Source organism: Denitratisoma sp. DHT3 (assembly GCF_007833355.1).
In the GTDB taxonomy this organism is placed as follows: Bacteria; Pseudomonadota; Gammaproteobacteria; order Burkholderiales; family Rhodocyclaceae; genus Denitratisoma.
In genome coordinates this window covers 627,819-684,236 of record NZ_CP020914.1, presented here as the reverse complement: position 1 = coordinate 684,236, position 56,418 = coordinate 627,819, and the positions used below count along the sequence as shown (strand labels likewise).

Below are 56,418 nucleotides of genomic sequence, written 5' to 3'. Positions count from 1 at the left end.
GTAGGGAGCGGCGGCGCGAACCTGCGGATGACGCACCACCTCCTGGTAAACCCGCTCCCAGTCCGCCAGTTCGTCGCCCGCCCCGGACACCTGGATGTGGGCGGCCACGCCCAGGATGCGGGTGCGCAACTCCTTCTGGAAGCCGTTCATCACCGACAGCACCACGATCAGCGCCGCCACGCCCAGCGCGATGCCGGCCATGGAGAGGACGGAAATGAAGGAAATGAATCGATTGCGGCCGGCGCCCCGTTTCTTGGCTCGGGTATAGCGCAGGCCGATCAGCAGTTCGTAGCTCATGCGGTCGGAAACGAAGGCGGCACCCGCCGCCGGACAGACGCCATGATACGCGGACGGAAGGCCGTCAGCCCCTGGCGCCGGAGATCCACTGCCACAGCCAGCCGCCGCCGGCCTCGCGGCCGCTCAGCACGTATTCCATCGCATTGTTGTTCTGCAGCGTCAATTCGAAGCGCCGGCGAGCGCCATGGGGGCCGGCGAGCAGCAGATGATCGCCGGCCGCGAGCGGGAAGTCCGCCGCCGGCAGCAACTGCGACCGGCCATCCCGCTCCAGCAGCAACGGCACCATGGGCATGGCCTCGCTCCGGTCCACATTGTCCACCATCAGCTCACCCAGACGGATCGCGCGGCCCAGGGTCAGGCAATGGTGTACCGCGGCCGCATCCCGGGCATCCAGGCACACGCTCCAGACCTCCGGCACGCGATCGGCGCAGGCCGCCTGCAGCCGCGCCACGAGACGGGCGCTCCAGGATTCGTCGCACTCCCGCAACCGCTGGAGAAAACGTGCCAGCATCGGCGTGGTCAGGATGGCCAGACACTCCTGGGCGACGATGCGGCTGGGCACCATGCAGAAATCGCCGATGAAGGCATCGAACAGGGCGCCGTTGGCGGCCAGATTCTGGCGCGTGACCACGAACAGGTCGGGATTGAGTTCCCGCGCGGTGACCGCGATCGCGAGATTGCTCACGTCATCGTCGCTGCCGGCCACGATCCCCTCGGCATCCCGAATGCCGGCGGCCTCCAGGGTTGCCGCATCGGCGCCCCTGCCACGGATGGCGCTCACGCCATTGCCCGGCTCGGCGCGCGGGTCCACGATGGTGACGGTGATCCCGGTGGCTTCCAGGTTGCTCACCACGGCCTGACCGAAAATACCATAGCCGCAGACGATCCAGCGCCCCCTGGGCGGCCGATGGGAGTCCGGCAACGCGGCGCCCGGCAGGCCGGTGAGCAGTTCGACCAGCCGGAAGCGCTCGGGCGCCGCCGCCGCCAGGGACAGGTATTCGGCGAAACGTTCGAACGGGTTGATGACGTGATCGGTCCTGAAGGATGCCATGTTGGCGGCGATCGAGCCGCTGCGGGCCCGCGCCAGAATCGGAATGGCCGGATTGAGCAGGCGCACCGCCATGGCCACCGCGAGATTGGTGGACTCGTCATTGGTCAGCGCCAGCACTCCCCGGCATCTGCGATGACGCAGGCCCGCCTGCAACAGATTGTCCGGCTGCCGGGCATCGGCGGCCAGGGCGATGATGTCGGCCTTGTAGTCCTCCAGTTCCAGTTCCTGCACCCGCAGCTCGTCCTTTTCCAGGATCACGAAACGCTGATCCAGGTGATCGAGCGCGCGGCAGACCAGGCTGCCGGTTTCGCCGTAGCCGCAGATCAGATAGAAGGGTTCGTTGAGCCGCCGCAGGCGCCGGATGAAGCGACCGGACACCAGCGCGTTCTGCAGCCCCTTGTCCTGGAGACAGGCCAGCAGCGTGACGATGACGAAAGACCAGCTGACCACCAGCAGATAGATGCAGGCGGTGATCCATAGCCGCTGCGCATCGGAAAACCCGCTGACGGGCTCCGTGTAGCCGATGGTGGTGGCGGTGTAGGTGATGAAGTAGAAGGCATGGAAGAAATCCAGCGGCGGCGCCGGCTGGCCGTTGGTGTCGGCGCCGGGAATCAGCGTCAGCCCCAGCACGGCGACCGCGTGGCTGAGGATGACGAAAATCAGCGGCGCCCGCATGCGCCGCAGCAACAGGAAAAAGACGCTGTTCATACGGCCTCCGTCGATCCTAGCGGCGGAGCATGACGGTTTCGGCGATCAGGATGACAACGGAAACGATGTTGGCGAAAAGCGCGCCGCCGGAGAGGGAAACGACACTGGCGGTGACGTGGGGCGTCATGCCGACATCCATGCCATGGACGGCGATGGCCCAGGTCACGGCGGCGGCGATCAATTGCAGGTCCGCCACCAGGCTGGTCGACAGATGCACGGCGCCGATCTGGGTGCGGTCTCCGAATTTGAGCGCGGTGGCGATGAAATTCACCACGATGGCGGCGAAGAGTTCATAGACGCTATGCAATTCGGGGTGATCGATGTCGCCGACGAAAAAACCGAAATTGAGCGTGGCGGACAGAACGATGAAAAAACCAAAAACCACTTTTTCGAAATTCATGCTTTCCCCTCGCACCTGAAAAATGACCGTGCCACGGCGGTCCCAGGCACCATGTTAACATCGCCGTCCATGCGCATCACCTTTGTCATTCCCGACCTGCTCTGGCCCCGACAGGCCGTCGCTGACACCCTCGGCAACCAGCCCCTGCCCGCGTTGGAGTCGCTCCTGGGGCTGTCGCGGCGCAGCGCCGCCCTTCCCTCGCCGATCCACCACTGGCAAGCCGCCTTCGCCCTCGACCTGGCGAACCCGGCGAACCCATGGGCCGCCGCGCCCTTGCGCCGCCTCGGCCTGGGCCACGCCGACGACGGCCGGACCTGGCTGTGCGCCGACCCGGTACATCTGCAACTGAGCCAGCAGCACGCCGCCGTCGCCGACCCGGTCGAGCTGCACCTGGACGCGGAAGAGGCCCGACAATTGCACGCCGCCCTGGCGCCCGTGCTGGCCGAGCTGGGAGACCTGTCGCTGGACGGGCCGCACACCTGGCACCTGGCCCCGCATGTCCCGCCGCCCGCCTTCCCGGAGAGCCTGCCGCTGGGCGAGTCGGCCGTGGCGCTGCTGCCCGCGGGGGAAGCCGCCCGCCCCTGGCGCCGTCGGCTCAACGAAGCGCAGATGATCCTGCACGACCACCCCGTCAATCAGGCCCGCGCCGCCGCGGGCAAGCCCGTCATCAACAGTCTGGCGCTGTGGGGCGCCGGCGTCGCCCCCAAGGCCGGACGCCGTCCCTGGACCGCGCTGTGGAGCGACGATCCGATGCTCTGGGGGCTGAGCCGCCGGGCCAACATCGCCACTCGCAACCTGCCCGCGCGTTTCGAAACGGCACGCGGCGCGATCTGCATCCACTATGACGGCCTGGTCGTCCCGACCCGGCTCCACGATGCGATCGCCTGGCGCGAAGCCCTGCTGCGCCTGGAAAGCCAGTGGCTGGCGCCGGCCCTGGCGCACAAGGCCGTCGACAGCATCGAACTCCTGGCCTGGGGCGAGGACGGCGGCGTGCGGCTGATGCTGGACGCCTGGCAGCGCCGCAAATTCTGGCGCCGCCCCATGTCATTACCTCAATTCATAACGCCGTGACCCGTATCGTTCATCCCATAAACACCGAGCCCCAAGTCCCTCCTTCACAAGCATGGGAATCCCGGCCACAGAAGGAGGCTCCGCCGCCGGGCCGCCCCAAGGCGGAGCCAGCGTTCAGCCCGGAGGCCGCACCAGCGGCCGAACCCAAGTCACCCCCTTCCTCGGGAAGGGGGCTGGGGGGTAGGTAGGTATATATGACAGTCATAGTTACCCGCAACACCTATCCGCGTCACAGCTGGGCGCTCGAACAGGCCGGCATTCCGCCGCTGCTGGCGCGGCTCTACGCGGCGCGGGGGATCCGTTCGCGCGAGGAAGTCGACACCCAGTTCGAAGGTCTGCTGGCGCCCGACCTGCTCAAGGGCGCGGCCGAGGCCGCCGTCCTGCTGGCCGACGCCATCGCCGCCGGCCAGCGCCTCCTGATCGTCGCCGACTACGACTGCGACGGCGCCACCGCCTGCGCCGTGGGTCTGCGCGCGCTGCGCGGGTTCGGCGCGCGGGTGGACTACCTGGTGCCGAACCGCTTCGAGACCGGCTACGGCCTCTCGCCGGAAGTGGTGCGGCTGGCGGCGGCCCACGCCGGCGGCAAGCCCGATCTGATCATCACCGTGGACAACGGCATCGCCAGCCTCGAAGGCGTGATGGAGGCCAGCCGCCTGGGCATCGCCACCCTGATCACCGACCACCACCTGCCCGGCGAGTCGCTGCCGGCGGCGGCGGCCATCGTCAATCCCAACCAGCACGGCTGCGCCTTTCCCAGCAAGTCCATCGCCGGCGTCGGCGTGATGTTCTACGTGATGCTGGCCCTGCGCGCCGAACTGCGCCGCCGCGACTGGTTCTCCGCGCCGCGGCCGGAGCCGCGCCTGGCCGACCTGCTGGACCTGGTGGCCCTGGGCACCGTGGCCGACGTGGTGGCGCTGGACCGCAACAACCGCATCCTGGTGGCGCAGGGCCTGGCGCGCATACGCGCCGGCCGCATGCAGCCGGGCCTGGCGGCGCTGTTCCGCGTCGCCGGCCGCGACCCGGCGCGGGCCGGCACTTTCGACCTCGGCTTCGCCCTCGGCCCCCGCCTCAACGCCGCCGGCCGCCTGGCCGACATGTCGCTGGGCATCGAGTGCCTGAGCACCGACGATCCGGCCCGGGCGTTGAACATCGTCCAGCAGCTGGACGCCTTCAACCGCGAACGGCGCGAGATCGAGACCGCCATGCGCGAGGACGCCGAACTGCTGCTGGAGGGCCTGGCCGCCGACGACCGGGCCAGCCTCACGCTCTTCGATCCGACCTGGCACCAGGGCGTGATCGGCATCCTGGCCGGCCGGGTGAAGGAAAAATTCCACCGCCCCACCTTCGCCTTCGCCCGCGGCCAGGAAGGAGAACTGAAGGGTTCGGGCCGCTCGATCCCCGGCCTGCATCTGCGCGATGCCCTGGATCACGTGTCCAAGCGCCATCCCGATCTGCTGCTGCGCTTCGGCGGCCACGCGGCGGCGGCCGGCCTGACCCTGCGCGAAGCCGACCTGCCGCGTTTCGAGACGGCGTTCGAGGAGACCGCGCAAAGCCTGCTTGCGCCGGTCGACCGGCAACGGACCCTGGAAACCGACGGGCCGCTGGAGTCCGGCTATTTCTCGCTCGAATCGGCGCGCCTGATCCAGCAGGCGGTCTGGGGCCAGGGCTTTCCGCAGCCGCTGTTCTCCGACCGTTTCGAAGTGGAGTCGCAGCGCCTGCTGAAGGAGCGCCACCTCAAGCTGACCCTGCGCAAGGGCGCCAGCCGCCTCGACGCGATCTGGTTCAACGCCTGCGCCACCACGGCGTCCCAGATCGAAGCCGCGTTCCGCCTGGACATCAACGAGTTCGGCGGCCGCCAGAGCGTGCAGCTGATCGTCGAGCACTGCACCCCCCTCCCGGTTTGAACTCTTTCCAAAGGAAAATCCGATGGCCTACGATCCGCAAAACGTCTTCGCCAAGATCCTGCGCGACGAAATGCCCTGCATCCCGGTCTACGAGGATGCGCAGACCCTGGCCTTCATGGACATCATGCCCCAGACCGACGGCCACACCCTGGTGATTCCGAAGGCGCCGGCCGAAACGATCTTCGAGCTCGCGCCGGAAGACGCCCGGGCCCTGATCTCCAGCACGCAGAAAGTGGCACGGGCGGTGAAGGCGGCGCTGGACGCGCCGGGCGTCATACTGGCCCAGATCAATGGTGCCGCGGCCGGGCAGACGGTACCGCACGTGCATTTCCACATCATTCCCCGCCACGAGGGCGAGCCGCTGGGCCTCCATGCCAGCCAGTTGGCCGACCCGGAAAAACTGAAGGGCTTCGCCGCCCGCATCGTCGCCTGCCTCGGAGCGGACTGACGGCAGCGGACAGCTCCGGACCGCGGCGCGGACGCAGCCGCTATACTTGCGCCCGTTTTTCCCTGAAGACTGCCATGGACTCCACCGCGCCGATCGTCGCCGAATTCCGCGACGTCCATTTCGCCTACAACACCCGCCAGATCCTGAAGGGCATCAACCTCAAGGTGCCCAGGGGCAAGATCGTCGCCATCCTCGGCGCCTCGGGCTGCGGCAAGACCACCCTGCTGAAGATTCTCGGCGGCCAGATGGCGCCCGCCCGCGGCAGCGCCCACGTGGCCGGCCAGACGGTGCATGAACTGGACACCGACCAGCTCTATGCCCTGCGCAAAAAGATCGGGATGATGCAACAGCAGGGCGGACTCTTCAGCGACCTCTCGGTCTTCGACAACATCGCCTTCCCGATGCGCGAGCACACCGACCTGCCCGAGGACCTGATCCACGATCTGGTGCTGATGAAGCTCCACTCGGTGGGCCTGCGCGGCGCCGACCGCCTGATGCCCGCCGAGCTTTCCGGCGGCATGGCCCGGCGCGTGGCCCTGGCGCGGGCCATCGCCCTGGACCCGACGCTGCTGATGTACGACGAGCCGTTCGCCGGCCTCGACCCGATTTCCCTCAACGTCATCGCCAACCTGATCCGCCAGCTCAACGACGCCCTGGGCGTTTCCTCCATCGTCGTCACCTACGACGTCTCGGAGTCCCTCAAAGTGGTGGATTACGTGTATTTCATCGCCGACGGCGTGGTGGTCGCGGAAGGCCCCACCGAGGAGATCATCCACTCCAGCGATCCCTTCGTGCGCCAGTTCGTGGACGGCCGCCCCGACGGTCCGCTGGCCTTCCACTATCCGGCCCGGCCCATCGCCGAGGAACTGGCAATCTAATTTTCATGATGCTGTAAACAACACCTCGCATCATGAAAAGGCTCGCCCCCCTCCGGGGGGTTCGATGCGGTTCGCTGCGCTCGAAGTTACGGGGAACGCTGTGGCGGCACCGATAGGTTGCGGCTTCGCCGCGTGCCGCTTTCCCTTGGGGCGGCCCGGCGGGAAAGCTCGTTTCTCGCGTTAGTTAAGAAGGCAGATCCAGGAATGCCGCCGCTGCGGCCGGATCCGCCGGCGTCAGGTGGGGCAGCACACCCAGCAGCGGCGCGGCGATCAGTTCCCTGAGCGTCGCCACGTTCTCCTCGCGCCGGGCCATGTCGGCGGTCGCGCAGTTGCCGATCCAGCCGGCCAGTCGCAGCCCCCGGGCCCGCACCGCCTCCACCGTCAGCAGCGCATGGTTGATGCAACCCAGGCGCAGACCGACCACCAGGATCACGGGCAGTCCCAGCGCCACCGCCAGATCGGCCGCGTCCCCGTCGGACCCGAGCGGCACCCGGAAACCGCCCACGCCTTCCACCAGCACGCCGTCGGCCTCTCCGGCGAGCGCCGCGAAGGCCCGCAGGATCGGCGCGAAGCGGATCTCCCGCCCTTCCTCTCGCGCCGCCAGATGCGGCGCAATGGGACTGGCGAAGGCGTAGGGATTGACCCGCTCCCGCGCGCAGCGGACGTTGGCGGCGGCCAACAGGGCTTCCACATCCTCGTTGCGGCCGTGCTCGTCCAGGCCCGCCGCCACCGGCTTCATCGCCGCCACGCGGCGGCCGGCCACGGCCAGGCGCCGCAGCAGGGCGCAGGTCGCGAACGTCTTGCCGACCTCGGTGTCGGTGCCGGTGATGAAATAGCCCGGACTCAAGTCTGCGGCCAGCACGGTCATCGGGGCATCCTTTCCGCGATGCGCAGGGCATGGAGGCATACCGTGTCGTAACTCAGCGGCAGGCCCTCGGCCGTGCGCAAGGACTCATAGCGTTCGACGAAGCTTTTCCAGGCCGTCCTGCCCATCAGGCCGGGGCGCCGGTCCGCGCCGGTCACCCGGCTGGCGCCCAGTTCCCGCACGGCGGCCAGCAGACTCCCCAGATCGGCATAGTGGAGCACGCGCGTCCGGCGCTGGAGCGTGACGACGGAAAACCCGGCGCGCCGGCAAATGTCGCCAAGCGCATCCGGCTCCAGGAACGGGATGGTGTGACGATAGCGATCCACCGTCGCGAAGGACTGGCGCAGTTCCACGAACGTGCCCGGCCCCAGGGTGCCGACCGCCAGCCAGCCGCCCGGCCGCAGCACCCGCGCCGCCTCCGCGGTGAACCGCGCCGGGTCGCACCATTGCAGCGCCAGGTTGGACCACAGGCCGTCCAGACAACCATCCGCCAGCGGCAACGCCTGCAGGTCCGCGCACAGCCCGGCCGCCGCGCCACGCCGACTTCCTTGCTCCCCCCTCCGCCGCGCCCGGGCGACCATCGGGTAGGCGAAATCCAGCGCCACCAGATCGATCCCCGGCCAGCGCCGGCTCAACAGTTCGAGGCCGTGGCCGGTGCCGCAGCCGCCATCCAGCACCCGGCCGCGCACCGCCGTGGCCGGCAGACCCGCCAGCAGGGCCGCGCCCACTTGGCGCTGGACGTCGGCCAGCGCGTCGTAGCGGTCGACCGCCCGGGCGAAGCGGGCGCGCACGTGTGGGAAATCGCTCATCGCGCATCCGCCGCGAACACGCCGACTCGCCGCGCGAAGCGCAGCGGGTCCGAGGCGAACGGCGCGTGGGCGCTGCCCTCGAACACCTCCAGCGCCGCACGCGGCAGCCGCGCCTGCAGGGCTTGAACCGCCGCCAGCGGCATCAGCGGGTCCTCGCTGCCATGGATCAGCAGCACCGGCTGCTCCACCAGCGGCAAGTGCAAGCGCAGGTCGGCCGCCCCCAGGGTTTGCAGCCCGGCCCGGAGGCTGTCCGGATCGGCCGGCAGCCCCGCCGCCAGACAGCGGCGCAACGCGCGCATGGCCTCCTTGCCGCGGATGTCGCCATGGTGGATCAAGCCGGAAAACTGTTTCAGCAGGCCCGCCGCGTCGGCCTCCAGCGCGGCGCTGAATTCTTCCAGCCGTGCCGGCGGCAAGGCGCTCGGCCAACCTTCCCGCTGCACGAAGGAGGCCGTGGCGCCCACCAGCACCAGCCGGCCGATCCGGCGCGGATGGCGGATCGCACAGACCAGCGCCACCAGGGCGCCCAACGACCAGCCGCAGACCATGGCCCGTGGCGGCAGCGAAGCCGCCAGGGCATCGGCCAGGGCCTCGATGCCGTAGTCGGCCGGGGCCGCCGGCGGCGGACTGGCGCCGTAGCCCGGCAGATCCACCAGATGAACGGTGAATTCCTCCGCCAGCAGCTGCGCCACCGGGTCCCAGGCGCCACTGCCCAGGCCCCAGCCATGGACCAGCGTCAGGTTGGGCCCCCGCCCCAGGCTGCGTTCGGCCAGCATCAATGTGCCGTCTCCGGCTGCGTTGGTGGCATGGTCCGGAGCGCCGCCAGGAGCGCATCCACGTCGGCCGCGCCATGCGCCGCCGAGAGCGAGATCCGCAGCCGCGAGGAGCCTTCCGGCACCGTGGGCGGGCGGATCGCCGGCACCCAGATGCCCTGCCGTTCGAGATGGGCCGAGAGTTCCAGCGCGCTGCGATTGTCGCCGACGATCACCGGCTGGATGGCGGTGGCCGAATCGGCCAGGCGCCAGCCGCGTTGCGCCGCCAGGGGCGCGAGTCCCTCGCGCAGACGGGTGATCAGGTCTTGCAGTTGCCGGCGCCGGTCATCGCCGGCCTCGATCAGATCCACGCTTTTTTGCAGCGCCGCCGCCAGGGCCGGCGGCGCTGCGGTGGAGAAGATGTAACTGCGTGCCCGGCTGATCAGCCATTCGATCACCCGCTCGTCGCCGGCGACGAAGGCCCCGCCGACGCCGGCCGCCTTGCCCAGGGTGCCCATCAGCACCAGGCGCGGCGACGCCGGCAGGCCGAAATGCGAGAGCACGCCGCGCCCCTGCGCCCCCAGCACGCCGAAGCCGTGGGCGTCATCCACCACCAGCCAGGCGTCGAACCGTTCGGCCAGGGCGAAAAGGCGGTCCAGGGGCGCCACGTCCCCGTCCATGCTGAACACGCCGTCGGTCAGGATCAGCTTGCGCCGGGCCGTGGAGGCGGCGAGCAGCCGCTCCAGCGCCGCCCAGTCGTTATGGGGATAGCGCCGGTGCCCGGCCCGGGACAGCAGCGCCGCATCGATCAGGGAGGCGTGGTTGAGCCGGTCGGCGAAGATCTCGTCGCCCCGCCCCACCAAGGCCGGCGCCACCGCCAGGTTGGCCATGTAGCCGGTGGCGAAGGTCAGGGCCCGCGGCATGCCGAGAAACGCCGCCAGGCGCTGCTCCAGCGCCTCGTGGGGGCGCAGGTGGCCGCCCAGCAGATGGGAGGCGGCGCTGCCGGCCCCCCACTGCCTGGCGCCTTCCGCCAGGGCCAGTACCAGATCGGAATCGGCCGCGAGGCCCAGATAGTCGTTGCCGCAGAAGGACAGCAGTTGCCGCCCATCCACCGTCACGCGGGGGCCGGCGGGGCTGTCCAGCACCCGGCGGCGGCGGCGCAGCCGGGTGCGATCCAGTTCGGCGAGGGCATGTTCCAGGTCATCGAAGAGCATGCCGGATTATAAGGCTCGCCCCCCTTCGCCCCCTCCGGGGGGGGCGATATGGCTCGCTGCGCTCGGGTGTTTGGGGGAACTTCGTGGCGGCACCGATAGGTTGCGGCTGGCGCCGCATGCCGCTTTTCCTTGGGACGGCCCGGCGGAAAAGCTTTTTCGGCATTCCATCCCTTCGCCATCCTCCGGGGCGGCGTGGCGGGAAAGCCCGTTTTTCACGCTGAACCCATCGGGCGTCAGCGGATGAATCGGAAATAACCGATCAAATCGTGCAGCTGCTCGGCGGTGTCCTTGATTTCCCCCGCGGCGCGGCAGGCGACATCCAGGCTGACGCGGGTCTGTTCGACGCTGGCGGCGATGGTTTCCGCCTGCTGGATGATGCCGTCGCTGGCGTCGGATTGCTCCTGCGTCGCCTTGGCGATGTCGCGCGACATCGCGGTGGTCTTTTCGCCAAAGCGGCTGACCTCGCCCAGTTCCTGCTCCGCCACGGCGATGGCCTGCTCGGCGGCGGCCACGAAGCCGCCGGCGGATTCCATGCCGCTGACCGCGCTCTGGGTCACGCGCTGGATGTCCGACACCGTCCGGGAAATTTCCTGGGTCTGGGAACCGGCCCGTTCCGCCAGTTTGCGCACCTCGTCGGCCACCACCGCGAACCCCCGTCCCGACTCGCCGGCGCGTGCCGCCTCGATCGCCGCGTTCAGCGCCAGCAGATTGGTCTGGTCGGAAATATCCTGGATGGTGGTGGTGACCTGGCCGATCGCGTAAGTGGCCTGATACAGTTCCTGCATCGTCGACTCGGCCTGCGCCACCGTGGCCACCACGTTGCGCGAGGCCTCGCGGCTCTGTTCCATCTGGCGAATCGCGTCGCTCAACACCTCCATCGAGCGCGCCATCGAGCCGGCGGTCTCGTCGGCGTGGCCCGCCACCTCGCGAATCGAGCTGTTCATTTCCTCGATGGCGGCCGCCACATGGGAGACGGCATTCGACTTGCTGGCGCCTGCCCGCTGCGACTCATCCATCTGCAGGCTCAATTGATTCACATTGACCACCACCGAGTTGGCGGCCTCCGCGATCTCCGCCATCATCGACTTGAGGTGGGTCTGCATGGTGAGCAGATCGTTGTGCAGCCGACCCAGCTCATCCGGCCCGCCCAGGGGCATGTCGTCGGTCAGGTCGCCCTGGGCGATGTTGTCCAGCCGCCGGGTCATCTGCTGGATCGTTTCCATGATCTGGTTCTGCTGCCACAGCAGGTAGCCGCCGATCCCCAGCGCCAGGCCGCCGAGCAGCAGTTCCAGCGAACGCGTCACGCCGTCCGGCAGGCCCAGGCCGCCCCCCATGCTCAACAACAGCAGGTTCAACAGCATCGCCGCCACGATGGTGCCCGCCGCTCCCACCAGCTTGGCGCGCAGGGGAATGCGGCTCAGCCGACCGGGACGGGGCAGCGCCTGGTCGCTGGCCATCAACTGCCGGTAGAGCGGTTCCACCGCGGCGATCTCCTCCCGGGTCGGCGTGGTGCGCACCGACATGTAGCCCACGGTCTGGGAGTTCTTCCGCACCGGCACCACCAGGGCCTTGACCCAATAGAAGTCGCCGCTCTTGGTTCGGTTCTTGACGATGCCGCGCCAGGGACTGCCTCCCTGGATCGTCCTCCACAGATCGGCGAAAGCCTGCGGGGGCATGTCCGGGTGCCGCACCACGTTGTGGTTCTTGCCGATCAGTTCCTCGCGGGAAAAACCGCTGAGTTCGACGAAGGCGTCGTTGGCGTAGGTGGTGATGCCTTTCAGGTTCGTACGCGAAACAATGTACTTCCCCTTGGGGAGAAATCTTTCGATTTGTGTGACCGGCAGATTCTTTTTCATCGTCGAAACCGTAAAGGACAAGGAACTAATTCACGCTCCATGGCGGGTTTGCGATCTTATTACGTACGCCCCGCCTCCTATGACGCTCCATGGGTTTTTTTATTTTTTTTCTTGATGCAAATCAAACAATATTTTCCAACGTATGGAACACCCTTTCCGCAAGAAAACGGCATAAGGGCTCGTCCAGGACGTAAGGCGGCATCAGGTACACGGTATTGCCGATCGGGCGCAGCAGCAGTTCCCGCTCCAGCGCCTGGACGAAAAAGCGCCGGGCGAAGTCCGGCGCGGCGTCCGCCACGTCGAAGGCCCAGATCATGCCGCGGTGGCGGAAATGGCGAATCCGGGGATGCGTGGCGACGGGCGCCAGGCAGCGGGTCAGCAGGTCCGCCCGCGCCCGGTTGGCGGCCAGCACGTCGTCCGCCTCGAAGATGTCCAGGGTCGCCAGGGCCGCCCGGCAGGCCAGGGGATTGCCGGTATAGGAATGGGAATGGAGGAAGGCCCGGCTGCCGGCGTCATCGTAGAAGGCGTCATAGACCCGGTCCGTGGTCAGCACCGCCGACAGCGGCAGATAGCCGCCGGAGATGCCCTTGGACAGGCAGAGGAAGTCCGGGCGGGTACCCGCCTGCTCGTGGGCGAAGAAACTGCCGGTGCGGCCGAAGCCGACGGCGATCTCGTCGCAGATCAGATGCACGCCATGGCGGTCGCAGAGTTGGCGCGCCAGGCGCAGGTACTCCGGGTCGTGCATCGCGAAGCCGGTGGCGCATTGCACCAGGGGCTCGACGATCAAGGCGGCGACCCGGCCCTGCTCCGCCTCGAGCACGGCGGCGAGGCCCTGCGCGGCGCGGCGGGCGACGTCGGCCGCGCTTTCCCCGGCCGCGGCGCGGCGGGCGTCCGGCGTCGGCACCGTGCGTACGTTTCGGGTCAGGGGCGCATAGGCGTCGCGGAAGATCGCCACGTCGGTGACCGACAGCGCACCCAGGGTCTCGCCGTGATAGCCGCCTTCCAGGCAGAGGAAGACGGTCTTTTCCGGCTGGCCGAGATTGCGCCAGTAATGGTGGCTCATCTTGAGGGCGATCTCGGTGGCGCTGGCGCCGTCGGAGGCATAGAAGCAATGCCCCAGGGCGCCGCCGGTCAGGGCCGACAGGCGCTCGGCGAGCCGCACCGCCGGCTCGTGGGTGAAGCCGGCGAGCATCACGTGCTCCAGGCTCTCCAGCTGGTCGCGCAACGCGGCGTTGATGCGCGGATTGCAGTGGCCGAACAGATTCACCCACCAGGAACTGATCGCGTCGAGATAACGCCGCCCCTGCGGATCGTAGAGCCAGGGCCCCTCGCCCCGCGCCACCGGCACCAGGGGCAGGGTCTCGTGATGCTTCATCTGGGTGCAGGGATGCCAGACCGCAGCCAGGCTGCGATCGAGCAGATCGGCGGAAGACGGGGCGTTCGACATGGGGCGGAAAATTCGGGAAAGCGGCGCGGCGATGGGCCTGGTGCCGGAGCCCCGCGATTCTACACAGCCCCTTTCATGGGGGCTGCGCAGTCTGGTGGTGGGACAAAGATCAATCCACAGCAGCCGGTGCCCTCTGTGCCGCCAAAACCCAACCGCCCAGGAAACTCGCGGCCACCGTCGCCACCACGATGGCGCCGAAAGCCAGTTCCCGGCCCTCGCTCCACGCCGCCACCGCCGGCAGCGACCAGCGGGCCAGTGCCAGCGCGGCGATCAACAGGCTCAGCAGGCCCACCGTCCCGGCCAGCATCCGTGAGGCGATGCGCGCCAGGCCGTCGGCGCGGCGGATCAGATGGGCGATCCACAGACCGTTGATCCCATCGACGGTCAACATGCCCAGGGTAAACAGCAAGCCGAGAACCAGCGCGTGATCCCAGCCGCCGTAGCGGACGCCGACCAGGGCGAACAGGCTGGCCTGGCTCATGGTATCGAAGGACAGCGCGAACAGCGCGCCGACCAGGACCACCAGTTCCGGCCGCCCGGCGCGGCCGAGCCGCCCCAGCCAGCGTCCCCCCAGCCAGCGCCCCTTAAGTCCGATCGGTCCGATCGGCCCGGCCGCCCCACCCTCCGCTGGCGATGCCGCCAGCGCCAGGCGCAGATTGGCGACGCCCAGTGCGACCAGGAAAAAGATCGACACGCCGCTGCCGAAGCCGTCCAGCCAGTCCGGTACCGGCGTGGGAACGGCGCTGACGGCGAGCGCGATGGACATCACCACGATGCCGTGCCCGAGCGAGAACAGCGCCCCGCACCAGCGCGCCAGCCGCGGCCGGCGCCCGGCGTTGTAGCGGGTCAGGCCGTCGATCGTGGCGAGATGGTCGGCATCGAAGCCGTGGCGCAGGCCCAGTGCGAACACCAGCAGGCACAGCGCCGGCCAGGTCTGGGGGGCGGAAAGGTCGGAGGTGAAATCCATGGCGGCGATACCTCAGCAAATGCGGGGTAGTTGCTCCCCGGCCAGCCAATCGACGTTGCGCAGGCCGCCGAAGCGAGTGCGCATCTGCACGAAGCAACGCTCGTCGGCCTGGATCCGCCCCACCAGCGCGGCCTCGCGCCCCAGGGGGTGGCCGCGCAGCGCGGCCAGGGCCGCGGCCTCGTGCCGTGCAGGGCAGACGGCCACCAGGCGGCCCTCGCACGCCACGTTCAGCGGGTCCAGTCCCAGCAGCTCGCAGGCGGCGGCGACGGCCGGCCGCACGGGAATCGCCGCCTCCTCGATCAGCACGCCGACGCCGGACTGGCGGGCGATCTCGTTCAGGGTCGCGGCCAGCCCGCCCCGGGTCGGATCGCGCAGGGCGCGGATGCCGGGCGCGGCGTCGAGCAGCGTGGCCACCAGACCGTGCAGGGCCGCCGTGTCGGAGACGATGGGCGCCTCGAACGACAGCCCCTCCCGCACCGACATGATCGCCATGCCGTGGTCGCCGATCGGCCCCGAGACCAGCACCGCGTCGCCGGGGCGGGCATGGGCGCCGGAGAGATCCGCATCGTCGCGCAGCCTGCCGACGCCGGTGGTGGTGATGAACACTCCGTCGGCCTTGCCCGCCTCCACCACCTTGGTATCGCCGGTGACCACCGGCACGCCGGCGGCCCGCGCCGCCGCGGCCATGGATTCGACGATGCGGATCAAATCCGCCAGCGGGAAGCCCTCCTCGAGGATGAAGCCGGCGGACAGGTAGAGCGGTTCCGCCCCCATCATCGCCACGTCGTTCAGCGTGCCATGCACCGAAAGGCAGCCGATGTCGCCGCCGGGAAAGAACAGCGGCGACACCACGTGGGCGTCGGTGGCCATCACCAGCCGGCCGCCGGGCGCCGGCAGGCGGGCGCCATCGTCGCCCTGGCGCAGGAATTCGTTGTCCAGGCAACGGGCGAAGACTTCCTCGATCAATTGCATCATCGCCCGTCCCCCGGCGCCATGGGCAAGGTCCACCCGGCCCTGGCGGCGGTCCAGCGGTCTCATGTAAGCGGGTTTCACGGTACGGCTCCGGAGCCGCCAGCAGGCGACAAAATGAACATGGCGTGGCGTTCGGGCATGCAAAGAAAGGTGGCAATGTTATCCCAGGCGCGTGCGCCGGGATGCTTCACAACGCTACAGGAAATGCGTGGCCCTGCCCGTCAGAAGCCGCTCACCGTGCGATTCAGACTGCCCGCCATTTCGTCCAGACGATTGATCTGGTCGCTGATCGTTCCGGACGAGGTGGCGACCATTTCGACCTGCTGCGCGATTTCATGCCCTGCGGCGCTTTGCTCCCGCGCGGCGTTGGCGATATCCGACATCGCATTGGCCACCATGGCGGCACGCTGGTCGATTCTCGTCAAGGCGCTTCCGACCTCGCGCGAATGCGCGGCGCTTTCCCTGGCCTTGTCCGATGCGCTGGTGACCTCGGCGGTCACCTCCTCCATCTGCCGCTGGATTTCCGCCAGGATGAGGCCGATGTCCAGCGCCGAGGCATTGGTCTTCTCGGCCAGGCTGCGCACCTCGTCGGCCACGACCGAGAATCCGCGCCCCGCCTCGCCGGCGCGCGCCGACTCGATGGATGCGTTGAGCGCCAGCAGATCGGTCTGTTTGGCGATGCCCTGGATGGTGGTGACGATCTCCTGGATGCGCTCGCTCTGCCGGCCGAGCTCATCGACCTTGTCGGCGGCATGGACGACGAGCCGCGCGGTGTCCTCCATCACGACGATGGTCTCGCGTACCGCCTGCTCACCCGCTTTCACCGCCGTCACCGTATCGCGCGTCGCGGTCAGCGCCTGCTGGGCGTTCTCGGCCACTTGGTCGATGCTGACGCTGAGCTGCTCGGTGGAGGCCGACATGCTTGAGGTCGCGGAAGCCTGCTCGCCGGTGGCGGCCCGCGCGACCATGGTCAGCCGCGCCAATTCCTCGGCGGTTTCCTGGACGCTCTGCGCGACCTCCTGCCTTTGCACCTCCATGCGCCGCTTGACGACCGCGTTGTCCTTGAACACCTTCACCGCCCGCGCCATTTCGCCGACCTCGTCGCTCTTGCCGGTAAATGGCACATCGACGCGCGTGTCGCCGCCGGACAGTCCGGTCATCGTGGTGTTGATCGCCGCCAGCGGCAAGGCGACGCGGAAGCGGATGAACCAGAAGGAGAACAAACCGAAGACCGCCAGGATCAGGCCGGCGGCGAACATGATGCCGCCCACCCTGAGCGACAGCGACCAGATGGCGTCCTCGACGCTGTCAGCCCCCGCCTTGCGCCGTTCCGCCAGTGTGGATCTGATGCCGTCGAGCGCGGCGGAAGCCGCGTTTTCCTCATCGGTGGAAATCGTTCCGCCGCCGAGCGCGCGCTCGTAGGCGGCAACGGCCTGCTCCAGCATGGCCAAGTGCGCTTTTTCCGCATCCGACGGGTTGGCATTGAGGAAGGCGGGGAATCCTTCGCGCACCTTCAGCAAGGCGGTGGCGACGGCCTGGCGCGCGGCGGCGTCGCCCTGCCGGGCGGCGCTCCAGTGGCGCGCCACTCCGCCGTGGCCGAGATGGTGCTGAAAATGGCCGAGCAGATCGATGCGCCGCGCCAGTCCGGAATCGAAATCGCGCCAGACGCCGGCGATCTCGGCCACGGACTTGAAGGTCAGGCTGGTGCCGGCGATACCGGCGACCAGCAGCACCATGGTGAAGAGAGTGATGAAATTACCGACCCGGAACATGCGCACGTTGTCGACAAAGCTGAACAAGGCGACGCTGACCCGGCCGAGCAGGTTCAGGGTACGGTCGTAGGTACCGGTGTAGTGCTCAGACATGGGACGACTCCCTCCACAATTGCAATTCGCGCCGGCTGGTCGCGATGGCCGGGTCGATGGCGGCCGCGACGGCCGGGGACAGGCCACCGCCCCAGGTGTCGATATCGACGTATTGCACCCCGATCAGCGTAACGGCCCGCGGTTGGCGGCCGGTCAGTTCGGCCGCGGCAAGCACGTCGGTGAATCCCGTCTGGTGCAGACTGAGCGGCCGGGTGCCGAAGAAGGCCGGAATCTCGGCATCGCGCAGCACCACCATTTCACCCGGCGCGCGGCCGAAATCCACGGCATCGAAGACGATCAGGCGGGCGGCGTCCTGCACCAGCGGCAACAGGTACAGGCCCTGGGTGCCGCCGTCGACGAGACGGACGTCCGGCGGGGCCGCGTTGCGTTCCCGCATGCGCTCGACGACACGCGGGCCGAAGCCCTCATCGCCCCAGAGCACGTTGCCGATGCCCAGCAGCACGGTATCCTCGGCGGCGGCCGTCATCGCCGGAATTGCCGCTCGCCGGACAGCATCGAGCTGATCATGGTCTGGCGCGACAGCACGTCCTCGCGCACCGCGATATAGACATGAACGCAGACGAAACCGGCCATGCACCACATCGCCAGCCGGTGGATGACGTGCAGGTCCATGGTGTTGCCGAAGATCGCGGTGACCCAGCCGAACAGCAGGTATTGCCAGCTGTCGTGCCCGGTGACCTCGGCATACATCGCAAAGCCGGTGACGATGATCAGCGCCCCCGGCAGCACATAGAGGAACAGCATCGCGATGCTGCCCAGCGGATTGAGTCCGACATAGCGGACCGGCGTCACGTCCATCAGCAGGTTCCATTTGACCTGTCGCATGAAGCCGTCGAACCACTCGGCGCGCCAGACGGCGGGCAGATACAGATGATGGGAGATGCCCTTCTCGACGAAGGTGAGCCACAGGCGCGCCAGCGCGAGCAGCGTGAACAGATAGCCCGAGGCCAGGTGCAGGAAGCGTATCCATCCCATGAGGTAGAGCGTCGAGGTATCGCCCAATGCGGAAGGCGGCGGCACGCCGATGAAATAACCGGTGAGGAACAGCACCAGCACGAGAAGGCCGCTGCACCAGTGCCACAGCCGCACGCCGGGACCGTAGATGGTGACCGGGGGCGGAATGCCCTCATCGGGCAACTGGTGATAGGGAATGTAATGCTTCATCCCGGCGCCCCGTTCATAGCACCTGGGCCACCGTCAGCTCGCCGCCATCGGGGCCGATGACGTGCGTGGCGCAGGCCAGGCACGGGTCGAAGCTGTGTATCACGCGCAGGATCTCCAGCGGCTTCTTCGGATCCGCCAGCGGCACGCCCAGCAGCGCCGCCTCGTAGGCGCCGATGTTGCCCTGGGCGTCGCGCGGACTGGCGTTCCAGGTGGTCGGCACCACGCATTGATAGTTCTCGATCTTCTGGTCCTTGATGCGTATCCAGTGCCCCAGCGCGCCGCGCGGCGCCTCGCTGAAGCCGACGCCACGCGCCGTCGCCGGCCAGGTCTGCGGCGACCACTTTTCGGTGTTGGCGGTGGCCTCGTTGCCGCTCTTGATCGTCGCCTGCAAATAGAGAATCTGCTCCTTGAGCTGCTCGGCGGCCCAGAGCGCCTCCAGGCCCCGCGCCGCGGTGCGGCCCAGGGTGGAGAACAGCGCGGTCAACGGCAGGCCGAGTTTCCTCAACGCGCCGTCGACAAGCTCCTTGACCCGCGCATTGCCGCCGGCGTAGGCGATGACCATGCGGGCCAGCGGCCCGGTTTCCATCGCATGGCCTTTCCAGCGCGGCGCCTTGATGTAGCTGTATTTCGCGCTTTCGTCGAAGGACTCGATCCGGTCGTCGCTCTTGCGCGTCTTCGCCCCAAGGCGGAAGTCCAGTTCGGTGAGGCCGTCCCAGGGATGCAGGCCGGCGTTGTCGTCCGGATAGCGATACCAGGAATGCGGCACGAACTCCTGCACCTGAGCCGGGTCCTTGAGATCGACCTCATGCAGCCGCGACAGGTCGCCGTCGATGATGGCGCCGCGCGGCAGCATCAGGCTGGCATTGGATTCGTCGTTGGCGCGCGCCGGGAACTCGCCGTAGGAAAGCAGGTTCCGGCTCGACAAGCCGCCGCCATGCCGGAACCACTCCGGATAGAACGAGGCGATGGCCAGCAGATCGGGCACATAGACCTGTTCGATGAAGGCGTGCGCCTGATCGGCGACCGCCGCGACCAGGTTCATGCGCTCGACATTGACGGACGCGCCCGAAGCGCCGGAGGCATGCATGTTGATGGCGGACGGCACGCCGCCCACCAGCCACATCGGATGCGGGTTCTTGCCGCCGAACACGGCCTGGATCTTGACGATCTCGCGCTGGAAGTTGAGCGCCTCGATGTAATGCGCCACCGCCATCAGATTCGCCTCCGGCGGCAGCCGGTAGGCGGAATGGCCCCAATAGCCGTTGCGGAAGGGGCCGAGCTGGCCCGAGCCGACCAGCTTTCGCACCCGCTCCTGCATGTCCTTGAAATAACCCGGCGATGAATTCGGCCACGGCGAGACCGACTGTTGCAGCTCGGAGGTGGCCTTCGGCGATGCCGACAGGGCCGAGACGATATCGACCCAGTCGAGCGCGTGCAGATGATAGAAATGCACCAGGTGATCATGCACGAACAGCGCCAGGTGCATGATGTTGCGGATGGTGTTGGCGTTGGTCGGAATCTGGATCGCCAGCGCATCCTCCACCGCCCGGATCGAGGCCAGCGCATGGACGCCGGTGCACACGCCGCAGATGCGCTGCACGAAGGCCCAGGCGTCGCGCGGATCGCGCCCCTTGAGGATGGGCTCCAGACCGCGCCACATCGTGCCGACCGATACCGCGTTGCGGATGACGTTGCCGCCATCGATATTCACCTCGACGCGCATGTGGCCCTCGATGCGGGTGACCGGATCGAGGGTGACGCGTCGACCGCCGTCGTCGAGGTTGAAGCCGTTCGGGGTGGTGATCTGCGTCATGCCTGCGGCTCCCCCGATCCGGAACTTTCCGTGGCGCCGGCCTCGCCGCCGGCTCGCGGCTTGATCATCCGTTTGAGCGCGGTGGCGCCCAGTTGCACGGCCACGGCGGAGCCCAGCACCGTTGCGCCGACCGCCGCGACCTTGTCGGCATTCGACTCGATACCCCATTGCTGCATGTCGGGCAGGCGCTCATAGAAGGGACCGCGATCCCAGAATCCCTCCTCCGAGCAGCCGATGCAGCCGTGTCCGGAGCGGATCGGGGAGCTGGTGTTCTCGTTCCAGCCGATCGTCGCGCAAGCATTGTAGGTGGTGGGGCCGCGGCAACCCATCTTGTAAAGGCACCAGCCCTGGCGCGCGCCCTCATCGTCCCAGCTCTCGACGAACTGGCCGGCGTCGAAATGCGCCCGCCGGGAGCATTTGTCGTGCACGCGCTGGGAATAGAACAGCTTCGGCCGCAACTGACGGTCCAATTCGGGCAAACGGTCATAGGTGAGGATGTAGCTGATGACGCCCGTCATCACCTCGGCGATGGGGGGGCAGCCGGGAACGTTGATCACCGGCACGCGATCCACCAGCTTGTGGATCGGCGTGGCGCCGGTCGGATTGGGCTTGGCCGTCTGCACGCAGCCGGAACTCGCGCAGGTGCCCCAGGAGATGATCGCCTTGGCGTGGCGCGCCATTTCCTCGAACTTCTTCTTGAACGGCCGGCCGCCGACGATGCACGCCATGCCGTCGTTGGCCAGGGGCACGTTGCCCTCGACGGCGAGAAGATAGGCGCCGCGATAGTCGCGAACGATGTCGTGGAGTATTTCTTCCGCCTGATCGCCCGCCGCGGCCATGATGGTGTCGTCGTAGTCGAGGGAGATCATGCTCAGCACGATCTCGGACGCCAGCGGATGGCCCGAACGCAGGAAGCTCTCGGAACAGCAGGTGCATTCCAGCCCGTGCAGCCAGAGCACGGGAATGCGCGGCTTGGTCTGCATGGCGTTGGCAATGATGCCGGGGCCATCCGGCCCCAGACCCAGATAGGTTGCCGTCATTGCGCAGAAACCGAGGAAGTCGCGCCGAGAAACGCCGCGCTGCATGAATACATCGTGGAATGTGGGCTTTTCGGCCATTCCCCTGCTCCCTGATCGTTTTATTTACATCGAATTATTCGGTACGGGAGGCTAACTGAAAACCGGTGAGGGGGAACCAAACCGGATCATGCAAATGCACCCTGCTTGATCCGCATCAAGCTTGATGCACCGCACGATACCTTGCCGAAAGCCGGCCGACAGGATGCCTGATCGCATGCGCAGGATTTGCTAGACTGCGGCCCCTCATGAGTACCTCATTACGCTCCCCCTCTTCCGCCGGCGAAACCGAGAGCCGCCTGCTTCAGGCCGCCCGCCGACTGGCTACCGACGGCGGTTACGAGGCCGTCACCATCCAGGCCGTGGCCGATTTGACCGGCGTGTCGCGCGTCACCGCCTACAAGTATTTCCGCAACAAGGACCACCTGCTCTCCGACCTGGTCATTTTCTGGAGCGCGGAAGCCATCGCCGCCCTGGAACGGGAAGCCATCGGCGCCACGGACAGCGGCGATCCGGCGCTGCGGGTGGCGCGGCGGCTGTGCTTCGTGATCGGGTTCCTGCGCCGCACGCCGCGTCTGCTCTCGGCCGTGCTCAGCGCCTCCGCCGCGCCCGGCGGCCGCGGCAGCGAACCCTCGTCGATGGTGATCCAGCGCTACATGGGCATCGATTTCGGCGGCTATTCGATCGAGGAGACGACGGCCCTGACCCGCATCTTCGGCTACCAGCTGCAAGCGATGCTGCTGGCTCTCTCCGCCGAACGGGTCACGATGGCCGAGGTGGAGCACGACCTCCACTACCTGACGAAAAAGCTGATCGGATAGATCAGGCGCCGGACGCCAAGCGTCAGGGTATCGTATCGAGACGCGCCATCTCGGCAAACAGCGCCAGGGTGCGCTCCGCCTCCTCGACGTCGAGTTTTTGCAGCGCATGGCCGACATGCAGGATGACGTAGTCGCCGACGGCGACGTCATCCACCAAAGCCAGCGAAACCTCCTTGCGGACGCCGTTCAGATCCACCACGGCCATCCCCTCCCCGACGATCTCCACCACCCGCACCGGCATTGCCAGACACATTTTCAGGACTCCAAAGTTTGCAGCGCCACCCACGCCTGCCCCAGGGAAAGCCCGCCATCGCCTGGCGGCAACTGGCGGGCCGTCAGTACCGTCAGCCCGGCGGACTCCAGGCGGCGGCACAGTTCCAGGGCGAGAACGCGGTTGAGCAGGCAGCCGCCGGCCAGGGCCACGACTGAAGTATTTCTTTCCCGGGCGGCATGGGTCGCCCATTGTGCCAGCGCCGCCGCCAGGCTGGCGTGAAAACGCGCCGCCGCCTCATCCACTCCACCCCGCCAGTCGGCCAGCCGGGCCAGGAGCGGCAGCAGATCCAGGGTGCCGTCGGCCGCGATGCGCCAGGCCCCGTCCCAGGGCGACGCCGGGCCATGGGCGCTGGCCCGCGACTCCAGCAGCATCGCGGCATGGCCCTCGAAACCGGAATCCAGCGCCACCCCCAGCAAGGCGGCGGCGGCATCGAAGACACGCCCCAGGCTGGAGGTTTCCGTGCCCCGCCCACCACCCGCCAGCAGGGCCGCCAGCGCCGGCGCCAGGGGCCGATCGGGGAAACGGCGCGGAATCTCGTCGGTCCGCCCCAGCCGATGCAGGACGGCCGCGCCCATGCGCCAGGGCTCGCGGGCCGCGCGGTCGCCGCCGGGCAGGGGCAGGGTCGCCAAATGGCCCAGGCGGGAAAAGGCGGTCCCCTCCAGGAACAACAGCTCGCCGCCCCAGGGCTGGCCGTCGCTTCCCAGCCCCACGCCGTCCAGCGCCAGCCCCAGCAGCGGGCCGGCATGGCCATGCTCGGCGGCGACGGCGGCGAGATGGGCCTGATGGTGCTGCACGGCCAGCGTGGGGATGCCCCGCTGCGCGGCGAAGGCCTGGGCGAAGCGGGTGGAATGGAAGTCCGGATGCAGGTCATGGGCGACGATCTCCGGTTCCAGTTCCAGGATGGACAGCAGATGGGCCGTTGCCTCTTCATGAAAGCCGCAGGCGGCGGCATTCTCCAGATCACCCAGATGCTGCGAGACGAAGGCCTCGTCGCCCCGCGTCGCGCAGACCGTGTTCTTGAACCAGCCGCCCAGGGCCAGCACGCTCGGACCGGCGCGCGGCAGGCGGATGGCCTTGGGCGTGTATCCACGGCCACGACGCACGAAGACCGGCGGCGACGCGCGCGTCACGCTGTCGTCGCAGCGCACCAGGATGTCCCGGTCATGGAGCAGGAAGGCGTCGGCGATGCCCGCCAGGCGGGTCAGCGCCTCCCGGTTGTCGATCACCAGCGGCTCGCCGCCGGGATTGGCGCTGGTCATCACCAGCAGCAGCGGGTGGAGCTGCTGCAACCAGTCAGTACCCACCGGGCGCCCCGCCGCTTCGTGGAACAGCAGGTAGTGGAGCGGCGTATAGGGCAGCATCGCCCCCAGCTCGGCCAGGCCGGGGGCCAGCCCGTCCAGAGGTGCCTCAGCGCCTGCCCCGCCGGCGGCCGATATCTTGGGCGACAACACGATCGGCCGCTCCGGCGCTTCCAGTAACGCCTGGGCTGCGGCGTCCAGCGCCACCCAGGGTGCGAGCGAGGCGGCGTTCGCCGCCATCAGCGCGAAAGGCTTCTGCTCGCGCGCTTTGCGCAGCCTCAGCCGCGCCACGGCCTCGGCATTGCGGGCGTCGCAGGCCAGATGGAAGCCGCCCAGGCCCTTGATGGCGACGACGTCCCCCGCGAGCAGACGAGCCAGGCAGGCGGCGACGGCATCCCCGGCCAGCTCCGCGCCGCCCGTATCGGTGAATGTCAGGCGCGGCCCGCAGGCGGGACAGCAGATGGTCTCGGCATGGAAGCGGCGGTCGGCCGGCTCGGCGTACTCGCGGCCACAGTCCCCGCAGAGGGGAAAATCCGCCATGCTGGTGTTGCGCCGGTCGTAAGGCAGCCGGCGCGTCAGGCTGTGGCGCGGACCGCAGTGGGTGCAGGTGATGAACGGATGGCGCCAGCGGCGGCCGGCGGGATCGAACAGCTCGGCCAGGCAGTCGCCACAGACCGCCACGTCGGCGCCGATCGCGGTCCGCCCCGGACCCGCGCCGCTGTCCAGGATGCGGAACTCGGCGTGGCCGGCCGGCGTCTCGGCGTGCATCGTCACCGCATCCACCCGGGCCAGCGGCGGCGCCTCGCCGCGCAGCCGCTGCGCCAGCGCATCCAGCGCGGCGGGCGTACCTTCGGCCAGGATGTCGACGCCCTCGCCGTCGTTGCGCACCCAGCCGGTCAGCGCCAATTCCCGCGCCAGATGCCAGACGAAAGGACGGAAGCCGACGCCCTGCACCAGGCCGCGGACGCGGATGCGCCGTGCCTGCGCCATGGACGGTTGCGTCATGGGTGGCCGGGATCGCGCCGGGCGGCCGCCTCCGCTTCCAGCCATGCCAGCCAGTCCGCCATTCCCTCGCCGCTGCGCGCCGAAACCCGCATCACGCGCAGTTCAGGGTTGACGCGGCGGGCATAGGCGACGGCCTGCTCCACGTCGAAGTCCAGGTGCGGCAACAGATCGCACTTGTTCAGCAGCATCAGGGAGGCGGCGCGGAACATGTCGGGGTACTTGAGTGGTTTGTCCTCGCCCTCGGTGACGGAGAGCACCACCACCTTGTGCGCCTCGCCCAGGTCGAAAGCCGCCGGACAGACCAGATTCCCGACGTTCTCGATCATCAGCAGCCCCCCCGTCTCCAGCGGCAGCCGTTCCAGGGCGCGGCCCACCATCAGCGCGTCCAGGTGGCAGCCCTTGCCGGTATTGATCTGCACCGCCGGCGCCCCGGCGGCGCGGATTCGCTCGGCATCCTGGCTGGTTTGCTGATCGCCTTCCACCACGGCCACCGGCAGGCGGCCGCGCAGCGCCTCGATGGTCTTCACCAGCAGCGTGGTCTTGCCGGAGCCGGGGCTGGAGACCAGGTTGAGTGCGAAGACGCCCTTCGCCGCCAGCCGCTCCCGGTTGATCCGGGCCAGCGCGTCGTTCTTGGCCAGGATGGCCTGCTCCACCAGCACCCGCCGCGATCCGGCCGAGCCTTCCTGTCCTGTGCCTTGAGTGCGACGGCGGGCACCGGGTTGATAGGGATTGCCCCCATGATCATGGGCGTGTCCATCGTGTCCATCGATGGTGGCACCCTCGCCACCGCATCCGCAGGTCGTGCACATCCGTTCCTACTCCACTTCCAGTTCCTTGACCCGCATCTGGTCGCCGCCGGTCACCTGCAGGCCATAGCCCCCGCAGCGGGGACAGCTGCCCTCGTCGTCCATCGGTGCGACGCTCTCGTTGCATTGCCAGCACCACGCCTGCCCCGGCAGATCGATGATCTCCAGCCGCGCGCCATCCGCCAGCGTGCCGGCGGTCACCGCGTCGAAACAGAACCTCAGCGCCTCGGGCTCCACCGCGGCCAGGCGCCCGACCTCCACCCAGACCGCGAGTACCCGGGAAAAACCCTCGCGCCGCGCGGCATCCTCGATCAGCCCCAGCACGCCTTCGGCGAGCGACATCTCATGCATTGGCATACACCCCGATTCCCAGGGGCGACAGTGTGCCGCCAATCGTCCACGGATGCCAGCCGAAACGCGGCTTCATGGCAACCGGGGGCGGCAGAGGATATCCGGGACGCGGCCACTTTTGTTGGTAACCACGTGTTACCACCAGGCCCGGCAATGCATTTCCCGGTATGCTTGATTCCATGAGTGAACGTACCGACAAGATATTGATCGTCGATGACGACCTGCGCCTGCGCCAGTTGCTGGAACGCTATCTGCGCGATCAGGGTTTCACCGTCCGGGCCGTGGAAAACGGCGTGGCCATGGACCGCGCCCTGACGCGGGAACATTACGATCTGCTGGTGCTCGACCTGATGCTGCCGGGGGAGGATGGCCTGGCCATCTGCCGCCGTCTGCGCGGGGGCGGCGACCCGATCGCCATCATCATGCTGACCGCCAAGGGCGAGGAAGTGGACCGCATCGTCGGCCTCGAACTGGGCGCCGACGACTACCTGGCCAAGCCCTTCAATCCGCGGGAACTGGTGGCCCGCATCCATGCGGTGCTGCGGCGCCGGGTGGTTCCCATCCCCGGCGCGCCGGCGGAAGCCCCCGAGGAAGTGAGCTTCGGCGACTGCGTGCTGGACCTGGGACGCCGCACCCTCAGCCGTGACGGCGAGACCCAGGTGCTGACGACCGGGGAATTCGCCCTGCTCAAGGTGTTCGCCACGCATCCGCGCCAGCCCCTTTCCCGCGACAGGCTGTCCGAACTGGCGCGGGGCCGTGAATACGAGGTCTTCGACCGGGCCATCGACGTGCAGGTGTCGCGCCTGCGCAAGCTGGTGGAGATCAATCCGGCGGCGCCGCGCCACATCCAGACCGTGAGGGGGTTCGGCTACGTCTTTGTGCCGGACTGACATGCTGCGCACTCTGCTGGCCCGGCTGTTCGTCCTGCTGGCGCTGACCATGACGCTCTCGGCCCTGGCCTGGGCGGCGATCTTCGCCTACTCCGAGCGCGGCCCGCGCACGCGGCACTTCACCCAGTTGCTGACCAGCGTGGCCAACCTGACCCGGGCCGCCCTGGTGGCCGCGGACCCCGCGCAACGCCACGAACTGCTGAACGAGCTTTCCCGCCAGGAGGGCATCCGCGTCTATGTGGCGGAAGGCGACGAGCCCGTCCCCGACCGGCCGACGGACCCCTTTCTGGCCGACATCGAGGCGCAATTGCGGCAGACCCTCGGCCCCCGCACCCGCCTGCAGATGGAACGGCAGGGGGAACAGGCGATCTTTCTGCGCATCTCGATCGAGGGCGATGACTACTGGATCGCCCTGCCCCGCGAACGCTTCGCCCGCTCGCACGCTCCCCAGTGGATCGGCTGGGGGCTCCTGGCGGCCGTCATCGCCATGATCGGGGCGGGGATTTTCGTCTCGCGCCTGACCCGCCCGCTGCGCGACATCGCCAATGCCGCGCGCGAACTCGGCGCCGGCCGCCATCCGCCCCCCTTGCCGGCCACCGGTCCCGAAGAGCTGACCGCCGTGGCCCAGGCCTTCAACCAGATGAACGCCGACCTGGCGCGCCTGGAGCAGGACCGCAGCCTGGTACTGGCCGGCGTGTCCCACGATCTGCGCACGCCCCTGACCCGGCTGCGTCTGGGCCTGGAATTGGGCGTGCAGGACCGGGAGCAGCGGGAGGCCATGAGCGCCGACATCGACGAGATGGACAGCACCATCGGCCAGTTTCTCGATTTCGCCCGTTCCGACGGCGGCGAATCCCCGCTGGCGACCGATCTCGCCGATCTCCTGGAGCAGGTGGCGGCGCCCTACCGCCGCCGCGGCGTCAATCTCGAATCCCGCATCGAGCCGATGCCGCCGCTGCCGCCCCTGTCCCTACGGCCGCAGGCCCTGCGCCGCGCCGTCGCCAATCTGATCGACAATGCGCTGCGCCACGGCGGCGGTTCCGGCGACCCCGTCGAACTGCGCCTGAAGCGCGAGGGGAACTGGCTGCTGATCGAAGTCGGCGATCGTGGTCCGGGCATTCCGGCGGAAGAGGTGGAATGGCTCAAGCGCCCCTTCACGCGGCGCGAAGCCGCCCGCAGCAACGCCGGCGGCGCCGGCCTCGGCCTGGCCATCGTCGAGCGGGTCGCCAACCAGCACGGCGGCAGCCTGGAGCTGCTGCCCCGGGAAGGCGGCGGCCTCACCGCCCGTGTTAGGATTCCCGGACCATGAATGTACCCGCCCCGAACCCCTCCGTCCCCCCTTACGAAATCCTAGGCGGCGAAGCCGGCCTGCGCCGGCTGGTCCATCGCTTCTACCAACTGATGGACACGCTGCCCGAAGCCTGGGAAATCCGCCGCCTGCATCCGGAAAGCCTGGCGGGCTCCGAGGAAAAACTCTTCATGTACCTCTCCGGCTATCTTGGCGGCCCCAGCCTGTTCATCGAGAAATTCGGCCACCCGCGCTTGCGGGCCCGCCATCTGCCGTTCGGCATCGGCGTCGCCGAACGCGATCAATGGCTGATGTGCATGCGCCATGCGCTTGACGAAGAGGATGCCGACCCGGCGCTGAAGGAGGCCCTGTTCAAGGCGCTGTCCGGACTTGCCGACCACATGCGCAACCAGCCCGAAACCGGAGACTAGCTCCGGAGACTGGCTCAAGAGTTTCAAGAGCCGAACATCAGCCGGGCTTGCGCGCCACCAGGTCGATCACCGCCGACATGCCGCGATGGGCGCTGCCTTCCTCCAGCAGCGCCTCGTGGCTGCGCAATTCGAGCAGTTCGAAATCCCCGAAGGCGTGCCGCAGCAATTCCTCGGTGTACAGATTCTCGACCGCCGACGGGCCGCCGGTGCCGTATTCCAGCTGCTTCGGCGTGTAGCCCTGAAGCAGCAGCAGGCCGCCGGGCTTGAGGGCGTCCTTGAGCCGGGCGAAGAGCGCGTCCCGCTCGGCGGGACCGACGAACTGGATGAAAATCGCCGCCACGACGTCGAAGGCCGCCACCGGCCAGTCCCAGCGCAGCAGGTCGGCCTGGATGAAATCGACCGTCACGTGCCGGCTCACCGCAAGCCGGCGGGCCTTGTGCAGCGCCACCGGAGAAATCTCCACCGCGGTCACCGCCAGCCCTTCCTCCGCCAGCCAGACGCTGTTGCGTCCCTCGCCGTCGGCCACCGACAGGGCCGAGAGGCCTGGCTTCAGACGCTCGGCCTGGCGCTGCAAAAATGCGTTGGGCGCGGTGCCGAACAGGTACTCCTCGCCCGCCGCGTCGTAGCGGGCGCTCCAGACCTGTTCCTGATCGATGCCGGCCACGGGGATCAGCAGTGGCGGACGATGAAGTCCTTGATCGCGCCGGTGTCGGCGTCCATCACCTCGACGCGCTGGGGCAGCTTCTCCAGCCCTTCCAGGGCGGCCGGACGCAGGGGATCGCGGCCCAGGGCCTCGCGGATGGTCTCGGCGAACTTCACCGCCTGGGCGGTCTCCAGCACCACCATCGGCACGCCGGCCTCGCGGTGCGCCAGCGCCACCTTGACGCCGTCGGCGGTGTGGGTGTCGATCATCACGCCGTACTTCTCCCAGACGCTGCGGATCGTCGCCAGCCGGTCGGCATGGCTGCTGCTGCCGGAGGCGAAATGGAACGCCGGCAGGCGCGCCCAGTGCGGCGTACCGCGCAGGTCGAAGGCGCCGCCGCCATCCACCTGGGCCCATAGCTCCCGCACCACGGCGGGATCGCGGCCCACCAGGTCGAAGACGAAACGCTCGAAGTTGGACGCCTTGGAAATGTCCATCGACGGGCTGGACGTAACGTGGGTCTCGGCGGTCTTGCGCGGACGATACACGCCGGTGCGGAAGAACTCGTCGAGCACGTCGTTCTCGTTGGTCGCCAGCACCAGGCGGGCGATGGGCAGGCCCATCTGGCGGGCGACGTGGCCGGCGCAGATGTTGCCGAAGTTGCCCGAGGGCACGCAGAACGCCACCTGCTCGTCATTGGACCGGGTCGCCTCGAAGTAGCCCTTGAAGTAGTAGACGATCTGCGCCGCAACCCGCGCCCAGTTGATCGAATTGACCGCGCCGATCTTGTACCGGGCCTTGAAGGCGGCGTCGTTGGACACCGCCTTGACGATGTCCTGGGCGTCGTCGAACATGCCGCGCACGGCGATGTTGTGGATGTTCCCATCCTGCAGCGAATACATCTGGGCGCGCTGGAAGGCGCTCATCTTGCCGTCCGGCGAGAGCATGAAGACGCGCACGCCGTGCTTGCCGTGCATCGCATATTCCGCCGCCGAGCCCGTATCGCCGGAAGTGGCGCCGAGGATGTTGATCGTCTCGCCGCGCTTGTCCAGCACGTATTCGAACAGGTTGCCCAGCAACTGCATCGCCATGTCCTTGAAGGCCAGGGTCGGTCCGTTGGACAGCTCCAGCAGGGAGAAGCCGGGCTCCAGTGTGGTCAGCGGCGTGATGTCCGCCGCGTCGCGGCCGGGGCGGGCATAGCAATAGGTGGCGGCCGTGTAGGTCTTCGCCACCAGGGCCTTGAGATCGGCCGCCGGAATGTCGGTGATGAACTTGGACAGCACCTCGTAGGCCAGGTCGGCATACGACAGGCCGCGCCAGCGGCTCAGCTCCTCCGCCGTGACGCGGGGATAGGACTCGGGCAGGTAGAGGCCGCCATCGGGGGCCAGCCCGCCCAGCAGGATGTCGCAAAAGGATTCGGCCGGCGCCTGGCCGCGGGTGCTGATGTATCGCATGGTGGAAGCTTCCTGAAGAAGGGCGCGATTATAGCGGCCCGCCTTAGCCGGAAGCCGTGCTAAAGGTCATTTTCCCCAGACGACGAACTGGTACGGCAGATAGGGGCTAGGTCAGTGACGGTCCCCAAAGGCACGGTCACCGCGGGAACCGGCTTTACCTTCCCTCTGCCTGGTCAGATTCTGGCAAAGACGACGGCAGACACCGAAATCAAGGTAAGTTTGCCCGATGGCTCTCCTCTACCGAACTGGCTGACGTTCGATCCGGTACAGAGAAGCTTCGTTTCCGCTGTCGTGCCGCGGGGCGGCCTGCCGATTACCGTGGTAGTGAGCTTCGGCAGCAGTCAGACCTTCATCATGGTATCCGAGCGCACCGCGGGGTAAACGCGCGGACCGGCCACCGATGGGCCGATGCGCAGAACACCCCGGATGCGCAGCCGCCCTTTGTACTAGGGTCTGTTCACAGTATCGGATTTGTGTTTACATCCTGGAATTTGGACGTAAGCAATGGATCGGGACATGTTGAGCGATGCACAGTGGGCGCGGATTTCGGAGTTGTTGCCAGGGAAGCCCACGGACAAGGGAGGGCGTGCCGTGGATAACCGTTTATTTGTTGAGGCGGTGCTATACACCGCCCGGGTAGGCAACCCCTGGCGTGATTTGCCGCCGAAGTTTGGCAACTGGCACTCTGTGTATGTGCGCTTTGCACGATGGGAAGCCAATGGGGTTTGGTCGCGAGTGGCCGAGGCCCTCCGAGGAGAAGCAGACCTGGAAGAGCTCTTCATCGACTCGACAGTGGTACGTGCGCACCAGCACTCAGCGGGCGCATCAAAAAAAACGGTGGCGATCAGGCGATCGGTCGGTCGCGTGGCGGACTGACCACCAAGATCCATGCGTGCGTGGATGCCCTGGGTAATCCGCTGCGCCTGATCCTCACCGGTGGTCAGGTGGCCGACATTACGCAAGGCCCCGCACTGGTCGATGCCTTGGTTACCGACGCAGTGGTCGCCGACAAGGGATACGACAGCAACGCGTTTGTCGACACCATCGCCCGCATGGGCGCTGAGGCCGTCATTCCACCCCGCAGCAATCGCCCCACGCCGCGTGAGTTCGACCGAGAGCGCTACAAGGCGCGTAACCTGGTCGAGCGATTCTTCAATCGGCTCAAGCAATTTCGCCGACTCGCCACACGTTACGACAAGCTCGCCAACCGCTTCAATGCATTCTTGCATCTGGCATGCACCTATATCTGGCTACTGTGAACACGCTCTAAGGAAACGCCGAATAAGTCCCACCTGAAGTGAGCGAATTGATTGTCATGCTGTCAGACGATGTAGATTGATCACGGGAAGCGAAACGATGAAGCAAATGACACTGGCGACGACAGGCTTCGAGAAACATGCTCGTGCGACGCGTAAGGCGGAGTTCTTGGCGAAAATGGAGCGGCTGATGCCGTGGGCCCCTGATCGAGCCGCACTACCCGAAGCCGGGCAACGGCCGCCCGCCGATTGGTTTGGAACGGATGCTGCGCATGTACTGCGTCGCCCACTGGTTCAACCTTGCCGACGAAGCCTGCGAGGAAGCGCTCTACGACATTGCCTTGTTCCGTGATTTCTGTGGTTTCGACTTGGGAGACGAGTCCATCGCCGACGGCACGACCTTGGCGAACTTCCGCCACCTGCTCGAAGCCCATGATCTTGGCGCGGCGATCTTCGCCAAGGTCGGAGAGTTGCTGCAAGCGAATGGTTTGCGTCTGTCGGGCGGCACCATAGTCGATGCCGCCCTGATCGCCGCGCCACCCTCGACCAAGAACCGGGACAAGGCCCGTGGTCCGGAAATGCGCCAGACCAAGAAGGGCAACCAGTGGCACTTCGGGATGAAGGTGCATCTCGGTGTCGATAGCAAGAGCGGTCTGATCCACAGCGCCAGCGTCACCGCGGCCAACATACATGACCGTCATGAAGTGCCGAATCTCCTGCGCGGCAACGAGAGCCGCCTCTACGGCGACAGCGCTTACCGGGGCAAGGAACAGCGTGAGCGGCTGAAGCAAATCGCACCGCACGCCAAGGACTTCACCAACACGCGGGCCTACCGCAATGCGCCGCTGACCGACGCGGATAAGACGACCAACCGCCTTAAATCGAGCGTGCGCTCCAAGGTTGAGCATCCCTTCCCACCCTGAAGCGGCTGTGGGGCTTTGCCAAGACCCGCTATCGTGGTCTGGCCAAGAACGCCAACCGCGCTTTCGCCATGCTGGCGATGATCAATCTCGTCAAGTGGGGACGACCGCTGACGGGAACGGTGCGTCCGATATGAGCGGAATGCGGGGAATTTCCCCGCTTCCCGCCTCGCAGGAGGCACAACAGACGATGGCTTCCTGTTTTGTTTCATCAGTTCGCTTTAATTCACTCTCAGGTCATCGCGGTGCAAGGCCTTGTTCGGCGTTTCCCTAACTGGAAAAAGCCGCCACATTGGCCCGCGCCATGTGCAGCTTTTTGTAGCTATCTATTAGGCGCTGATGCCTATCGAGCCCTTCCAGTTTCATGCTCGTTGGCGTTAAGCCGAAGAAGCGCACGCTGCCGTCCACTGACCCCAGCACCGCGTCCATCCGCGGGTTGCCAAACATCCGGCGGAAATTGACCACGTAATCGTCCAGTTCCAGATCATTGTCCAGCAGCACCTCCAGCACCACATTCAAGGCCTGATAAAACAATCCGCGTTCGACCGTGTTCTCGTTGTATTGCAGGAAGGTTCCCACCAGTTCGTGCGCGGCTTCGAATTGCTTCAAGGCGAGATGAATCAGCAGTTTCAACTCGAGAATCGTCAGCTGGCCCCAGACCGTGTTCTCGTCAAACTCGATGCCGATCAAGGTGATGATGTCGGTGTAATCATCGAGCTCACTGTCTTCCAGACGTTCAAGCAGTGCTTCCAGGCCGGCATCGTCGAGGCGATGCAAGTTCAAAATATCGGCGCGGAACGACAGGGCCTTGTTGGTGTTGTCCCAGACCAAATCTTCTACCGGATAAATTTCCGAATAGCCCGGAACCAGTATGCGGCAGGCCGTTGCACCTAATTGGTCGTACACCGCCATGTACACTTCCTTGCCCATGTCTTCGAGAATGCCAAACAGCATCGCGGCTTCGGCGGCATTGGAGCTCATTTTGGTGCTGTGACTCTGGCCAGAAAAGTCCCACTCGACGAAATCGAAATCAGCCTTGGCACTGAAAAAGCGCCACGACACCACACCGCTGGAATCGATAAAGTGTTCAACAAAGTTATTCGGCTCAGTCACGGCGTTGCTTTCAAAGGTGGGCCGCGGCAAGTCGTTCAGACCTTCAAAACTGCGCCCCTGCAGCAACTCCGTCAGACTGCGTTCCAGCGCCACCTCAAAGCTGGGGTGCGCGCCGAAGGAGGCAAACACGCCGCCCGTACGCGGGTTCATCAAGGTGACGCACATCACGGGAAACTCCCCACCCAGCGACGCATCCTTCACCAGCACCGGAAAGCCTTGTGCTTCCAAGCCCTGAATCCCGGCCAGAATGCCGGGGTATTTCGCCAGCACGTCGGGCGGCACATCGGGCAGTGCGATTTCACCTTCCAGAATTTCGCGTTTTACCGCCCGCTCGAAGATTTCCGACAGGCATTGCACCTGCGCTTCGGCCAGTGTATTGCCGGCACTCATGCCATTGCTGAGGAACAGATTGTCGATCAGGTTGGACGGGAAATACACCACTTCGCCGTCCGACTGACGCACATATGGCAGCGAACAGATGCCGCGCCGCACATCGCCGGAGTTGGTGTCGTAAAGATGCGAGCCACGCAGCTCACCGTCGGGGTTGTAAATCCTCAGACAGTACTCGTCGAGGATTCCGGCCGGAAGCGCATCCTTGCGGCCCGGCTTGAACCAGCGCTCGTCAGGGTAATGCACGAACGCCGCGCTGGCGATGTCCTCGCCCCAGAACTGGTCGTTGTAGAAATGATTGCAATTGAGCCGCTCGATATATTCGCCCAAGGCCGACGCCAAGGCGCTTTCCTTGGTCGCGCCCTTGCCGTTGGTGAAGCACATCGGCGAGTGCGCATCGCGGATATGCAGTGACCACACGTTGGGGACTAGGTTGCGCCACGAAGCGATCTCGATCTTGATGCCCAAGCCCGCCAAAACGCCCGACATATTGGCGATGGTTTGCTCCAGCGGCAGATCCTTGCCAGCAATATAGGTGCTCGCTTCTGAATTCGGATTCAGCATCAGCAGGGCCTGTGCATTCGCATCCAGATTTTCGACTTCCTCAATCACAAACTCGGGCCCGGTTTGCACCACCTTCTTTACCGTACACCGGTCGATGGAACGCAAAATGCCCTGGCGGTCTTTGGCGGAAATATCCGCCGGCAGCTCGACCTGAATCTTGAAAATCTGCTGGTAGCGATTTTCCGGATCGACAATGTTGTTCTGCGACAGGCGGATGTTATCGGTGGGAATGTTGCGAGTTTCGCAGTACAACTTCACAAAGTAAGCCGCACACAAAGCCGATGAAGCCAGAAAGTAATCGAACGGACCCGGCGCCGAGCCATCGCCCTTATAGCGGATGGGCTGATCGGCGATTACCGTGAAGTCATCGAACTTGGCTTCAAGACGAAGCTTGTCGAGAAAGTTGACCTTGATTTCCATGCGGGAATTCCAAAAAAACGTCCAAAACGAATCGGCCGCTATTATCGGGTTTCCCCAGTGAAAAAACCGTGCTTTGGGCTGTCATCGGCCACATTGCTGACGTCGACACTGGTGCTGCTGTTCGGCTTCGACTCCGGCGCCGCGCTGGCCACCGTGGTCGGCGCGCTGATCGAAGTGCCGGTGATGCTGCTGGTGGTGAAGGTGGTTAACCGGACCAAGGGATGGTACGAAGCCGCCCAGTACGGGGCGCACTAGTTGCTGAGTTCCCCTACGCTGCCGACTGGACTTGATTCTCCGGCTCATGGGTGGCGGTGATGATTCCCTGATGCACCGCTATCCACAGACTTTCGCCATTCTTGCGCTTCATGTTGAGAATGGCTTTGCGTGGCAGCCCCTTGATGTGGCGGGTGACGACATCCATCACCCAGCCGTGGGTGATCACCAGCACCCGCTGGCCGTCATGGGCCGAGCCGATGTCGGCCAGCGCGCCCAGCACACGGTCGGCGAATTCGTCCATGCTTTCGCCGCCTTCGAAATAGCCATCCGGATTGCGCTTGAGGATCAACTGCAGCACCACGGGGTTGAACTCGGCCAGTTCGGCCTTCGGCACACCCTGAAAAACACCGAAGTGACGCTCCATCAGGCCGTTGTGAAACTTCGGAAAAGACAAGCGAATCAAGGGAGCGACAATCTCCGCGGTTTCCCTCGCCCGCATCAGCGGGCTCGACCAGACGGCGGAAAATCCCTGGTGGTTGAACGAACCCGCCATCGCCCGCGCCTGCCGGCGCCCCAGCGGGTTGAGCAACACGTCTGTCCATCCTTGCAGGATGCCTTGCTGGTTCCAGTCGGTCTCGCCGTGCCGGGTCAGGCAAAGGAGCGCAGGTTTCGGACAAGTCATCATTTTTCTCGCGGGCGATCGACGGTCGGTTCATTTCATCCGGCAGCAAGCCCTTCCAACGGAATACCAGACTGTTGCCGCAGGACAGGTCTCTCAATGCCATCGCCGAGAGTACCCGGGCCCACGGATTTTGGTCAATCGCCGATGGGCGCGCGCATGCTCCAAAGGGCGATGATCAGCCGCTTCCGCTGCGGGAGACGCGGCCATGATGCGCTATCCTTGCGATCCCGCTTCCCATGCCGGAACGGTGTGCCCCGAGAACCATGCTGCAAGCCGATACGCCCCAACACCCCTGCCCCGCCCTGCTTGCCGGCCGCCAGTGCCGCCTGGATGGCGAGGGTCTCGCCACCGAGTATGCCCGCGCCCTGCTGCGCAGCCTCGGCGCCGAGATCGTCATCGGTGCCGGCCGGCCTGATCGCCACCCCGCCCGGGCCTGGGCCGAAAGCGGGCTGATGGCGTTGACCGGGCAGGCCGCGGGCGCGCCGCTGATGGGGCCGGCGCCGCTGGCCAGTTGCGCCGACGGGGTGCTGGCCGCCTTCGCCGCACTGCTGGAAGCGCCTCTTGCGGAACCTCTGCCCGACGCCCGGCTGCTTTCCGAACGGGCTGCCCTGGCCGGATTGGCGCGCCGGGGCGCGATCTCCCCCGGCGGCGGCTGCCGCCTGCTGGCCACCGCGGACGGCTGGCTGGCGCTGAGCCTCAGCCGAGACGAAGACTGGCGGCTGCTGCCGGCCTGGCTGGAATGCGATGTCGATCCGGCCTGGGAGTCCCTGGCGCCGCTGCTGGCCCAGCGCGCCACAACGCCGCTGCTGGCGCAGGGGCGACTGCTGGGCCTGGCGCTGGCGCCCCTGGCACTGCCGACAACCGCCGATGCCCCCTGGTATTCGGTGCACCATGCGCTTCCCTCCGCCCACCGCCCGCCCCGCGCCATGCCCCTGGTGGTCGACCTGGCCTCGCTCTGGGCCGGCCCGCTCTGCGGCCACCTGCTGCAACGGGCTGGCGCCCGGGTGGTCAAGGTGGAAAGCCGGCAACGGCCGGACGGCGCCAGGCGCGGCGCGGCGGCTTTCTACGCCCTGATGAACCAGGGCAAGGCCAGCGTGGCCCTGGACTTCGCCTCGCCCCGGGGCATCGAGCAACTGCGCCACCTGCTGCTGGCCGCCGACATCGTGATCGAAGGTTCGCGTCCGCGCGCGCTACGCCAGCTGGGCATCGTCACCGAGGAACTGCTGGCGGAAAACCCCGGCCTCACCTGGGTCAGCCTCACCGGCTACGGCCGCGACGAACCCCAGGCCCAATGGGTCGCCTATGGCGACGATGCCGGCGTCGCGGCGGGGCTCTCCGGCCTGATGCTGGAACTCGCCGGCCAGCCGCTGTTCGTCGGCGACGCGATCGCCGATCCGCTCACCGGGCTGCACGCGGCGCTGGCCGCCTGGGCCAGCCACCAGAGCGGCGGCGGACGCCTGATTGCCCTGGCCTTGCGGGACGTGGTGGGCCACTGCCTGCGCTACACCCTGCCCGGGACGGCCGATGGTCGACGCGCGCGCTGGGAGGAATGGACCGACCTGGCGCGCCGCACCGGCCTCCCTGGCGACTTGCCGCCCCCACGCCGGGCCGCCGCCCCTGCCCGCCCCCTGGGCGCCGACACCCAGGCCATCCTGACGGAACTGGGCATCCGATGCTGATCCGCAACGCCGAAATCGCCGGCCTCGGCCGCACCCACCTGCGCATCGAGGCCGGCAGGATCGCTGCCATCGGCGACGGGCTTCGGCCCGGGGAACACGAGGCGGTGCTGGAGGCCGGCGGCGGCGCCCTGCTGCCGGGCTTGCACGACCACCACATCCATCTGCTGGCGCTGGCCGCCGCCCTCGACTCGGTGCCCTGCGGCCCGCCCCAGGTGCATGACGCCGGGCAACTGGCCCGGACGTTGACGCTCAAGGCGGCCGAGACCCAAGCGACATCGGGTGACGACTGGCTGCGGGGCACCGGCTACCACGAGTCGGTGGCCGGCGACATCGACCGCCACTGGCTCGACCGGGTGGTGCCCGACCGGCCGTTGCGCATCCAGCATCGCAGCGGCCGTCTCTGGATCCTCAATTCCCGCGCCCTGGAGCGGCTCGGCGCGGAGGATGATGGCGACGCCCCGCTGGAGCGCATCGCGGGGCAAGCCAGCGGACGGCTCTACGACGCCGACGCCTGGCTGCGCCAACGCCTGGGCAGCCGCCCGCCGAGCCTGGCGCGGGTCGGCCGGCTGCTGGCCAGCCACGGCGTCACCGGCGTCACCGACACCTCGCAGCACAACGGCCCGCAGGAACTGGCCCATTTCGCCGCCGAACAGGCGCGCGGCCACCTGCTCCAGGCGGTGCTGGCGATGGGCGACGCCCGCCTCGACGGCGCGCTGCCCAGCGGCGACGTGCGGCCCGGCCACTTCAAGGTGCATCTGCACGAAAATGAACTGCCGCCCTTCGACGCCCTCTGCGAAGACATCCGGCGCCGCCACGCGGCGGGACGCAATGTGGCGTTCCATTGCGTGACCCTGACCGAACTGGTGTTCGCCTGTGCCGCCCTGGAGGCGGCCGGCGTGGATACTGGCACCTTCGCGGGCGACCGCATCGAGCATGCCTCGGTGGCCCCGCCCGAGACTCTGCCGCAACTGGCGGCGCTGGGCCTGGTGGTGGTGACCCAGCCCAATTTCATCCGCGAACGGGGCGACGTCTATCTGCGGGAAGTGGAGGCGGCCGACCTGCCCTGGCTGTACCGCGCCCGCGGCCTGTTGGATGCAGGCATTCCGCTGGCCGCCGGCACCGATGCGCCGTATGGCGACCCCAACCCCTGGCTGGCCCTGGAGGCCGCGGTGACGCGGAAGAGCGCGTCCGGCCGGATCCTCGGCGCCGCCGAGGCGCTGAGCCCGGAGCAGGCGCTGGCGCTGTTCACCAGCCCGGCCCGGCAGCCGGGGGGACCGGTGCGGCGGCTGGCCGTCGGCGCCCCGGCCGACCTGTGCCTGCTCGACCGACCCTGGGCCGACGCCCGGGAGCGCCTCGGCGCGGTCCACGTGCGGGCGACCTGGCGCACGGGGAAAATGATCTGGCAATGAAAAAGGCTCGCCCCCCTTCGCTCCCCGCCGGGGGGCGATACGGCTCGCTGCGCTCGAGTGTTTGGAGGAACTTCGTGGCGGCACCGATGCGTTGCGGCTGGCGGAAACGCTCGTTTTTCACGCCGACCGTTGCCGAATCCAGTGTGAACCGACGCGGAAGCCTCTGGCAGGCCGCGTATGGGATAATTTTCTGTTTATAAAAGAGGAGACCTCCATGACCGTCGCATCCCGCTTTGCCCAGAAGAACGTCATCGTCACCGGCGCCGCCTCCGGCATCGGCCGCGCCACCCTGATCCGCCTGGTCTCCGAGGGCGCCGTCGCCCTCGCCGTGGATCTCAACGAATCCGGCCTCCAGGAATCCGTCGCCCTGGCCCAGGCGAGCGCCGCCCACGGCGGCCGGGCCGCCCACGCCGTGGCCTCCATCGCCGACGAAGCGGCGGTGAAAAAGACCGTCGCCGATTTCGTCGCCAAGGAAGGCGGCCTCGACGTGCTGGTGAACATGGCCGGGTTCCTGCGCGCCACCCACACTCCGGAAACGTCCTTCGAGCATTTCATGAACGTGGTCCAGGTCAACCTGGGCGGCACCTTCCTCTTCTGCCGCGAAGCCCTGCCCCACCTGATCCAGCGCAAAGGCAACATCGTCAACGCCGCCTCCACCTCCTCCTACTTCGGCCACCCCTACATGGCCGCCTATGCCGCCAGCAAGGGCGGCGTGGCCGCGATGACCCATACCCTGGCCTGGGAGTTCATCAAGTCCGGCGTGCGCGTCAATGCCGTGGCCCCCGGCGGCATCACCACCCCGCTGACCCAGGCCATGGCCACCGGCTTCCCCGAGGGCGTGGACTACAGCCTGATCACCCACCTGACCCCGATCACGAACTTCGGCGAGCCCGAGAACGTGGCCGGCGTGATCGCCATGCTGGCCTCGGCCGACGGCGCCCACATCAATGGCGAAGTGATCCGCATCGACGGCGGCGTGCATAGCTGAAGCCTCCGTCTCACGACGTAAAAATGGCGCGGTGATCCGCGCCATTTTTTAGCGTGAAAACGAGCATTTCCGCCTGCCGCAACCCCTCGGTGCCGCTACAGCGTTCCCCGTGATATCGAGCGCGACGACCGCATCGATGCCCGGCGCGTGTTGCGTGGTCAGCAAACCGTCAGTAAGTCGCCGGTAGTATGCTGCGTCCTCCAAGGGTTCAGGAGGCAAGGCTGAGTTCAGGTATCTCCGACGGTTGCAATTCAGATGACCAAGTTCGACAAGCAGAACCTATCCCAGGTCGCTTCCTTCAAAGCCAGGCACCTCAACCCTGCCTGGAGAGACATGGTCTCCAGGGGCGCGCTTGTCTCGATCGCCTACGTACTCACTGGCAAACTCGCCCTGCTCCTGGCCATTCCGCCGGGTTACGCGAGCGCGATCTTTCCTCCTGCGGGTCTGGCCATTGCGGCCGTCTATATGTGGGGGCGCTCGTTGCTCGTTTGGGTGCTGCTCGGCTCGGCCCTGCTGAATCTTTGGGCCGGAATGGGACCAGCGGGCGCGATTACCGGCGTCGGCGCCATGGCCGCGGCGATCATCGCCATCGCATCGGCTTTGCAGGCGAGCCTCGGCGGCTGGCTGCTGCGCCGCATGATCGGTTACCCATCCTCGTTCGACCAGATCCGGGAACTGTTGAGCTTCATGCTGCTCACGCCGGCAGTATGCCTGGTCAGCGCAACCCTTTCGGTGAGCGGACTCCACTTGCTGGGCCTCGTCGACGCGGGATACTTGGCGGTCAACTGGCTGAAATGGTGGGTAGGCGACACCCTTGGCGTCACCGTCCTCTTTCCCATACTGCTGATCTTCTTCGGCGAACCCCGGGCGCTCTGGCGCAGCAGGCGCTGGACGGTCGCCCTGCCGATGATCGGCATGCTGGCGCTATCCACCTCCGTCTTCGTCAAAGTCAGCAAGTGGGAACAGGACGATAGCCTGTCCGTCTTTCGGGCGACGGCGCGTCAGTTCATCGCGCGAGTGCACGATAGTTTCCGTGATCAGGAATTCCTCATCTCGGCGCTGGCGGGGTTCATGTCGCATGACCGTACCCAGGCCGTCAGCGGCATGGAGTTCAGGAACTTCGCCAGCAGTTTTTCGCTGCCATTTCCGGTGCTGCAGGCCATGGAGTGGGCGCCACTCGTCCGGGCGGAGCGGCGGGCGGATTTCGAAGCCGAGCAGCGCCGCCGCATACAGGACGATTTCGAAATCCGCGAGCGAAATGCCGCTGGAGAATTGGTACGCGCCGGTGAACGTGCCAAATATTTCCCGATCGCCGACATCCAGCCGCTGGAGGGGAACCGTTCCGCTCTGGGGTTCGATCTGATGTCAACCCAGAATCGCAGGGACGCCGTTGCCCATGCAATGAATGAAGGTGTTCCCGTTGCCACCGCACCGATCAAACTCGTGCAGGAACAAGCCCGACAATCGGGAATTCTGCTGCTCCTGAAGGTGCGAGAGGATGCCAGCGCTCCCGGTCTCGTTGTCACGGTCCTGCGCATCGGCGACTTCATAGCCAGACTCATGCCCGAGGACAAGTCCATCCTCGATGTACGGCTCACGGACAAAGCCGCCAACAAGGTGATCTATGGCGAAATGGCGGACCGTCGATCCAGCGACGGGTTCGAACAAACCCTGCATTTTGGCGCCCGCGAGTATGTCCTTCAGGTCGCTCCAACCGAAACCTACCTTGCGCAACACCAGGGATGGCAAAGCCTCGTCCTGCATGCCGCGGGTTTGTTCGGAGTCAGCCTGCTGGGCGCCATTCTGCTGCTCGGCACAGGCTATACCGCGCGCGTCGAGCGTCTGGTCGAGGATCGGACAGCGGCCTTGGCGACCGAAAGCCGCAAGAACCAGATCTTCCTGCGCAGAACGGGCGATGCGCTGCACATCCTGGATACCGAGAACCGGCTGGTCGAAGCGAGCGACTCGTTTTACCGAATGCTGGGGTATGACCGACACGAGCTCGCGGGCGCGCATGCATCGACATGGACGACCTATCCGTCTGACTCTTCCCGTGATCAGGCGCATTTGGACGAGCGTGCCGGGACATTCCAAACGCAATACCGGCGCAAGGATGGCTCCCTGCTCGACGTCGAGCTGACCGCGCACGCGCTTGAACTGGATGGCAAATCCCTCATCTCGCTGTCTGCGCGCGACATCAGCGAAAGAACGCGGGCGGAAGAGGAAATTCGGCGCCTGGCCTTCTACGACACGCTCACGGGACTGCCCAACCGCCGCCTGCTGCTGGAGCAGCTTGGCAAGGCATTGGCGCAGGCCAAGCGCTACAGTCGGTCAATGGCCGTCATGTTCCTGGACCTCGACAGGTTCAAGAACATCAATGACACCCTGGGACATGATGTGGGCGACGAACTCCTCAAGGTGGTCGGCAGCCGCTTGACCCAGAGCATACGAGCCGGCGATACGGTTGCCCGCCAAGGAGGCGATGAGTTCGTCATCATCCTGACGGAGATTTCCCATCCGCACGATGCGGAGGTGGTCGCAAGGAAGATCATAGACGCGTTGGCCAAGCCGGTCATGTTGCTTGGGCACGAGCGTCACACCAGCACGAGCATCGGCATAGCCGTCTTCCCGGTCAGCGGATCGGACGATATGACTGAACTCATGAAAAAGGCGGATATCGCCATGTACGAGGCCAAGCAGGCGGGGCGGAACTGTTACCGCTTTTTTGCGAAAGAGATGATGCGGGCGGAGTAAGGCGCTTGGCGCCAACGTAGAAGCGTCGTGGGTGGTATCGGGCTTCTGGTCATGGCGGATCACGGATCAGCTCCCCCGTAACGAAGGGTTGACGGACTTGTTATGCATGGCGCGATTGCGCCAATGCAATTGCAGCCTGGATGGCAGCACGAGCTTGTGGACGGGCCAACGAGAGCCCACTAAAGATGCCGGATATACGACTGCATGCGTTTCTCTGCCGCCAGAACTATCGATCAGTTTCCTTGCGTTCTGGGGGAGTCCATATACGAAGTGTTAGCTTTCACTCAGTGAACGGTGACAATAATCGGATCGTTACGTGTAACGATTATGGTGTGCTCAAATTGTGCGGATAGGTTTCCCGGCATTCCGACAAGCGTCCAACCGTCGCCGGAATCCGAGACGGTTCTGCTCTTTGTGGAGAGAAACGGCTCAATAGCGATGACCATACCCTCTTTGAGAACTCGTTGGTCGCGTGGGTCGAAATACCCAAGTATGTGCTCAGGGTCTTCGTGAATCGCTCTACCTACGCCATGGCCAGCGAGGTTCTTGATAACTCTAAGCTGGTGGGTGTTTGCGATACGTTGAATTGCGCTACCAATCCGATTGATCGGTTGCCCGGCCCTAGCGGTCTTGATCGCCGCTGACAAAGCAGAACGCGTGGCGTGACAGAGCTTCGTCTTTAGTGGGGTACTTGGAGGAACAATTGTTGTGCCGCCGGTATCCGCGAAATAGCCATTCAACTCAGCAGAAACATCGACATTTACGAGATCGCCCGCCTCTATGACGCGACTACCTGGCACGCCGTGCGCGGCTTGCTCGTTGACACTGATACATGTTGATCCGGGAAATCCGTAGGCGAGTTGAGGTGCGGAGCGGGCTCCGAACTCGGAAAGCAGTCTCTCGCCGATGGCATCCAGTTCTCCCGTTGTCATACCAGGTTCAATGGAGTCGAGCATCTCGTGAAGGACAAACGACACAATTCGACCAACACGCTGTAGCGCCACGATGTCGGAATGAGATTCAATGGTCATGGTAGGTTCCTGTGAAAGCTAACGAAGCTGTAGAAAAAGTAGTTTCATGGACGCATTCTGCTGTGAACCAATTGGAATAACAAGGCTCCAACCAGAAGTTCATCTTGGAGTCGCTCATGGCACGCTACAAACCCATCGATACGGGACTGTGTGCCGTGCGGCCTGCGTGCAAAATGCCTGCGCACACCAGAGAAGACTCAGACCCGGCAGGTGTGTTTCTTGCGGGGCAAGGCCGGTCCGCAGACCATGAGTGCCAGCGAGCGGATGAAGCAGGCGATTGACTCGGAACGGGGCCGGCAGCTTTATGGCGGGCGTTTTGCGACGGTGGAACCGGTGTTCGGCAATATCCGACATAACAAGCGACTGAACCGGTTTACCCTTCGAGGGCAGAAGAAGGTGAATGGGCAGTGGAAGCTCTTCTGCCTAGTGCATAACATCGAGAAGCTGGCCCATCATGGATATGGGCAGTAGGGCGCCGATAGGAGCGGCACGCTGACGGCCAAAAGTTGGCACTGGCGAGACGGAGAGCCGGGGAAATCACTGAATGAAATGAAAATGGCGCAGAAAATCCTGCGCCATTTTTTACGTCTCATCCCCGATGAAAATTGGGCTTTTCTACAGCTTCAACGTCTGAATTCACCGGCCTTGCGCGGCTTTATGCGCAAGGTCCGGTGGAATGATGGGTTAGGGCTTGCTGGGCCAAGCAATCTGTACCTGTCTATGTTGTATAACACAGTCACGGAGATAGAGATTGATAAGACTCTGGTACGGAACCCCTGCATCGGCTGCCATGCTTTTGAAATAAGCGACTACATCTTCGGAGAGTCGCATGGTGACAGGTGTCTTGAGCTTCGATGCGTAGGGATTCCTGCGTGACTTCATTTTGGCGAGATCGTATTCGGCTTTCATGGTTTTTTACTTTCCGTAAAACGCACTTTCACGTTTGGTTGCCTTGCGGGCAGAAATGATGCGGATGATGTGACCTGCTTCCCGTTCGCAGTGAGCGACGAGAAGCAATTTTGATCCGGTGCTCATGCCCAACAACAGAAAACGCTCTTCATCAGATGAGTGGTCATCATCGAAGAACTGGATAGCAAACTCATCGTAGAAAGCAGACTGGGCTTCCTCAAAGGAAACCCCATGCTTCTTGATATTTGCCGTAGCCTTGGCTGAATCCCACTCGAACTTAATCATACGTACAGTGTATGTAACAACGAGCGGATGTCAAGCAAGTCCTAACGAAGCTGTAGAAAAAGTAGTTTCATGGACGCATTCTGCTGTGAACCAATTGGAATAACAAGGCTCCAACCAGAAGTTCATCTTGGAGTCGCTCATGGCACGCTACAAACCCATCGATACGGGACTGTGTGCCGTGCGGCCTGCGTGCAAAATGCCTGCGCACACCAGAGAAGACTCAGACCCGGCAGGTGTGTTTCTTTCGGGGCAAGGCCGGTCCGCAGACCATGAGTACCAGCGAGCGGATGAAGCAGGCGATTGACTCGGAACGGGGCCGGCAGCTTTATGGCGGGCGTTTTGCGACGGTGGAACCGGTGTTCGGCAATATCCGACATAACAAGCGACTGAACCGGTTTACCCTTCGAGGGCAGAAGAAGGTGAATGGGCAGTGGAAGCTCTTCTGCCTAGTGCATAACATCGAGAAGCTGGCCCATCATGGATATGGGCAGTAGGGCGCCGATAGGAGCGGCACGCTGACGGCCAAAAGTTGGCACTGGCGAGACGGAGAGCCGGGGAAATCACTGAATGAAATGAAAATGGCGCAGAAAACCCTGCGCCATTTTTTACGTCTCATCCCCGATGAAAATTGGGCTTTTCTACAGCTTCAACGTTTGAGGTAACCGGCCTCGCGCGGCTTTATGCGCGAGGTCCGGTGGAATAAGAGGTTCGACATCACCCACGATTCTCGTAGGCGGCCTTCAGGAGTTGTTCGAGCAACTCTCTGTGTTTCGACAGATCGCCGGGCTCAAGCTTGAGTCGATAGGCTCCACGCCTCCCATATTCAAGAAGATCGAGGCCAGACTGTTCAAGCTTCGCGTCAATGTCCTCACTGCGGGGGAGCTTGACGACGAGATTTAGGACGGATTTCTTCGGGTTGGAGGTGGCGAAATTGAAGGCAATGCCGCCTTTTGTAAAGCCGATGTATGGTTTGTTGTACTTCAACTCCAGAGAAGAATCGAAGGCCTTGCATAATTCCAGAATTTCGTCGGCAATCTTGACCGTTTTGGGTGTGGCACGGCTCTCCCAATAGGTGCGGTCTGCCGGCTCAAGAACTTCCTCGTCCTCATCGACGAGCCCGAGGCGCAGAGCATCAACGACTTTGGTGAAGTGCAGGCCGATACCGTTTCCGGTATCAATGGCCGTCATTTGGAGCGCAATGATTGGAATGAAACCGTTGAACAACCCAATGACATTAAGGAAGCGGGCTGTCACGTTTTCGGCGATCAAGACGCCGACGTGCTCGTACTGAGGATAGCGGCGGCGCTCAATATCCCAGTACTCGATTGTACGGATGATGTGAGTTTCGTCTGTGGCTCCCAATTGCAACTCGGTTTCGTAACGGATGAGGCCGTCTACTTCCTTGAAAAGTAGGTCGAGGCGCCCGCCGGACGGCTGGATGCGTTCTTTGTCGATGAGAGCCAAATCACCGAGGCCGAGAATAGATGGATCGGCTGCGATGACATCTTGAACCCACTTCTCGTTGAGTTCCGGGTGATGTTTAAGGGACACTGTCTTTAGCGGAATATGTTTCATGAGCGTAGGCGGAGAAATGGTGAGGTCGAACGTAGAAGTGAGCGGCCTTGCGCGGCTTTTTGCGCAAGGCCGCTCGACTGCCGGGTTGGGCAGCAAACTCAGAAGCCATACTCACGTTCCACACGACAGACCCGAACACGAAATGCCTTGTACCAGTCTTTGGCTCTTCCCTGAGCGTGGCGATGAGCGGTGTTGGCCTTCCATGCCTCTATTGCCTCAAGGCTCACCCAATACGAAACGGAGATTCCGATTTCCTGCCTTGCGCTCTCAAAGCCAAGGAAGCCAGGCTGTTCTGAAGCGAGTTCAACCATCTGTCTTGCCACGGCGCCATAGCCATCGTCACCTTCCGCGCGGATGGATGTGAAGATGACAGCAAAGTACGGCGGTTGAGGTGTTTGTGCAGGGAGAGCCATCTACGTTTCCTTTGGTGCCCAACGTTAAGTAGACCGCCTAAAAGACGGAAAAAATCCATCATTAGGCTGGATAAAATTCTCGACGCGATCATTTATTTATATCTATCAAAAGATTAAAAAGTTTTAGTAGCGCAGGAATGTCAGTGAAATTCCTTTTGTCCATGCATGCTCCAGTAGCAAACGGCCAGCGGTACCTGAGCATAAGTAAATGGAAATGCTCTGTCCATATGACGCGAGACTCATCCCCTCCAGCAGTTGTGCAGGTGATTATCTCGAGCCGTTCCAACTCCGGGGTAGCCTGCCCAGGCAAAGGCAGCTAGCTTCCAGGGGGCTGACCGTTCCAACCCATGTTTGTCCCAGGCACCACGTCCACCTCTGGGCCTGCTGCAACCCGATGCCAAAGCACCGGCCATCGGCACCGTCGAGCCAGGCACGGGGTCACTGACGCGCGCCGCCTCGCCACTGCCCCAGCAACTGCGCCAGGGCCGGGTCGTTGGGTGTGCGGGACAGGGCCTTTTCCACTACCACCAAGGCTTCGGCCTGCTTGCCGCCGTCGGTCAGGGCCACCGCGTAGACGTAGGCGTAGCGGGCGTTGTCCGGCGCCGCCTTGGCGGCCGCCGCCAGCAGACCGAGGGCGGCCGAGCGTTCGCCCTGCCTCACTTTGAGTAGGCCGAGGGCGTGATTGAGGTCGGCTGAATTCGGCGCAAGGCGCAGGCCTTCCCGCAGCAGGGGTTCCACCTCCTTGTCCCGCCCGGTGGCCCGGTAGAGATCCGCCAGGTTGATCCGGGCCGGGGCGAAGCCGGCATCCATCGCCAAGGCCTGTTTGAGGGCGGCCTCTGCTTCCGCCGCCCGGCCTCGGGCCAGATGGAGCAGCGCCAGGTTCAAATGGGCCTCGGGCCGGTCGAGGTGGATCGCCTCGCTGGCGGCCAGGGCCTCCAGGGCGGCATCGCGCCGTGCCCGGTCGGTGCCGTCGAGCCGGCTGTCGGGGATGGCGGCGGCCAGGCGTGCCGCCTCGATGCGTACAGCCCGCGCCTCGTCGTTCAGGCGCCCCAGCAGCAGGCGATCCCGCTCGGCCTCGGGCAGCAGGCGGAAGGCACGCAGGGCGGCCAAGCGCACCAGGGGTTCCGGGTCATTCACCGCCGCCCGCAACTTCTCCTGGGCCAGGGGGCCGGGATACTCGGCCAGGGCCGCCAACGCCGTGGCCCGGGCCATGGGGGAGGCGTCACGATGGTCCAGCAGCGCCAGCAGCGCGGCGCCGCCGTCGGCCCGGTGCTGCCGGGCAGCCATCAGGGCTTCCGCCACGGGCGCATGGCCCCGCCCCGGCTCGCCCACCCAGTCCCGCACCTGGGCCGCGGCCCAGCTCGCCGGTTTGTCCTTGTGGCAACCGGTGCAGGCGTTGGGCGTACCGAGCTTCTCGCTCAGGTCGGGGCGCGGCAGGCGGAAACTGTGGTCGCGGCGGAAATCCACCCCCATGTAGGTCTTGCCCGCCATGTGGCAATCCACGCACTGGCTACCTTGGCCGCCGGCGCTATGGTGATGGTGGGCCGCCGTGTCGAAGCTCGCCGGCGCATGGCACTGGGCGCACAGGCTGTTGCCCGTCAGGCGTGGTTTGCCGCTGTGCGGCTGGTGGCAGTCCTGGCAGATCACCCCGGCGCGGTACATGCGGCTTTGCAGGAAGGAGCCATATTCAAAGACCTCGCCGTCGATCTGCCCGTCGGCGCTGTAGAGCCCCGGTTCCAGCAGGCTGGGCACCGTCTGGTCGAGCAGGGGCACGTCGCCGCTCAAGGGATTGGCGATCTCCCGCCGCCGGCTGTGGCAGGCGAAACAGGGCGCCATGGCCTCGCGCCGCTCGCCCCCCGTCCAATGGGCGATGCCCTGCCCCGGCGTGGCGAAGGCCCACTGGCCGGCCGGCGCCTTGGCCACCGTCAATCCTTTATGACCATCGCCGCCGCCATGCTTGCCGCCCGCCTTCGCCCAATCCACATGGGCGGAACCGGCGCCGTGGCAGGCCTCGCAGGCCACGGCGATGTCGGACCAGCGGGTGTCGAAACTGTCGCTCTTCAGGTCGTAGCGTTTTTCCAGGTTGGTCGAATGGCAGCCGGCGCACATGAAGTTCCAGTTCTGGTCGCGGCCGGTCCAATGCAGACTGTCGCCGGGTTTGGGCGTCTGCTCCGGGTAGAGGGTGAACCAGCGCTGGCCGCCCTGGGCCTTGTCGCGGCTGTCCCAGGCGAAGGGCAGCGCCTGGAGCCGGCCTCGGCCCGTGTCCACCAGATACTGCTGCAAGGGATACCAGCCGAAGGTGTAGCGGATCTCGAAGTCGCCCGGCTTGCCGTCGGCGCCCTCGGTGCGGACGAAGGGCTTGCCGTCGCGGGTGAAGAACTTCGCCTCCTGCCCACGGTGGCGCAGACTGGCGCCGGAGAAGTCGCCGCGCACGGCCTCGCCCCTGGCTTCCAGCATTGCGTGGGCATGGTCGGAACCCTGCCAGTCCCGCGCCGCCGCCTCGTGGCAGCCGGCGCACACCTGGGCGCCCACATAGCGGGCGGCCGGCGGCTGCGCTCCCTGATTGGGCTGGCCGGGTACACTCGGTTTGCCGCTCCCCAGGAAATGCCACCCCAGCCCGGCGACCACCAGCAGCAGAACCAGCATCCCCACGACGCGGGCGAAGGGAAAAGCTCGGGGCGCAGCCACGGCGGGCTGGACGGGAGATGGGCCGGTCTTGGTCGGGCGCTTCTTGGCGGGCATGGAAAACTCGGGATCAGGGATTGAGCGTGGCCGGCAGGGTAGCAGCCTTTGCCTTGCGCCGCCGGAGCAGATGCCGGCGGGCGAGGATCAGTTGACGGGACAAGGCGGTACCGCACCAGGGCGCAGCGGCGTCGGAGCCCCTGGAGCCATACAACGCGGCATCCAGCTCGGCCAAGGCCGCCGCCAACTCGGCCGAGGGCGACTTGGCCAGCAGCCAGGAGGTAAGCCCTGCACCCGGACCGGCGCAGGCATCGAGCCAGCGTTGCAGCGCGGCCCGGGCGGCGGAGCCGTCATGACGGCGGCAGGCCCGGATCAGGCGCCGGAACAACCACCCCTCCGCAGCCAGCACGTCCTGCGCCCGGCCGCGCGCCCATCGGGCGGCCCCTTGCCCAAGGTGCCGCCCACGCCAGCCCAGCCACAGGAGCACGCCCCCAGCCAAGGCATAGGCGATGGGGCGCAAGGATTCCCACACCGGCCGGCCGGCGGGCGCGAGTTGCGCCACGGCCTCGGGCAAGGCGAAAACCGTCGCCGCCCGCGCCGGCCCCACGACCAACGGCACGGCAGGCAGGCGGGCCTGGCGCACCTGGCGGCCGTCCAGATCCCACCAGTCGAGAGTAATGGCCGGCAGTTCGTAACGACCGGGCCGCTCGAACACCCAGGTGGCGGACTGCTCCCGGCTCAGCAACGGGCGGGCGGCGGCATTGGTACGGGTTTCACGGCTGCGGGGCGGGTCGACATACAGGCGCAGGCCGGCCCCCTGGGGCCAGGCGTCCGCGGACAATTCCACGGCCTCCGCATCGGTATCGAGCACGATCGTGCGCCGCACCGCATCGCCGACGCCCAAAGTACTCATGGCGCCTTCGGGCCGTTCGATGCGCTGGGCGAGGTGCAGCCGGCGGGCGGCGATGAAGGGGTCGAGCCGGGCGGCCGCCTCTGGAATCCTCACCCCGAAAGGCGCGACCAGCCGGCCCCGTGCCGTCACGGTCAGGGACCCCTTGCCGCCCTCCCGGGCATAGGTGAGCGGCACCGCCAGCTCGGGCAGGCGGAACTCACCCGGATTCAGCGGCTGGATGCGGTAACGGCGGCGCAGGCCGGCCCAGGTGCTACCGGCGATGGATTCGGAAAGGTTTTCCGCCGACCCCTTCTGCAATTCCACCGTCGCGCCGGGCAGTTCGATGGTCTCGGGAAAGCGCGGCGCATCGAGAAACCAGGTGGGCACCAGCACCTCCACCCGCAGGATGAGGTCCGTGCCCAGTTCCACCGGCCCGGCGGGTTCGAGGCTCAGGCGCACGAAAGGCGCGGCCGCCCAGGCAGGCAGGCCCAGTGCCAGCAGCAGGACCGCTCCGACGCATATGCGTACTGCATTCACGGTGGTCCCCGCTTTCCTTCCCGGGCTTCGAGGGCGAAGCGGTTCTTCAGGAATCCGGCCGGACTGACCTGGATGCGGGCCAGCCAGAGGCGGGTGATTTCCGCTTCGCTGAGTGGCCGGCGCTGGGTGTGCTTGCGTCCTTTCTTCTTCTCGCCGAAGGGAGACTGGTCCAGTTCGTCGGGGTTGGCCTCCCCCTCTTTCTGGGCACCCTCTTCTTCCCTGGGCAGCAGCGCCGCCAGCAGAGCCCGGTTGGCCAAGGCCTCGGGCCAGCCGGGGCGACGGGCCAGGGCCTGATCGTAGGCGGCGATGGCCTCCGGATAACGCTTCAGGCGGGCCAGGGCGTTGCCCAGGTTGTATTGGCCCTCGGCCGTCTCCACAGCGGCGAAGGCGTCGGCCGCCGCATCGAAGCGCCCGGCGCGGTAAAGGGCGATGCCGCGCCAGAGCGGATCGGCAAACACCCCGGCGGCGGCCTCGAATTGCCCGCGTTCGAAATGCCAGCGCCCCTGCTGGTCGCGGCTGGCCCAGAGATCGGCGAAGCGCCATTGACTCCTGTCACCTTCCCCGGCGCGGGCCTCATCGGCGGGCCATCCGGCTCCCAGCAACAGCAAGCACAGCGGCAAGGCCAGCGCCTGGCCCCAGCGCACCGTCCAGCCCGGGCGGAAGCAAAGCAGCAGCAGGACGGCCACCGGCAGCGCCAGCCAGACACCTTCGTCGCGCCAACGGGCGCCGGGATCCGCCGCCAGGGCCTGCACCATGTGGTGCTGGAGACGGGCTTCCACGGCATCGAGGTCGCGATCGTCGGCGGTGGCCGAGGCCAGCCACAACCCGCCAGCGGCGGCCGCTTCCAACCCCGCCCGGCCCAGGCGGGCCATGACCCGGCGCCCGTCCACGCCCGTGACGTAGCCGCCGTCGGCACCTCGTAGCGGCGCCGGGACATCGCCGCCGAAGGCCAGCAGCAGCGGCTCGCTGCGGGAATGCTCGCGGAAGAGCACGAAGTCGCGGGCCTGTCCGGCATCGAAACCATCGGTGAGGAACAGGATGCTGCCGGGAGTCGGCTCCTTTTCCAGCATCCGGGCGGCCAGCACCAGGGCCGCGGCGGTGGCCTTGGGCGCGGTGGGCGCGGCCGGCGGCATCAGGTCCGTGGCCAGGTCCGGCACGTAGGTCAGCAGCAGGTTCGGGTCTTCGCTCAAGGGCAGCACGCCGTGGGCGCTGGCGCCGAACACCAGCAAGGCCGTGCGGGCACCCTGGCGCCGCGCCAGCAAAGCCCGCAGCTTGAGCTTGGCCCGCTCCAGGCGCGTCGGCGAGACATCCACGGCATCCATCGAGGGCGAAAGGTCCAGGGCCACCACCAGGGGCGCCCGGTCCTCGGCGAGCGGCATGGGCTCCCGCTGCCAGGCCGGCCCCGCCAGGCCGACGCAACCCAGGGCCAGGGCCAGCAGCAGGGTGTGGATGGGACGCAACCCCAAACGCCGCCCGCCGCCGACGGTCAGCGCCGCCAGCAGATGGGGATCGATGCGGTCGCGCCAGGCGGCCAGGCTGCCCTTCCCCTCGCGCCAAACCGCGAGCCAGAGCAAGGGCAACAGCGGCGCCAGTCCCCAGAGCGCCCAGGGGCGCAGGAAATGGAAGTCCGTCGGCAGCCAGCCGCTCGTCATGCACCCGCCTTCCGCGTAGGCCGCTTTTCGCCCCAGGCCCGCAGCCCCGCCACCAGCGCTGCAAACCCATGCCAGCCCAACAGCAGGACCAGGGCGGCGCCGAGGGGCCACGGGTAGAGGGGCCGCTGGGGCCGCCAGGAGAGGGTCTTGAAGTTCTGCTTCTCCAGGGCGTCCAGTTCCCGGTAGATGGCCGCAAGACCGGCCCGGTCCTCGGCCCGGTAGGCGCGGCCGCCGGTGGCACGGGCGATGTCGGCCAGGGCATTCAGGTCCACCCGGTCCTCGCCCACGGCCTTGGGGTCGCCGATGGCCACGGTATGCACGGTGATGCCGGCCCGGGCGGCGAAGCCCGCCGCCTTCAGGGGCGGCACGCGGCTGCCGGTGTCGGCGCCGTCGGAGAGCAGCACCACCACCTTGCTCGGCACGGTGCTGGCCTCGAACATGCGGATCGATAGCCCCAGGGCGTCGCCGATCAGGGTGCGGCCGCCGGCCATGCCGGGCCGGGCCTGGGCCAGCAGTTCCCGCACCGTGCCGTGCTCCAGGGTGAACGGCGCCTGGACGTAGGGTTCCTGGCCGAAGAACAAGAGCCCGATGCGGTCGCCGCCGCGCCGGGCGATGAATTCGTCCAGCACCTCGCGCACCGCCGCCATGCGCTCGGCGGGCCGGCCTTCGCGGTCGCGATAGTCCCGAGCCCGCATCGAGGGGGAGAGATCCACGGCCAGCAGCAGATCCCGCGCCGGCTGGATGCGCGTCAGGGGCGGCTCAACGTAGACCGGCCGGGCCAGGGCCAATAGCAGCAGGCACCAGGCCAGCGACAACACCAAGGTCTGCGCGATGCCCGCCGGCACCACCACGGCACCGGGTTCGGGCGCCCTGCCCGCGCCCCGCACGGCCAGGTCGAAGAAGGCGATGCGCAAGGCCGGCCGCCGTTGCCGATAGGGCGGCAGACGCAGCAGCAAGAGCGGCAGGGGCAAGGCCAGCAGCACCCAGGGGGAAAGCCACTCCAGATGGGCGAGGAAGGCACCGGGATTGAAGGCCGCGAAAGCGAAACCGCTCATGGCCGCCGGCCCCCTGCCTCATCCGGGGCACGATGACCGACGATCCATTGGCGGGCGGCGGCGATCAGGGCCGCCCGCTGTTGCGGCGTGGTTTCGCAGGCAACCCGGTAAGCGGATGAAAACAGGGGATCGCAAGCCGCATCGGCGAAGGCCGGGCCGCCGCTGGCGCGGAGGAAATCCCGCCAGGAGTTGCCGGACAGGGGCGCCACGGCCTCCCGGGGAAAAACGGCCAGGGCTGTGCGCTTCAGCAGCGCGGAGAATTCGGCCAGCGCCTCCGTGGTCTCCAGGCCCGGCGCCAGGTGCTCCAGTTGCGCCAAGGCTTCGCGCCGATAGCGGTTGCGGCGGCGCCATTGCCGGAACCGCCAGGCGCCCCAGACCAAGGCTGCCAGGAGCAAGAGGCCCAGCAGCCACCAGCCTGGCCCCTGGGGCGGCAGCCAGGACGGTGGCGTCGGCAGGGCAATATCCTGGAGCCCGCTCAGGGGATCAGCGTCCATCCACCTGCCTTCCGGGATCGACGGCCAGGGTCCGGCGCAGTTGCGTAACCGCGTCCTCGGCGGTGGTCAGGGGCAGCATGGGCACGGCCAGTTCCTCGCGCCAGCGCTGGATTTCCTGGCGATGGGCGGCGGCCAGGTCGGCCAGGCGCTGGCGCTGGGCCGTGTCGCCTCCGGTCAGGGCCAGTTGCAGGGAGCCGTCGCTGACGACGTACTGCCCCCGCTCGGGCCAAAGCCCCGCCCCCGGATCCCAGACAGGCATGGCCAGCAGTTCATGGCGGCGGGCCAGCTGGGCGATCAGGGCATGGCTCGCCTCGCCGGCACCGTCGAAATCCGAGAGCAGCACGATCAGATGGCCGGGCACGAGAGTTTGCAGCAGCCGCGCCAGGGCCTCGTCGAGCATGGCGGGTGCCGATGGGCGGTTGGATTCCGCCCTCAGCAACTGGTTGCGGCGAGCGATCTCGCCCAGGATGCGCAGCCAGCCGGCGCGGCCCCGGTGGGGGGTGAAACTGGCCAGATCCCGGTCGTCGAACACCACGGCGCCGACCCGGTCGCCGCCCTGGCGCAGGGCCCAGCCCAGGAGGGCGGCGGCCTCGGCGGCCACCACCGACTTCATGGCGCGGCGGGTGGCGAAGAACATGTTCTGGCGCTGGTCCACCACCAGCACCACGGGCCGGTCGCGCTCTTCGGCATAGACCCGCACATGGGGTCGGCCGGTGCGGGCGCTGACGCGCCAGTCGATGGCGCGCACGTCGTCGCCGGGCAGATAGTGGCGCATTTCCAGGAAATCGAGGCCCCGCCCGCGCATGCGGGAACCGTGGCGACCGACCAGCAGGCTGGCAAGCGGCCGGCGCGGCGCGGCGGCGCCGGCCAAGCGGCGGTGTTCCAGGGCAACCAGTTCGGCCAGGGTCACATGGACGCCGGCACCATCAACAGTGGTGGACGCGACGGCGCGCTTGCCGAACATGACGCTCAGGCCACGGCCACCCGTTGCAGCAGGGCGGCGATCACCCGGTCGGCATCGACGCCACTTGCATGAGCCTCGTAGCTGAGGATCAGGCGGTGGCGCAGGCAGTCGGCGGCCACGGCGCGCACGTCGTCGGGCGTCACGTGATCGCGCCCCGTCAACCAGGCATGGGCGCGGGCGGCCCGGTCCAGGGCGATGGCGCCGCGCGGGCTGGCCCCCACCTGGAGCCAGCCGGCCAAGTCGTCGCCGTAAGGGCGGGGCTCGCGGGTGGCATGGACGATATCCACCAAGTAACGGTCGATGGCCGGCGCCACATGGATGTCATGCACCATGCGCCGGGCGGCGAAGACGATCTCCGGCGACAACTGCGGCAGCCCGGGAGTCTGGGAGCGTGTGCCGTCGGGACGTTCCTCACCGCGCACCAGACGCAGCATCTCCGCTTCGGCCTCGACGCCGGGGTAGCCGACCCGCAACTTCATGATGAAGCGATCCATCTGGGCTTCGGGCAAGGGATAGGTGCCCTCCTGCTCGATCGGGTTCTGGGTCGCCATGACCATGAACAGGGGCGGCAGGGCATGGGTGCTGCCGGCCACGGTGACTTGGCGCTCCTCCATGGCCTCCAGCAGCGCGGCCTGGACCTTGGCCGGCGCCCGGTTGATCTCGTCGGCCAGCACCAGGTCGGCGAAGACCGGCCCCGGCGCG

The 56,418-nt window shown here is 66.5% G+C and carries 51 protein-coding genes and 3 pseudogenes (2 of these 54 running past the window's edge); 18 read left to right on the top strand and 36 right to left on the bottom strand.

What is annotated here, in order from left to right; all coding sequences use genetic code 11:
- The 3 genes from B9N43_RS03070 to B9N43_RS03060 all read right to left on the bottom strand — a co-directional run.
- Positions 1-297 carry the 5' portion of a lipoprotein-releasing ABC transporter permease subunit gene (locus tag B9N43_RS03070; protein WP_145840863.1) on the bottom strand. 957 nt of this gene lie to the left of the window's left edge, so only the first 297 of its 1,254 coding nucleotides appear in the window; it begins with the start codon at positions 295-297; the stop codon falls past the left edge of the window.
- Positions 298-361: 64 nt separating this feature from the next.
- Positions 362-2,056, bottom strand: coding sequence for a potassium channel family protein (locus B9N43_RS03065; RefSeq protein WP_145840862.1), 1,695 nt, complete (start codon positions 2,054-2,056; stop codon positions 362-364).
- A gap of 16 nt (positions 2,057-2,072) precedes the next feature.
- Positions 2,073-2,456 carry a DUF6394 family protein gene (locus tag B9N43_RS03060; protein WP_145840861.1) on the bottom strand — a complete coding sequence of 128 codons (384 nt, stop codon included), beginning with the start codon at positions 2,454-2,456 and terminating at the stop codon, positions 2,073-2,075.
- 69 nt (positions 2,457-2,525) lie between these two features.
- On the opposite strand from B9N43_RS03060, the gene B9N43_RS03055 reads away from it, so the two are divergent.
- The 4 genes from B9N43_RS03055 (at position 2,526) to B9N43_RS03040 (ending at position 6,757) form a co-directional block, all read left to right on the top strand.
- Positions 2,526-3,527: a hypothetical protein gene (locus B9N43_RS03055; RefSeq protein WP_145840860.1), complete on the top strand. Its 1,002-nt coding sequence runs from the start codon at positions 2,526-2,528 to the stop codon at positions 3,525-3,527.
- Between the two features lie 194 nt (positions 3,528-3,721).
- Positions 3,722-5,431, top strand: coding sequence for a single-stranded-DNA-specific exonuclease RecJ (gene recJ, locus B9N43_RS03050; RefSeq protein WP_145840859.1), 1,710 nt, complete (start codon positions 3,722-3,724; stop codon positions 5,429-5,431).
- Between the two features lie 22 nt (positions 5,432-5,453).
- Entirely contained in the window at positions 5,454-5,879 is a 426-nt protein-coding gene (locus tag B9N43_RS03045) for an HIT family protein (protein WP_145840858.1), read from the top strand.
- Between the two features lie 74 nt (positions 5,880-5,953).
- Positions 5,954-6,757, top strand: coding sequence for an ABC transporter ATP-binding protein (locus tag B9N43_RS03040; RefSeq protein ID WP_145840857.1), 804 nt, complete (start codon positions 5,954-5,956; stop codon positions 6,755-6,757).
- 184 nt (positions 6,758-6,941) lie between these two features.
- Here B9N43_RS03040 and bioD read toward each other — a convergent pair whose 3' ends face one another.
- From bioD to B9N43_RS02975, 13 genes are all read right to left on the bottom strand, one after another.
- Positions 6,942-7,625, bottom strand: coding sequence for a dethiobiotin synthase (bioD, locus tag B9N43_RS03035; protein WP_145840856.1), 684 nt, complete (start codon positions 7,623-7,625; stop codon positions 6,942-6,944).
- On the bottom strand, positions 7,622-8,431 hold the full coding sequence (gene bioC / locus B9N43_RS03030) for a malonyl-ACP O-methyltransferase BioC (RefSeq protein WP_145840855.1): 810 nt from the start codon (positions 8,429-8,431) through the stop codon (positions 7,622-7,624). Before bioC ends, bioD begins: the two co-directional genes overlap by 4 nt.
- Entirely contained in the window at positions 8,428-9,204 is a 777-nt protein-coding gene (locus B9N43_RS03025) for an alpha/beta fold hydrolase (protein ID WP_145840854.1), read from the bottom strand. Before B9N43_RS03025 ends, bioC begins: the two co-directional genes overlap by 4 nt.
- Entirely contained in the window at positions 9,204-10,394 is a 1,191-nt protein-coding gene (gene bioF, locus B9N43_RS03020) for an 8-amino-7-oxononanoate synthase (protein ID WP_145840853.1), read from the bottom strand. The genes B9N43_RS03025 and bioF overlap by 1 nt, the downstream gene beginning before the upstream one ends.
- Before the next feature lie 233 nt (positions 10,395-10,627).
- A complete protein-coding gene (locus tag B9N43_RS03015; RefSeq protein ID WP_145840852.1) occupies positions 10,628-12,250 on the bottom strand; it encodes a methyl-accepting chemotaxis protein in 1,623 nt (540 codons plus the stop codon).
- 121 nt (positions 12,251-12,371) lie between these two features.
- On the bottom strand, positions 12,372-13,697 hold the full coding sequence (locus B9N43_RS03010; RefSeq protein ID WP_145840851.1) for an adenosylmethionine--8-amino-7-oxononanoate transaminase: 1,326 nt from the start codon (positions 13,695-13,697) through the stop codon (positions 12,372-12,374).
- A gap of 109 nt (positions 13,698-13,806) precedes the next feature.
- Entirely contained in the window at positions 13,807-14,664 is an 858-nt protein-coding gene (locus B9N43_RS03005; RefSeq protein WP_145840850.1) for a nickel transporter, read from the bottom strand.
- A gap of 12 nt (positions 14,665-14,676) precedes the next feature.
- A complete protein-coding gene (gene hypE / locus B9N43_RS03000; protein ID WP_145840849.1) occupies positions 14,677-15,702 on the bottom strand; it encodes a hydrogenase expression/formation protein HypE in 1,026 nt (341 codons plus the stop codon).
- A gap of 155 nt (positions 15,703-15,857) precedes the next feature.
- Positions 15,858-17,501, bottom strand: coding sequence for a methyl-accepting chemotaxis protein (locus tag B9N43_RS02995; protein ID WP_145840848.1), 1,644 nt, complete (start codon positions 17,499-17,501; stop codon positions 15,858-15,860).
- Positions 17,494-17,988, bottom strand: a complete 495-nt coding sequence (locus B9N43_RS02990; protein WP_145840847.1) for a HyaD/HybD family hydrogenase maturation endopeptidase — start codon at positions 17,986-17,988, stop codon at positions 17,494-17,496. Before B9N43_RS02990 ends, B9N43_RS02995 begins: the two co-directional genes overlap by 8 nt.
- Complete coding sequence (gene cybH, locus B9N43_RS02985; RefSeq protein ID WP_145840846.1) at positions 17,985-18,686, bottom strand: Ni/Fe-hydrogenase, b-type cytochrome subunit; 702 nt, start codon at positions 18,684-18,686, stop codon at positions 17,985-17,987. Before cybH ends, B9N43_RS02990 begins: the two co-directional genes overlap by 4 nt.
- Before the next feature lie 13 nt (positions 18,687-18,699).
- Positions 18,700-20,499 carry a nickel-dependent hydrogenase large subunit gene (locus B9N43_RS02980; protein ID WP_145840845.1) on the bottom strand — a complete coding sequence of 600 codons (1,800 nt, stop codon included), beginning with the start codon at positions 20,497-20,499 and terminating at the stop codon, positions 18,700-18,702.
- A complete protein-coding gene (locus B9N43_RS02975; RefSeq protein ID WP_145840844.1) occupies positions 20,496-21,617 on the bottom strand; it encodes a hydrogenase small subunit in 1,122 nt (373 codons plus the stop codon). Before B9N43_RS02975 ends, B9N43_RS02980 begins: the two co-directional genes overlap by 4 nt.
- A 206-nt stretch (positions 21,618-21,823) precedes the next feature.
- Here B9N43_RS02975 and B9N43_RS02970 point away from each other — a divergent pair, with 206 nt between their 5' ends.
- Positions 21,824-22,396, top strand: a complete 573-nt coding sequence (locus tag B9N43_RS02970; protein ID WP_145840843.1) for a TetR/AcrR family transcriptional regulator — start codon at positions 21,824-21,826, stop codon at positions 22,394-22,396.
- 22 nt (positions 22,397-22,418) lie between these two features.
- On the opposite strand, the gene B9N43_RS02965 is transcribed toward B9N43_RS02970, so the two are convergent.
- From B9N43_RS02965 to hypA, 4 genes are read right to left on the bottom strand one after another with little or no spacing between them, the layout of a single operon-like run.
- A complete protein-coding gene (locus tag B9N43_RS02965; protein WP_145840842.1) occupies positions 22,419-22,649 on the bottom strand; it encodes a HypC/HybG/HupF family hydrogenase formation chaperone in 231 nt (76 codons plus the stop codon).
- Positions 22,650-22,651: 2 nt separating this feature from the next.
- On the bottom strand, positions 22,652-24,973 hold the full coding sequence (hypF, locus tag B9N43_RS02960) for a carbamoyltransferase HypF (RefSeq protein ID WP_261379376.1): 2,322 nt from the start codon (positions 24,971-24,973) through the stop codon (positions 22,652-22,654).
- Positions 24,970-25,782, bottom strand: a complete 813-nt coding sequence (gene hypB / locus B9N43_RS02955; RefSeq protein WP_145840841.1) for a hydrogenase nickel incorporation protein HypB — start codon at positions 25,780-25,782, stop codon at positions 24,970-24,972. The genes hypF and hypB overlap by 4 nt, the downstream gene beginning before the upstream one ends.
- 6 nt (positions 25,783-25,788) lie before the next feature.
- A complete protein-coding gene (gene hypA, locus B9N43_RS02950) occupies positions 25,789-26,130 on the bottom strand; it encodes a hydrogenase maturation nickel metallochaperone HypA (protein WP_186453955.1) in 342 nt (113 codons plus the stop codon).
- 179 nt (positions 26,131-26,309) lie between these two features.
- Between hypA and ompR the strand changes: the two genes are divergently transcribed.
- From ompR to B9N43_RS02935, 3 genes are read left to right on the top strand one after another with little or no spacing between them, the layout of a single operon-like run.
- Positions 26,310-27,020: a two-component system response regulator OmpR gene (ompR, locus tag B9N43_RS02945; RefSeq protein WP_145840840.1), complete on the top strand. Its 711-nt coding sequence runs from the start codon at positions 26,310-26,312 to the stop codon at positions 27,018-27,020.
- 1 nt (position 27,021) lies between these two features.
- The gene (locus B9N43_RS02940; RefSeq protein WP_145840839.1) at positions 27,022-28,329 is read left to right on the top strand and encodes an ATP-binding protein; all 1,308 of its coding nucleotides are present in this window, start codon (positions 27,022-27,024) and stop codon (positions 28,327-28,329) included.
- Positions 28,326-28,739, top strand: coding sequence for a group II truncated hemoglobin (locus tag B9N43_RS02935; protein ID WP_145840838.1), 414 nt, complete (start codon positions 28,326-28,328; stop codon positions 28,737-28,739). Before B9N43_RS02940 ends, B9N43_RS02935 begins: the two co-directional genes overlap by 4 nt.
- A 37-nt stretch (positions 28,740-28,776) precedes the next feature.
- Here the strand turns inward: B9N43_RS02935 and B9N43_RS02930 are convergent, their stop codons facing one another.
- Both B9N43_RS02930 and thrC read right to left on the bottom strand, forming a co-directional pair.
- Positions 28,777-29,403: an SAM-dependent methyltransferase gene (locus tag B9N43_RS02930; RefSeq protein WP_145840837.1), complete on the bottom strand. Its 627-nt coding sequence runs from the start codon at positions 29,401-29,403 to the stop codon at positions 28,777-28,779.
- Positions 29,404-29,408: 5 nt separating this feature from the next.
- Entirely contained in the window at positions 29,409-30,836 is a 1,428-nt protein-coding gene (thrC, locus tag B9N43_RS02925) for a threonine synthase (protein WP_145840836.1), read from the bottom strand.
- 114 nt (positions 30,837-30,950) lie between these two features.
- Between thrC and B9N43_RS02920 the strand changes: the two genes are divergently transcribed.
- From B9N43_RS02920 to B9N43_RS02910, 3 genes and pseudogenes are all read left to right on the top strand, one after another.
- Positions 30,951-31,217, top strand: coding sequence for a hypothetical protein (locus B9N43_RS02920; RefSeq protein WP_145840835.1), 267 nt, complete (start codon positions 30,951-30,953; stop codon positions 31,215-31,217).
- A gap of 123 nt (positions 31,218-31,340) precedes the next feature.
- Positions 31,341-32,095: pseudogene (locus B9N43_RS02915) on the top strand (IS5 family transposase).
- Positions 32,096-32,192: 97 nt separating this feature from the next.
- A pseudogene (locus tag B9N43_RS02910) lies at positions 32,193-33,149 on the top strand (IS5 family transposase).
- Positions 33,150-33,282: 133 nt separating this feature from the next.
- On the opposite strand, the gene B9N43_RS02905 reads toward B9N43_RS02910, so the two are convergent.
- Positions 33,283-35,499, bottom strand: coding sequence for an OsmC domain/YcaO domain-containing protein (locus B9N43_RS02905; protein WP_145840834.1), 2,217 nt, complete (start codon positions 35,497-35,499; stop codon positions 33,283-33,285).
- Positions 35,500-35,613: 114 nt separating this feature from the next.
- On the opposite strand from B9N43_RS02905, the pseudogene B9N43_RS02900 reads away from it, so the two are divergent.
- Positions 35,614-35,754: pseudogene (locus tag B9N43_RS02900) on the top strand (arsenical-resistance protein); the annotation flags it as partial.
- Between the two features lie 13 nt (positions 35,755-35,767).
- Here the strand turns inward: B9N43_RS02900 and B9N43_RS02895 are convergent.
- The gene (locus B9N43_RS02895; RefSeq protein ID WP_222428785.1) at positions 35,768-36,400 is read right to left on the bottom strand and encodes a histidine phosphatase family protein; all 633 of its coding nucleotides are present in this window, start codon (positions 36,398-36,400) and stop codon (positions 35,768-35,770) included.
- 260 nt (positions 36,401-36,660) lie between these two features.
- On the opposite strand from B9N43_RS02895, the gene B9N43_RS02890 reads away from it, so the two are divergent.
- The 4 genes from B9N43_RS02890 (at position 36,661) to B9N43_RS02875 (ending at position 43,227) form a co-directional block, all read left to right on the top strand.
- Entirely contained in the window at positions 36,661-38,076 is a 1,416-nt protein-coding gene (locus B9N43_RS02890; protein WP_222428784.1) for a CoA transferase, read from the top strand.
- The gene (locus B9N43_RS02885; RefSeq protein ID WP_145840833.1) at positions 38,070-39,485 is read left to right on the top strand and encodes an amidohydrolase family protein; all 1,416 of its coding nucleotides are present in this window, start codon (positions 38,070-38,072) and stop codon (positions 39,483-39,485) included. Before B9N43_RS02890 ends, B9N43_RS02885 begins: the two co-directional genes overlap by 7 nt.
- A 214-nt stretch (positions 39,486-39,699) precedes the next feature.
- Positions 39,700-40,473: an SDR family NAD(P)-dependent oxidoreductase gene (locus B9N43_RS02880; protein WP_145840832.1), complete on the top strand. Its 774-nt coding sequence runs from the start codon at positions 39,700-39,702 to the stop codon at positions 40,471-40,473.
- 255 nt (positions 40,474-40,728) lie between these two features.
- A complete protein-coding gene (locus B9N43_RS02875; RefSeq protein WP_145840831.1) occupies positions 40,729-43,227 on the top strand; it encodes a diguanylate cyclase domain-containing protein in 2,499 nt (832 codons plus the stop codon).
- A 284-nt stretch (positions 43,228-43,511) separates the two neighbouring features.
- Here B9N43_RS02875 and map read toward each other — a convergent pair whose 3' ends face one another.
- Positions 43,512-44,258: a type I methionyl aminopeptidase gene (map, locus tag B9N43_RS02870; RefSeq protein ID WP_145840830.1), complete on the bottom strand. Its 747-nt coding sequence runs from the start codon at positions 44,256-44,258 to the stop codon at positions 43,512-43,514.
- Positions 44,259-44,408: 150 nt separating this feature from the next.
- Here map and B9N43_RS02865 point away from each other — a divergent pair, with 150 nt between their 5' ends.
- Positions 44,409-44,729 carry a transposase gene (locus B9N43_RS02865; RefSeq protein WP_222428783.1) on the top strand — a complete coding sequence of 107 codons (321 nt, stop codon included), beginning with the start codon at positions 44,409-44,411 and terminating at the stop codon, positions 44,727-44,729.
- 213 nt (positions 44,730-44,942) lie between these two features.
- On the opposite strand, the gene B9N43_RS02860 is transcribed toward B9N43_RS02865, so the two are convergent.
- Both B9N43_RS02860 and B9N43_RS02855 read right to left on the bottom strand, forming a co-directional pair.
- The gene (locus B9N43_RS02860; protein ID WP_261379433.1) at positions 44,943-45,140 is read right to left on the bottom strand and encodes a BrnA antitoxin family protein; all 198 of its coding nucleotides are present in this window, start codon (positions 45,138-45,140) and stop codon (positions 44,943-44,945) included.
- A 33-nt stretch (positions 45,141-45,173) separates the two neighbouring features.
- Positions 45,174-45,452 carry a BrnT family toxin gene (locus tag B9N43_RS02855; protein ID WP_145840828.1) on the bottom strand — a complete coding sequence of 93 codons (279 nt, stop codon included), beginning with the start codon at positions 45,450-45,452 and terminating at the stop codon, positions 45,174-45,176.
- A 173-nt stretch (positions 45,453-45,625) separates the two neighbouring features.
- Here B9N43_RS02855 and B9N43_RS02850 point away from each other — a divergent pair, with 173 nt between their 5' ends.
- Complete coding sequence (locus tag B9N43_RS02850) at positions 45,626-45,946, top strand: transposase (RefSeq protein ID WP_186453954.1); 321 nt, start codon at positions 45,626-45,628, stop codon at positions 45,944-45,946.
- A gap of 220 nt (positions 45,947-46,166) precedes the next feature.
- On the opposite strand, the gene B9N43_RS02845 is transcribed toward B9N43_RS02850, so the two are convergent.
- From B9N43_RS02845 to B9N43_RS02805, 9 genes are all read right to left on the bottom strand, one after another.
- Positions 46,167-47,027, bottom strand: a complete 861-nt coding sequence (locus B9N43_RS02845) for a DUF5655 domain-containing protein (RefSeq protein ID WP_145840826.1) — start codon at positions 47,025-47,027, stop codon at positions 46,167-46,169.
- A 98-nt stretch (positions 47,028-47,125) separates the two neighbouring features.
- Entirely contained in the window at positions 47,126-47,440 is a 315-nt protein-coding gene (locus B9N43_RS02840; RefSeq protein WP_145840825.1) for an antibiotic biosynthesis monooxygenase family protein, read from the bottom strand.
- 438 nt (positions 47,441-47,878) lie between these two features.
- A complete protein-coding gene (locus B9N43_RS02835) occupies positions 47,879-50,182 on the bottom strand; it encodes a tetratricopeptide repeat protein (protein WP_145840824.1) in 2,304 nt (767 codons plus the stop codon).
- A 13-nt stretch (positions 50,183-50,195) separates the two neighbouring features.
- A complete protein-coding gene (locus B9N43_RS02830) occupies positions 50,196-51,551 on the bottom strand; it encodes a BatD family protein (protein WP_186453953.1) in 1,356 nt (451 codons plus the stop codon).
- Entirely contained in the window at positions 51,548-53,203 is a 1,656-nt protein-coding gene (locus tag B9N43_RS02825) for a VWA domain-containing protein (protein WP_145840822.1), read from the bottom strand. The genes B9N43_RS02830 and B9N43_RS02825 overlap by 4 nt, the downstream gene beginning before the upstream one ends.
- Positions 53,200-54,258: a VWA domain-containing protein gene (locus B9N43_RS02820; protein WP_145840821.1), complete on the bottom strand. Its 1,059-nt coding sequence runs from the start codon at positions 54,256-54,258 to the stop codon at positions 53,200-53,202. The genes B9N43_RS02825 and B9N43_RS02820 overlap by 4 nt, the downstream gene beginning before the upstream one ends.
- The gene (locus B9N43_RS02815) at positions 54,255-54,752 is read right to left on the bottom strand and encodes a DUF4381 domain-containing protein (protein WP_145840820.1); all 498 of its coding nucleotides are present in this window, start codon (positions 54,750-54,752) and stop codon (positions 54,255-54,257) included. Before B9N43_RS02815 ends, B9N43_RS02820 begins: the two co-directional genes overlap by 4 nt.
- Complete coding sequence (locus tag B9N43_RS02810) at positions 54,742-55,716, bottom strand: DUF58 domain-containing protein (protein WP_145840819.1); 975 nt, start codon at positions 55,714-55,716, stop codon at positions 54,742-54,744. The genes B9N43_RS02815 and B9N43_RS02810 overlap by 11 nt, the downstream gene beginning before the upstream one ends.
- A gap of 5 nt (positions 55,717-55,721) precedes the next feature.
- Positions 55,722-56,418, bottom strand: partial view of an AAA family ATPase gene (locus tag B9N43_RS02805; protein ID WP_145840818.1) — the 3' portion only. Its footprint extends 281 nt past the window's final position; 697 of the gene's 978 nt are visible here — the last part of the coding sequence; the start codon falls outside the window, past its right edge; the stop codon is at positions 55,722-55,724.

Bases quoted from the DNA above. Each gene is read 5' to 3' on its own strand.
- bioC (WP_145840855.1), bottom strand. From the start codon at position 8,431: ATGAGCGATTTCCCACACGTGCGCGCCCGCTTCGCCCGGGCGGTCGAC.
- B9N43_RS02975 (WP_145840844.1), bottom strand. From the start codon at position 21,617: ATGGCCGAAAAGCCCACATTCCACGATGTATTCATGCAGCGCGGCGTT.
- B9N43_RS03015 (WP_145840852.1), bottom strand. From the start codon at position 12,250: ATGAAAAAGAATCTGCCGGTCACACAAATCGAAAGATTTCTCCCCAAG.
- B9N43_RS03010 (WP_145840851.1), bottom strand. From the start codon at position 13,697: ATGTCGAACGCCCCGTCTTCCGCCGATCTGCTCGATCGCAGCCTGGCT.
- B9N43_RS02875 (WP_145840831.1), top strand. From the start codon at position 40,729: ATGACCAAGTTCGACAAGCAGAACCTATCCCAGGTCGCTTCCTTCAAA.
- B9N43_RS02855 (WP_145840828.1), bottom strand. From the start codon at position 45,452: ATGATTAAGTTCGAGTGGGATTCAGCCAAGGCTACGGCAAATATCAAG.
- hypE (WP_145840849.1), bottom strand. From the start codon at position 15,702: ATGAGACCGCTGGACCGCCGCCAGGGCCGGGTGGACCTTGCCCATGGC.
- hypB (WP_145840841.1), bottom strand. From the start codon at position 25,782: ATGTGCACGACCTGCGGATGCGGTGGCGAGGGTGCCACCATCGATGGA.
- B9N43_RS03005 (WP_145840850.1), bottom strand. From the start codon at position 14,664: ATGGATTTCACCTCCGACCTTTCCGCCCCCCAGACCTGGCCGGCGCTG.
- B9N43_RS02995 (WP_145840848.1), bottom strand. From the start codon at position 17,501: ATGTCTGAGCACTACACCGGTACCTACGACCGTACCCTGAACCTGCTC.
- hypA (WP_186453955.1), bottom strand. From the start codon at position 26,130: ATGCATGAGATGTCGCTCGCCGAAGGCGTGCTGGGGCTGATCGAGGAT.
- B9N43_RS02890 (WP_222428784.1), top strand. From the start codon at position 36,661: ATGCTGCAAGCCGATACGCCCCAACACCCCTGCCCCGCCCTGCTTGCC.
- B9N43_RS02935 (WP_145840838.1), top strand. From the start codon at position 28,326: ATGAATGTACCCGCCCCGAACCCCTCCGTCCCCCCTTACGAAATCCTA.
- thrC (WP_145840836.1), bottom strand. From the start codon at position 30,836: ATGCGATACATCAGCACCCGCGGCCAGGCGCCGGCCGAATCCTTTTGC.
- bioF (WP_145840853.1), bottom strand. From the start codon at position 10,394: ATGCTCTTCGATGACCTGGAACATGCCCTCGCCGAACTGGATCGCACC.
- B9N43_RS02845 (WP_145840826.1), bottom strand. From the start codon at position 47,027: ATGAAACATATTCCGCTAAAGACAGTGTCCCTTAAACATCACCCGGAA.
- B9N43_RS02970 (WP_145840843.1), top strand. From the start codon at position 21,824: ATGAGTACCTCATTACGCTCCCCCTCTTCCGCCGGCGAAACCGAGAGC.
- B9N43_RS02895 (WP_222428785.1), bottom strand. From the start codon at position 36,400: ATGATGACTTGTCCGAAACCTGCGCTCCTTTGCCTGACCCGGCACGGC.
- B9N43_RS02810 (WP_145840819.1), bottom strand. From the start codon at position 55,716: ATGTTCGGCAAGCGCGCCGTCGCGTCCACCACTGTTGATGGTGCCGGC.
- B9N43_RS02965 (WP_145840842.1), bottom strand. From the start codon at position 22,649: ATGTGTCTGGCAATGCCGGTGCGGGTGGTGGAGATCGTCGGGGAGGGG.
- B9N43_RS02940 (WP_145840839.1), top strand. From the start codon at position 27,022: ATGCTGCGCACTCTGCTGGCCCGGCTGTTCGTCCTGCTGGCGCTGACC.
- B9N43_RS02835 (WP_145840824.1), bottom strand. From the start codon at position 50,182: ATGCCCGCCAAGAAGCGCCCGACCAAGACCGGCCCATCTCCCGTCCAG.
- B9N43_RS03040 (WP_145840857.1), top strand. From the start codon at position 5,954: ATGGACTCCACCGCGCCGATCGTCGCCGAATTCCGCGACGTCCATTTC.
- B9N43_RS02825 (WP_145840822.1), bottom strand. From the start codon at position 53,203: ATGACGAGCGGCTGGCTGCCGACGGACTTCCATTTCCTGCGCCCCTGG.
- B9N43_RS03060 (WP_145840861.1), bottom strand. From the start codon at position 2,456: ATGAATTTCGAAAAAGTGGTTTTTGGTTTTTTCATCGTTCTGTCCGCC.
- B9N43_RS03055 (WP_145840860.1), top strand. From the start codon at position 2,526: ATGCGCATCACCTTTGTCATTCCCGACCTGCTCTGGCCCCGACAGGCC.
- B9N43_RS02815 (WP_145840820.1), bottom strand. From the start codon at position 54,752: ATGGACGCTGATCCCCTGAGCGGGCTCCAGGATATTGCCCTGCCGACG.
- ompR (WP_145840840.1), top strand. From the start codon at position 26,310: ATGAGTGAACGTACCGACAAGATATTGATCGTCGATGACGACCTGCGC.
- B9N43_RS02990 (WP_145840847.1), bottom strand. From the start codon at position 17,988: ATGACGGCCGCCGCCGAGGATACCGTGCTGCTGGGCATCGGCAACGTG.
- B9N43_RS02980 (WP_145840845.1), bottom strand. From the start codon at position 20,499: ATGACGCAGATCACCACCCCGAACGGCTTCAACCTCGACGACGGCGGT.
- B9N43_RS02905 (WP_145840834.1), bottom strand. From the start codon at position 35,499: ATGGAAATCAAGGTCAACTTTCTCGACAAGCTTCGTCTTGAAGCCAAG.
- B9N43_RS02840 (WP_145840825.1), bottom strand. From the start codon at position 47,440: ATGGCTCTCCCTGCACAAACACCTCAACCGCCGTACTTTGCTGTCATC.
- hypF (WP_261379376.1), bottom strand. From the start codon at position 24,973: ATGACGCAACCGTCCATGGCGCAGGCACGGCGCATCCGCGTCCGCGGC.
- B9N43_RS03025 (WP_145840854.1), bottom strand. From the start codon at position 9,204: ATGCTGGCCGAACGCAGCCTGGGGCGGGGGCCCAACCTGACGCTGGTC.
- B9N43_RS02860 (WP_261379433.1), bottom strand. From the start codon at position 45,140: ATGAAGTCACGCAGGAATCCCTACGCATCGAAGCTCAAGACACCTGTC.
- B9N43_RS03045 (WP_145840858.1), top strand. From the start codon at position 5,454: ATGGCCTACGATCCGCAAAACGTCTTCGCCAAGATCCTGCGCGACGAA.
- bioD (WP_145840856.1), bottom strand. From the start codon at position 7,625: ATGACCGTGCTGGCCGCAGACTTGAGTCCGGGCTATTTCATCACCGGC.
- cybH (WP_145840846.1), bottom strand. From the start codon at position 18,686: ATGAAGCATTACATTCCCTATCACCAGTTGCCCGATGAGGGCATTCCG.
- B9N43_RS02880 (WP_145840832.1), top strand. From the start codon at position 39,700: ATGACCGTCGCATCCCGCTTTGCCCAGAAGAACGTCATCGTCACCGGC.
- B9N43_RS02885 (WP_145840833.1), top strand. From the start codon at position 38,070: ATGCTGATCCGCAACGCCGAAATCGCCGGCCTCGGCCGCACCCACCTG.
- map (WP_145840830.1), bottom strand. From the start codon at position 44,258: ATGACCATTGAATCTCATTCCGACATCGTGGCGCTACAGCGTGTTGGT.
- B9N43_RS03065 (WP_145840862.1), bottom strand. From the start codon at position 2,056: ATGAACAGCGTCTTTTTCCTGTTGCTGCGGCGCATGCGGGCGCCGCTG.
- B9N43_RS02820 (WP_145840821.1), bottom strand. From the start codon at position 54,258: ATGAGCGGTTTCGCTTTCGCGGCCTTCAATCCCGGTGCCTTCCTCGCC.
- recJ (WP_145840859.1), top strand. From the start codon at position 3,722: ATGACAGTCATAGTTACCCGCAACACCTATCCGCGTCACAGCTGGGCG.